55 protein-coding genes (2 of these 55 cut by a window edge) are annotated in these 56239 nt (G+C 71.6%); 13 read left to right on the forward strand and 42 right to left on the reverse strand.

Annotation, left to right across the window (positions count from 1 at the left end; genetic code table 11):
- From BLV39_RS32590 to BLV39_RS32615, 6 genes are all read right to left on the reverse strand, one after another.
- On the reverse strand, positions 1-460 hold the 5' portion of the coding sequence (locus BLV39_RS32590) for a hypothetical protein (RefSeq protein ID WP_090800446.1). The gene continues 245 nt to the left of window position 1, outside the view; the window shows 460 of its 705 coding nt (coding positions 1-460); it begins with the start codon at positions 458-460; its stop codon lies beyond the left edge, outside the window.
- Positions 457-1335: a hypothetical protein gene (locus BLV39_RS32595; RefSeq protein WP_143049981.1), complete on the reverse strand. Its 879-nt coding sequence runs from the start codon at positions 1333-1335 to the stop codon at positions 457-459. Before BLV39_RS32595 ends, BLV39_RS32590 begins: the two co-directional genes overlap by 4 nt.
- Before the next feature lie 86 nt (positions 1336-1421).
- On the reverse strand, positions 1422-3950 hold the full coding sequence (locus BLV39_RS32600) for an ATP-binding protein (RefSeq protein ID WP_090800448.1): 2529 nt from the start codon (positions 3948-3950) through the stop codon (positions 1422-1424).
- A 71-nt stretch (positions 3951-4021) separates the two neighbouring features.
- Positions 4022-4597, reverse strand: a complete 576-nt coding sequence (locus tag BLV39_RS32605; RefSeq protein ID WP_090800449.1) for a hypothetical protein — start codon at positions 4595-4597, stop codon at positions 4022-4024.
- Between the two features lie 162 nt (positions 4598-4759).
- Complete coding sequence (locus BLV39_RS32610; protein WP_239083889.1) at positions 4760-6427, reverse strand: serine/threonine-protein kinase; 1668 nt, start codon at positions 6425-6427, stop codon at positions 4760-4762.
- Between the two features lie 102 nt (positions 6428-6529).
- Entirely contained in the window at positions 6530-7852 is a 1323-nt protein-coding gene (locus tag BLV39_RS32615; protein WP_090800451.1) for a glycosyltransferase family 4 protein, read from the reverse strand.
- A 243-nt stretch (positions 7853-8095) separates the two neighbouring features.
- Here BLV39_RS32615 and BLV39_RS32620 point away from each other — a divergent pair, with 243 nt between their 5' ends.
- Positions 8096-10750, forward strand: coding sequence for an MGH1-like glycoside hydrolase domain-containing protein (locus tag BLV39_RS32620; protein WP_090800452.1), 2655 nt, complete (start codon positions 8096-8098; stop codon positions 10748-10750).
- Between the two features lie 16 nt (positions 10751-10766).
- Positions 10767-11750, forward strand: a complete 984-nt coding sequence (locus BLV39_RS32625; RefSeq protein ID WP_090800453.1) for an MBL fold metallo-hydrolase — start codon at positions 10767-10769, stop codon at positions 11748-11750.
- On the opposite strand, the gene BLV39_RS32630 is transcribed toward BLV39_RS32625, so the two are convergent.
- The 10 genes from BLV39_RS32630 to murD all read right to left on the reverse strand — a co-directional run bounded on the left by BLV39_RS32630 (position 11747) and on the right by murD (position 22508).
- Positions 11747-11959 carry a hypothetical protein gene (locus BLV39_RS32630; RefSeq protein ID WP_090800454.1) on the reverse strand — a complete coding sequence of 71 codons (213 nt, stop codon included), beginning with the start codon at positions 11957-11959 and terminating at the stop codon, positions 11747-11749. The genes BLV39_RS32625 and BLV39_RS32630 overlap by 4 nt on opposite strands.
- Positions 11960-12005: 46 nt before the next feature.
- Positions 12006-12584, reverse strand: coding sequence for a nucleotidyltransferase family protein (locus BLV39_RS32635; RefSeq protein WP_090800929.1), 579 nt, complete (start codon positions 12582-12584; stop codon positions 12006-12008).
- 297 nt (positions 12585-12881) lie between these two features.
- On the reverse strand, positions 12882-14546 hold the full coding sequence (locus BLV39_RS32640) for a bifunctional 3'-5' exonuclease/DNA polymerase (protein ID WP_090800455.1): 1665 nt from the start codon (positions 14544-14546) through the stop codon (positions 12882-12884).
- A 29-nt stretch (positions 14547-14575) separates the two neighbouring features.
- A complete protein-coding gene (locus BLV39_RS32645) occupies positions 14576-15529 on the reverse strand; it encodes a carbohydrate ABC transporter permease (protein WP_090800456.1) in 954 nt (317 codons plus the stop codon).
- Between the two features lie 10 nt (positions 15530-15539).
- The gene (locus BLV39_RS32650) at positions 15540-16481 is read right to left on the reverse strand and encodes a carbohydrate ABC transporter permease (protein ID WP_090800457.1); all 942 of its coding nucleotides are present in this window, start codon (positions 16479-16481) and stop codon (positions 15540-15542) included.
- 14 nt (positions 16482-16495) lie between these two features.
- Entirely contained in the window at positions 16496-17923 is a 1428-nt protein-coding gene (gene ngcE / locus BLV39_RS32655; RefSeq protein WP_090800458.1) for an N-acetylglucosamine/diacetylchitobiose ABC transporter substrate-binding protein, read from the reverse strand.
- A 28-nt stretch (positions 17924-17951) separates the two neighbouring features.
- On the reverse strand, positions 17952-18704 hold the full coding sequence (locus BLV39_RS32660) for a sugar isomerase domain-containing protein (protein WP_090800931.1): 753 nt from the start codon (positions 18702-18704) through the stop codon (positions 17952-17954).
- Positions 18705-18730: 26 nt separating this feature from the next.
- Positions 18731-19657 carry a MurR/RpiR family transcriptional regulator gene (locus BLV39_RS32665; RefSeq protein WP_090800459.1) on the reverse strand — a complete coding sequence of 309 codons (927 nt, stop codon included), beginning with the start codon at positions 19655-19657 and terminating at the stop codon, positions 18731-18733.
- A 166-nt stretch (positions 19658-19823) separates the two neighbouring features.
- Entirely contained in the window at positions 19824-21122 is a 1299-nt protein-coding gene (locus BLV39_RS32670) for an aspartate aminotransferase family protein (protein WP_090800460.1), read from the reverse strand.
- A gap of 48 nt (positions 21123-21170) precedes the next feature.
- The gene (murD, locus tag BLV39_RS32675) at positions 21171-22508 is read right to left on the reverse strand and encodes a UDP-N-acetylmuramoyl-L-alanine--D-glutamate ligase (RefSeq protein WP_090800461.1); all 1338 of its coding nucleotides are present in this window, start codon (positions 22506-22508) and stop codon (positions 21171-21173) included.
- Positions 22509-22567: 59 nt separating this feature from the next.
- On the opposite strand from murD, the gene BLV39_RS32680 reads away from it, so the two are divergent.
- Positions 22568-23914 carry a MurL-like N-terminal domain-containing gene (locus BLV39_RS32680; RefSeq protein ID WP_090800462.1) on the forward strand — a complete coding sequence of 449 codons (1347 nt, stop codon included), beginning with the start codon at positions 22568-22570 and terminating at the stop codon, positions 23912-23914.
- Here BLV39_RS32680 and BLV39_RS32685 read toward each other — a convergent pair.
- Together BLV39_RS32685 and BLV39_RS32690 are read right to left on the reverse strand one after the other, a co-directional pair.
- Positions 23911-24714: a TrmH family RNA methyltransferase gene (locus BLV39_RS32685; protein WP_090800933.1), complete on the reverse strand. Its 804-nt coding sequence runs from the start codon at positions 24712-24714 to the stop codon at positions 23911-23913. The two genes, BLV39_RS32680 and BLV39_RS32685, sit on opposite strands and share 4 nt — an antisense overlap.
- Positions 24715-24737: 23 nt before the next feature.
- Positions 24738-25349: a TetR/AcrR family transcriptional regulator gene (locus tag BLV39_RS32690; protein ID WP_090800463.1), complete on the reverse strand. Its 612-nt coding sequence runs from the start codon at positions 25347-25349 to the stop codon at positions 24738-24740.
- Between the two features lie 105 nt (positions 25350-25454).
- Here BLV39_RS32690 and BLV39_RS32695 point away from each other — a divergent pair, with 105 nt between their 5' ends.
- Complete coding sequence (locus tag BLV39_RS32695) at positions 25455-26372, forward strand: NADP-dependent oxidoreductase (RefSeq protein ID WP_090800464.1); 918 nt, start codon at positions 25455-25457, stop codon at positions 26370-26372.
- Entirely contained in the window at positions 26372-27052 is a 681-nt protein-coding gene (locus BLV39_RS32700) for an SDR family NAD(P)-dependent oxidoreductase (RefSeq protein WP_090800465.1), read from the forward strand. Before BLV39_RS32695 ends, BLV39_RS32700 begins: the two co-directional genes overlap by 1 nt.
- 85 nt (positions 27053-27137) lie before the next feature.
- Here BLV39_RS32700 and BLV39_RS32705 read toward each other — a convergent pair whose 3' ends face one another.
- From BLV39_RS32705 to BLV39_RS32715, 3 genes are all read right to left on the reverse strand, one after another.
- Positions 27138-29375 carry a hypothetical protein gene (locus BLV39_RS32705; protein WP_090800466.1) on the reverse strand — a complete coding sequence of 746 codons (2238 nt, stop codon included), beginning with the start codon at positions 29373-29375 and terminating at the stop codon, positions 27138-27140.
- 214 nt (positions 29376-29589) lie between these two features.
- Positions 29590-30702, reverse strand: a complete 1113-nt coding sequence (locus tag BLV39_RS32710; RefSeq protein ID WP_090800467.1) for an SPFH domain-containing protein — start codon at positions 30700-30702, stop codon at positions 29590-29592.
- A gap of 2 nt (positions 30703-30704) precedes the next feature.
- Positions 30705-31178, reverse strand: coding sequence for an NfeD family protein (locus tag BLV39_RS32715; RefSeq protein WP_090800468.1), 474 nt, complete (start codon positions 31176-31178; stop codon positions 30705-30707).
- 128 nt (positions 31179-31306) lie between these two features.
- Between BLV39_RS32715 and BLV39_RS32720 the strand changes: the two genes are divergently transcribed.
- On the forward strand, positions 31307-32650 hold the full coding sequence (locus tag BLV39_RS32720; protein WP_090800469.1) for a serine hydrolase domain-containing protein: 1344 nt from the start codon (positions 31307-31309) through the stop codon (positions 32648-32650).
- On the opposite strand, the gene BLV39_RS32725 is transcribed toward BLV39_RS32720, so the two are convergent.
- A complete protein-coding gene (locus tag BLV39_RS32725; protein ID WP_090800470.1) occupies positions 32647-33453 on the reverse strand; it encodes a DUF3097 domain-containing protein in 807 nt (268 codons plus the stop codon). The two genes, BLV39_RS32720 and BLV39_RS32725, sit on opposite strands and share 4 nt — an antisense overlap.
- Before the next feature lie 162 nt (positions 33454-33615).
- On the opposite strand from BLV39_RS32725, the gene BLV39_RS32730 reads away from it, so the two are divergent.
- Entirely contained in the window at positions 33616-34398 is a 783-nt protein-coding gene (locus BLV39_RS32730; protein WP_090800471.1) for a hypothetical protein, read from the forward strand.
- Here the strand turns inward: BLV39_RS32730 and BLV39_RS32735 are convergent, their stop codons facing one another.
- Together BLV39_RS32735 and BLV39_RS32740 are read right to left on the reverse strand one after the other, a co-directional pair.
- Positions 34399-35013 carry a hypothetical protein gene (locus BLV39_RS32735; RefSeq protein ID WP_090800472.1) on the reverse strand — a complete coding sequence of 205 codons (615 nt, stop codon included), beginning with the start codon at positions 35011-35013 and terminating at the stop codon, positions 34399-34401.
- A gap of 255 nt (positions 35014-35268) precedes the next feature.
- Positions 35269-36021, reverse strand: a complete 753-nt coding sequence (locus tag BLV39_RS32740; protein ID WP_090800473.1) for a maleylpyruvate isomerase family mycothiol-dependent enzyme — start codon at positions 36019-36021, stop codon at positions 35269-35271.
- A 73-nt stretch (positions 36022-36094) separates the two neighbouring features.
- Here BLV39_RS32740 and BLV39_RS32745 point away from each other — a divergent pair, with 73 nt between their 5' ends.
- Complete coding sequence (locus tag BLV39_RS32745; RefSeq protein WP_090800474.1) at positions 36095-36982, forward strand: class I SAM-dependent methyltransferase; 888 nt, start codon at positions 36095-36097, stop codon at positions 36980-36982.
- A gap of 86 nt (positions 36983-37068) precedes the next feature.
- Here BLV39_RS32745 and BLV39_RS32750 read toward each other — a convergent pair whose 3' ends face one another.
- The 4 genes from BLV39_RS32750 to BLV39_RS32765 form a co-directional block, all read right to left on the reverse strand.
- Positions 37069-38043 carry an NAD(P)-dependent alcohol dehydrogenase gene (locus BLV39_RS32750; protein ID WP_090800475.1) on the reverse strand — a complete coding sequence of 325 codons (975 nt, stop codon included), beginning with the start codon at positions 38041-38043 and terminating at the stop codon, positions 37069-37071.
- Positions 38040-38264, reverse strand: coding sequence for a helix-turn-helix transcriptional regulator (locus BLV39_RS32755; RefSeq protein WP_090800476.1), 225 nt, complete (start codon positions 38262-38264; stop codon positions 38040-38042). The genes BLV39_RS32750 and BLV39_RS32755 overlap by 4 nt, the downstream gene beginning before the upstream one ends.
- A complete protein-coding gene (locus BLV39_RS32760; protein WP_090800477.1) occupies positions 38258-38686 on the reverse strand; it encodes a hypothetical protein in 429 nt (142 codons plus the stop codon). Before BLV39_RS32760 ends, BLV39_RS32755 begins: the two co-directional genes overlap by 7 nt.
- A 95-nt stretch (positions 38687-38781) precedes the next feature.
- A complete protein-coding gene (locus BLV39_RS32765) occupies positions 38782-39525 on the reverse strand; it encodes an SDR family NAD(P)-dependent oxidoreductase (protein ID WP_090800478.1) in 744 nt (247 codons plus the stop codon).
- Between BLV39_RS32765 and BLV39_RS32770 the strand changes: the two genes are divergently transcribed.
- A complete protein-coding gene (locus BLV39_RS32770) occupies positions 39524-40627 on the forward strand; it encodes an aldo/keto reductase (protein WP_218137100.1) in 1104 nt (367 codons plus the stop codon). The two genes, BLV39_RS32765 and BLV39_RS32770, sit on opposite strands and share 2 nt — an antisense overlap.
- Positions 40628-40631: 4 nt before the next feature.
- Here BLV39_RS32770 and BLV39_RS32775 read toward each other — a convergent pair whose 3' ends face one another.
- The 5 genes from BLV39_RS32775 to BLV39_RS32795 all read right to left on the reverse strand — a co-directional run bounded on the left by BLV39_RS32775 (position 40632) and on the right by BLV39_RS32795 (position 44644).
- On the reverse strand, positions 40632-41723 hold the full coding sequence (locus BLV39_RS32775; protein ID WP_090800479.1) for a WD40/YVTN/BNR-like repeat-containing protein: 1092 nt from the start codon (positions 41721-41723) through the stop codon (positions 40632-40634).
- On the reverse strand, positions 41716-42219 hold the full coding sequence (locus tag BLV39_RS32780; RefSeq protein ID WP_239083890.1) for an RNA polymerase sigma factor: 504 nt from the start codon (positions 42217-42219) through the stop codon (positions 41716-41718). Before BLV39_RS32780 ends, BLV39_RS32775 begins: the two co-directional genes overlap by 8 nt.
- Before the next feature lie 63 nt (positions 42220-42282).
- On the reverse strand, positions 42283-42924 hold the full coding sequence (locus BLV39_RS32785) for a hypothetical protein (RefSeq protein ID WP_090800480.1): 642 nt from the start codon (positions 42922-42924) through the stop codon (positions 42283-42285).
- A 44-nt stretch (positions 42925-42968) separates the two neighbouring features.
- Entirely contained in the window at positions 42969-43676 is a 708-nt protein-coding gene (locus BLV39_RS32790) for a transglutaminase domain-containing protein (protein ID WP_090800481.1), read from the reverse strand.
- Positions 43677-43717: 41 nt separating this feature from the next.
- Positions 43718-44644, reverse strand: a complete 927-nt coding sequence (locus BLV39_RS32795; protein ID WP_090800482.1) for a carbohydrate kinase family protein — start codon at positions 44642-44644, stop codon at positions 43718-43720.
- A 241-nt stretch (positions 44645-44885) separates the two neighbouring features.
- Between BLV39_RS32795 and BLV39_RS32800 the strand changes: the two genes are divergently transcribed.
- Complete coding sequence (locus BLV39_RS32800) at positions 44886-45956, forward strand: lytic polysaccharide monooxygenase auxiliary activity family 9 protein (protein WP_090800940.1); 1071 nt, start codon at positions 44886-44888, stop codon at positions 45954-45956.
- Between the two features lie 31 nt (positions 45957-45987).
- Here BLV39_RS32800 and BLV39_RS32805 read toward each other — a convergent pair whose 3' ends face one another.
- From BLV39_RS32805 to BLV39_RS32825, 5 genes are all read right to left on the reverse strand, one after another.
- Positions 45988-46878 carry an MBL fold metallo-hydrolase gene (locus tag BLV39_RS32805; protein ID WP_090800483.1) on the reverse strand — a complete coding sequence of 297 codons (891 nt, stop codon included), beginning with the start codon at positions 46876-46878 and terminating at the stop codon, positions 45988-45990.
- Positions 46875-47294, reverse strand: a complete 420-nt coding sequence (locus tag BLV39_RS32810; protein WP_090800484.1) for a thioesterase family protein — start codon at positions 47292-47294, stop codon at positions 46875-46877. The genes BLV39_RS32805 and BLV39_RS32810 overlap by 4 nt, the downstream gene beginning before the upstream one ends.
- 148 nt (positions 47295-47442) lie before the next feature.
- A complete protein-coding gene (locus BLV39_RS32815; protein ID WP_090800485.1) occupies positions 47443-48837 on the reverse strand; it encodes a PH domain-containing protein in 1395 nt (464 codons plus the stop codon).
- Positions 48838-48839: 2 nt separating this feature from the next.
- Positions 48840-49352 (reverse strand): PH domain-containing protein, encoded by a 513-nt coding sequence (locus BLV39_RS32820; RefSeq protein WP_239083891.1) that lies wholly within the window; start codon positions 49350-49352, stop codon positions 48840-48842.
- An 18-nt stretch (positions 49353-49370) separates the two neighbouring features.
- Positions 49371-49568, reverse strand: a complete 198-nt coding sequence (locus BLV39_RS32825) for an acetone carboxylase (RefSeq protein WP_239083892.1) — start codon at positions 49566-49568, stop codon at positions 49371-49373.
- A gap of 250 nt (positions 49569-49818) precedes the next feature.
- Here BLV39_RS32825 and BLV39_RS32830 point away from each other — a divergent pair, with 250 nt between their 5' ends.
- The 3 genes from BLV39_RS32830 (at position 49819) to BLV39_RS32840 (ending at position 52915) form a co-directional block, all read left to right on the forward strand.
- Positions 49819-50964: an AAA family ATPase gene (locus BLV39_RS32830; RefSeq protein WP_373315402.1), complete on the forward strand. Its 1146-nt coding sequence runs from the start codon at positions 49819-49821 to the stop codon at positions 50962-50964.
- Positions 50965-51065: 101 nt separating this feature from the next.
- The gene (locus tag BLV39_RS32835) at positions 51066-51968 is read left to right on the forward strand and encodes a DUF58 domain-containing protein (RefSeq protein WP_090800946.1); all 903 of its coding nucleotides are present in this window, start codon (positions 51066-51068) and stop codon (positions 51966-51968) included.
- Positions 51965-52915, forward strand: a complete 951-nt coding sequence (locus BLV39_RS32840; protein WP_090800487.1) for a VWA domain-containing protein — start codon at positions 51965-51967, stop codon at positions 52913-52915. Before BLV39_RS32835 ends, BLV39_RS32840 begins: the two co-directional genes overlap by 4 nt.
- A 253-nt stretch (positions 52916-53168) precedes the next feature.
- Here the strand turns inward: BLV39_RS32840 and BLV39_RS32845 are convergent, their stop codons facing one another.
- The 4 genes from BLV39_RS32845 to BLV39_RS32860 all read right to left on the reverse strand — a co-directional run.
- Entirely contained in the window at positions 53169-54440 is a 1272-nt protein-coding gene (locus BLV39_RS32845; protein ID WP_090800488.1) for an acyltransferase family protein, read from the reverse strand.
- Positions 54437-55309 carry an alpha/beta hydrolase gene (locus BLV39_RS32850; RefSeq protein WP_239083893.1) on the reverse strand — a complete coding sequence of 291 codons (873 nt, stop codon included), beginning with the start codon at positions 55307-55309 and terminating at the stop codon, positions 54437-54439. Before BLV39_RS32850 ends, BLV39_RS32845 begins: the two co-directional genes overlap by 4 nt.
- A gap of 82 nt (positions 55310-55391) precedes the next feature.
- Positions 55392-56057, reverse strand: coding sequence for a response regulator (locus BLV39_RS32855; RefSeq protein ID WP_090800489.1), 666 nt, complete (start codon positions 56055-56057; stop codon positions 55392-55394).
- A protein-coding gene (locus BLV39_RS32860; RefSeq protein ID WP_239083894.1) for a sensor histidine kinase crosses the window boundary here: on the reverse strand, positions 56054-56239 show its final stretch. 1122 nt of this gene lie beyond the right edge of the window; only the last 186 of its 1308 coding nucleotides appear in the window; its start codon lies off the right edge, out of view — the gene reads right to left on this strand; its stop codon occupies positions 56054-56056. The genes BLV39_RS32855 and BLV39_RS32860 overlap by 4 nt, the downstream gene beginning before the upstream one ends.

Below are 56239 nucleotides of genomic sequence, written 5' to 3' on the forward strand. Positions count from 1 at the left end.
CGTAGTCGCCGCGTGGCAGCCACTCCACGAGCTGGTCCAAGGCGTCATCGGCGGGGAACAGCCCGAGATCGTGTACGCCCAGCGCGTCGATGCGGACCAGCAGCGACACCGGTTCCGGCTGCGGAAGGAGCAACATCCGCCACGGCTCGCCCGGCTTAGTGCCCGAGACGCGGGCGTCCAGGACCGTGCGGGCGCGTTGCTGGAAGGCGACCGCGATGCCCAGGTCGCCGCGGACCTGTAGCTGTTCGTCGCCGTCGCTCGCGACCAGGAGCTCGCGTGCCGCCAGTGAACGGACCGCTTCGGCCAGCACCTCGTCCGTCGGCCGAGCCTCCAGGAAGTCGACGACCGCATCGACTGCGGTCAGTTCCGCGGACGTGTACGCGCCGAGCAGGACCGGGCCGGTGTCGACCAGGTCGACGACGGACGAGACCAGGTCACCAGGGACATGTGCGGTCGTCACGACAACCCCATCTCCGCGAGCAGCGACTCGGGGCCGCGGCGATCGCTGTCTCGGCCACGGATCGCGGCCGCCGTTCCGGACGTGGTCTCCGAGACCCACACGTTGGAGTTTCCGAACAGCCCTCGGCCGGCGCCGTTGGACATCGAGCGACCCAGTTCGTCCACCGGATCAGAACGTTCGGGCGGCGGGAAGAGGCGGGCCAGGTCGACCGACGCCGACGTGACGTCGTCGCCCTCCTCGAGCTGCTTGAGCGCGCTGCTCAGCGACGTCGCTACCGCGGGCGGGACGCTCTGCGGCATCGCGACGTCCGGTGACAGGTACATGGGACGACGCTCGGTCTTGCGGGACAAACCCCACGGACCCACGTTCGAGCGCGTGATCTTGTACGTGAAGTAGTCCATCAGGTGGCGCAGGTCGTCCAGGCTCGGCATCTTCTTCTTGCCGAACGCGGCCGGCGTCTTCTCCAACTGGACCCAGGTGCCCTGCGCCGTGCGGCCGTGCAGCTTCTCGCGTACCACCGAACCGCGCATACCGATGTCCGGCCACTTCTTCTTGTCGATCTGCTTGTGGTGGCTGGAGATCCGCTCGCGGGCGCCCTTGGAGTGCCGCCAGTCCTCGTACAACTGCGGGTTGTCGACCAGCACGTGGCCGCCGCACAGGACGTCGTGGAGCTGCGGCACCTGCATTCCGTGTTTTTCGAGGTCGACCAGGACGGTGGCCTCTTCGGGGCTGAGCCGCCGGGCCGCTGCCGACAGTCCGCGCCGGTACTCGTTCGTCCGGGACGTCAGTTCGATCAACAGGCGTACGCGGGTGCGCACCTGCTCGGTCTCGGCACCGGTCAACACCGTGCCACCAGAACCTTCCACAGTGGACATGACGCGTCCTCCCCCCGGGGCGCCCGCCTCCCGTCACCGTAACCCGGGACCACGACCACCGACCCAGCCTTGGCCTTTCGTCCGGTTTATCCCGGATCAAGGCCCAGTGCGAAGCGCACCGCCGACCCCAGGTCGTCCTGGCTGCCCCGGGCCCAGGCCGCCGCGAACGAGGCCTCGCCCAGCTCGGTGCGCAGCCCTGGCATGCCCCCGTTCACGGCCGGCCACTCCGGCGCGAAGGACCGGAGCCAGACCGCGGTCGAGGCGCTGCGCAGCGTACGAGCCGCCGCCGTCAGCCGGACCGCCCGGTCCAGCCGCCCCTGGCGGATGCGGATGTCGGCCATCGCCTCCAGCCAGAACGCCATGCTGCCCCGGTCGCCCGCCTCGGCGGAATGCGTCATGCCCTCGCGGAGGTACGCTTCCGCGCCGTCGACGTCGCCGGTGGTGATCGCCGTGACGGCGAGGCTGTAGAGGTCGACGACGGCGCCCAGCCGGTCGTGGGACCGCTCCGCGATCTCCAGGCCCTCTTCGAAGATCCGCGCGGCGACGTCGGTGTCACCCTCGCTGAGCGCGATGTTGCCCATCCGGCTGTAGTACAGCGAGTGCACCCACTCCTTGCCGAACCGCTCCCCCAGCAACCGCGTCTCCTCCAGCAGCTCGCGGGCCCTGGCGTTGAGGCCGCGGCGCATGGCGATCGTGCCGAGGACCCCGCTGACCGCGGGCACGTTGCCGTCGTCGCCCAGCGCCAGCAGCAACGCCCGCGACCTGGTCAGATCGGCCTGCGACCGGTCCAGGTCGCCGCTGACGAAGGCCATCGCGCCGGTGCCGACCAGCAGCAGCGCCGTCGCCTGTTCGGAGAGGTCGCTCGCCTCGTCGGCCACCTGGTCGAGGTATCGGACGCCCTCCTCGACATGTCCGTGCAGCCACCAGAACACCCAGATCAGCCAGGAGAGATGGATCGCCTGCTCGTAGTCCCGGTCGTCGATGAACCAGTTCATCGACGCGTTGATGTTGTCGTGCTCGGTCTCCAGCCGCTCGATGGCCGAGGGTTCGAAGCCCAGCAACAGTTCCAGCCGCTCGGCCAGAGCCAGGAAGTACGCGGCGTTCGCGGCGTGCGCGTCGTGCCACAGGCCGGTGTCCCGGAGCCGCTCCAGCGCGTACTCGCGGATGCTGTCCAGCATCCGGAACCGTGGCTCGCCCTCGCCCGCCTCCTGTTTGACCAAGCTGGACTCGACCAGGACGTCGAGCGGCTCGACGTCGTCGGGACCGAACAGCGCGTCGACCGAGTCCAGGTCGAACCCGCCCGCGAACACACCGAGGTGGCAGAAGAGCCGCCGCTGCGCCGGGGTCAGCAGGTCATGGCTCCAGGCGATGGTGTTGCGCAACGTGCGCTGCCGGACCGGGAGGTCGCGGGCGCCGCCGCTGAGCGTGCCGACGCCCTTGCGCAGCCGCTCCAGCAACGCCGGTGGCGGCAGCACCCGGACCTTCGCGGCGGCGAGCTCGATGGCCAGCGGCAGGCCGTCGAGGCGGCGACAGATCTCGATCACCGCCTGGGTGTTCTGCGGTGTCAGCGCGAAGTCGCGTTTCGCCGCTCGGGCGCGGTCGACGAACAGCCGGACGGCGCCCGTACGCGCGTCGCTGTAGTCGCTGTTCGGCTCCGGCAGTGGCAGCGGCGGCACCTCGACGGTGTACTCGCCGGTCAGCCGCAGCGCGGCCCGGCTGGTCGCCAGCGCGGTGACCTCGGGTGCGGCGGAGAGCAGCCTGCTGATCACCGGAGCGGCCTCGGCGACCTGCTCGAAGTTGTCGATCACCAGGAGCAGCGTCCGGTTCCGCAGGTACGCCTCGACGTCCTCGATCGGCGGCCGGCCGGCCGTGGTGTGCAGGCCCAGCGCCTGGGCCAGGGCCGCGCCGACCAGGTCCGGCGTGGTCACGGTGGACAGTTCGACGAACCGGACCCCGTCCGGGTACGCGCCGGCGAGCAACCCGGCCAACTCCGTGGCGAGCCGGGTCTTGCCCACGCCGCCCGGCCCGGTAAGCGTCACCAGCCGTACGTCCGGGTCGGTCAGCAGTTTGCGCAACTGGGCGATCTCCGCGTCCCGGCCGAGGATGGGGCTCGACGGGGCGGGCACGTTGGCCAACTGCGGGTCCGGCTCGGGCTCCGGGGTCGCGAACCGCTCGCTGAGCAGCAGGGCGATGTCGTCGCGGATCATGTGTCGCAGTTCGCCGGCGGTGCCGAAGATCCGGTAGGAGACCCGCGCGTCCTGTTGGATCCGCGCCAGCATCGCCGCCAGTCGCGGGTCGCGGTCCGGTGCGGGCTGCTTGACGTAGACCAGTTTGGGCAGGTCGGCGGCGCACTCGAACTCCTCCTCGACGCCTGGCGGATCGCCGAATCCCTGCCAGTAGATGCCGACGAACAGGTGGCTCTCGCGGAGATAGGCGCGGTTGATGTCGCGGCGCGGATGGGGCCGGGCCGCGCTCTCCGCCATCACGGGAATCAGCCGCAACCCCAGCACCGCGTCCCGCACGGCCTGCCGTTCAGGGGCAAGCTCGTCGATGGTGGAGCTGACGAACACCCGAAGCCGGTCATCGGGTGTTCTGATGGGATTTGCCCCCGTCACCCTGCCAAATCTAGTCCGAAAGGAAGGGACCCTTGTTAACGCATAGCGATAACAAGGGTCCCTTCCTTTCGCTAGTCCGTCCCGAGGTACGCGCGGCCCCGAGCGGACAAGCGGTAGCCGACCAGCAGGCTCTCGGTCAGCCCGAGCGCTTTGAGCTTGCGCACATCGATCTTGAACGACAGCGTGTCCCGCCCGACCGACGCGGCCAGGTCGGGCGCGCGTACGCCAGGGCGGTCCCGGATCAGGCCCAGGGTCGTGGCCGTCCACGGGCCGCGGGTGCTGGCGCGGTCGAGCCGGGCCAGCCGGGCGTCGATGGTGGCCCGGGCGGTGGCGTCCAGGTCGGCATCGGCGGCCAGCACGCTGCGCGGATCAGGCGTGTCGAGGCGACGGAAGCGCAGCAGGTAGAGCTTGCCTTCGCCGGCCGGCACGTCGGCCAGCAGCGCCGCGAGCGTCGGGAACCCGGCCGCGCGGGCGTCGGCGGCGCGCAGCCGAGAAGGGCTCACCGGCTCGACCGCGAGCATCTCCACCATGCCCTGGCCGGTGCGGTAATGGCCGCCGACCACCACCTGCGGCCGGCGCCAGCGACGCAGCGCCGCGGTGATCGTACCGTCCGAAATGCCGTCGCGGAGGCGTTGTTCGAAGCGCATAGGTCATGTCCTGTCGATCATCGTGAGCCGAGACGGAGTCCAGGTGTCGTCTGGTGGTGGCCCGGGATTGCCGGGATACCGGTGTTGTATCTCGGCGATCTCGGGACGCCGCCAGGCGGCGACTGGGCCCGTCGCAGGCCGCGATGATCGGCAGGACATGACCTAATCAGCGACCATCTCGGGCGGGCGGAAGCCGAGTTTGATGGTCGGCACCAGGTCTGGGTTCCAGTCGATCAGGGGGCAGGTCCAGCTGATCACGTACGCCCGCGGACCGATGTTGTAGAGGATCCGGATCGCTCGCTGGGGCGTGCCACCGTCGGGGGTGAACGCGTACTCCCACTCGGCGCCGCCGTCGAACAGCTCGCTGCGGGTCACCGTCGCGTCGGCATAGCCGACCAGGCTGCCGTTCAACTGCTGGTCCGCGGCGGCCCTCGTCCAGTAGGCGACCGGGTCGGCCGCCGGCGCGACCACGTCGACGGTCATCATCCGTTCCATGCGGGCGTCGAAGAAGCAGGTGGTGTCGACGGACTCGGTGTAGACGCGCCAGCCGATCGGCGCCGGCAGCCGGTAGCCGGCCGGCGAGGTGTACCAGGTGAAGGTCTGCAGCAGACCGTAGCGTTCGCCCCGTGGCTGGGAGGTGGCGAGGCGCACGGTGTCCGTGACCGCGTCCTGCGGGTCCTGGCACGAGAACTGGCCACCACCCACGCCGGCCGGCGCCCGGTTGGCGGTGGCCGACACGGTCGGGCCGGCCGCACCCGGCTCGCGGTCGGAATGGTTGAACGCCCAGGCCGTGCCCGCCAACAGCAGGACTGCCACGGCGCCGCCGACCACGACGGTTGCCCGCCGCCGGCCGAGGCGGCCGAGCCGCTCGGTCGGACCCCGGCCGAACCAGGTGGTCGCCCGCGGCCGCCCGTCGGGGTCGAGCGCGACGGTAGGCGCCGAGGACGGGTCGACCTGCTGGGTGGTGGCGCTCTCCGGTCGGCGCGGGCGGGGCAGCCGGCGCGGCCTCGGTTTGACGGTGGGGTCGATGACCCGGCGCAGCAGGCGGTCGACGTCGTCGGCGCGCAACCGCTGCCGGGGGTCCTTGCGGAGCAGGCCGGTCAGCACCGGGCGCAGCGGCCCGGCCAGCTTGGCCGGGTCCGGCGGGCTGGTGGCGAGGGCGGTCAGGGTGGCCAGCGTGGTGCGCCGGAAGAACGGTGACCGCCCCTCGACGGCCGCGTAGAGGGTGGCGCCGAGCGACCACATATCGGCCTCGGCGGTCGACGTGCCGTCGCTGGCCCGCTCCGGCGCGACATATTGCGGTGAGCCCATCACCATGCCGGCCCGGGTGACCGAGCTGTCGCCGTCGAAGGTGGCCAGCCCGAAGTCGGTCAGCACCACCCGGCCGTCGTCGCTGATCAGCACGTTGTGCGGCTTGACGTCACGGTGCAGCACGCCGCGGGAGTGTGCGGCGCAGAGCGCGTCGAGGATCTTGAGGCCGATCTGGGCGGCCCGCTCCGGCGCCAGCGGGCCTTCGCTCTCGATCACCTCGTGCAGCGAGCGGGAGCGCACATATTCCATGACGATCCAGGGGCTGCCCTGGGCGTACACCACGTCGTAGATCTGGACGACGTTCGGATGGCTGAGCCGGGCCGCGGTGCGCGCCTCACGCAGCGTGCGCTGGCCGAGGTCCGCCCGCTCGGCCGCGCTCATCCACTCGGGAGGCTGGACCTCCTTGACCGCGACGTCCCTGTGCAGCATCTCGTCGCGGGCCAGCCAGACACGACCCATCCCGCCGCTGCCCACAGATTCGAGCAGTCGGTAACGCTCGGCGATCAGTGTCCGCTGCAACCGTCCGATCCCTGTTGGTCCGCGCATCCACCATAGTGACCGGAGCCGAGTTGATGAAGCCCCGATCGATGGAGTGATTGTCCCGCGGATGGGACCACACCGCTACGCGAGCAGGTTACCCGCGGGTACGACCAACTTCGGCTGCCCGTACGCGAGCCGGGCGGCCGCCTCCCGGGTGAGGAACTCCTGCGACTCCCGCATCGCCGCGCCGTACGCGTCGGCGGTGCGATCCGCGATCGTCGACCAGCCGTACCGCTTGGTCACCATGGTCCGGGCCTTCTTGGCCACCTTGCGGGCGAACCGCTCGTCGCCGAGCAGGGAGTCGACGGCGCCGGCGAGGGCGTCCGGGTCGCTGTGCGGGAACGTCACGCCGGTGACGCCCGACTCGACGATCTCGGCCAGCCCTCCGGTGTCCGCGACGGCCAGCGGGGCGCCCGCGGCGGCCGCCTCCAGGGCGACCATGCCGAACGGCTCGTAGAGGCTCGGCACCACGGTGGTGTCCGTCGCGGCGAGCAGTGCGGGCAGGGTGGCCTCGCTCTGGAAGCCGACGAAGCTGACCTTGTCGGGAATGCCCAGCCGGTGCGTCTCGGACTCGAGCTCCCCGCGGAACGGCCCGTCGCCGGCGATGACCACACGCAGCCCCGGGTGGTCGGCGGCCAGCTTCGGCACCGCCCGGATGATGTGCTGGACGCCCTTCTCGTACACCAGGCGCCCGGCGAACCCGACCAGCGGGCCGTCACCGGCGAACTGCTTGCGGGCGGTCGCGACCGCGCGCGGCCCGGCCCGCCAGACCCGGTCGTTGACCCCGTTGGGGATCACCTCGACCCGCTCGGGCGGCAGTTCGAGGAGGCGGGAGACCTCCCACTTCATGTACGACGAGCAGACCAGGATCTTGCACGCCTCGCGAGCCAGCCACCACTCGACGCTGTGGATGCAGCGGTTCATCTCGTCCGGCAGCCAGCCCTGGTGCCGGCCGGCCTCGGTGGCGTGGATCGTCGCGACCAGCGGCAGGTCGAGGTGCTCCTTGAGCGTCACGGCGGTGTGCGTGACCAGCCAGTCGTGGGCGTGGATGACGTCGTACTCGCCGGTCTCGGTCGCGCGCAGGGCCGCCCGGGTCAGCGTGTGGTTGAACGCCATGGTCCAGGCCAGCAGCGACGGTGTGGCCAACGGGAAGTTCGGCGGGTCCTCGGGCGCACGGACGATCCGTACCCCCTCCTGGTATTCCTCCAGGGGCGCGCCGGCCGCGTGCCGGGTCACCACGGTGACCTCGTGGCCGTCCCGGGCGAGCGAGGTGGCCAGGGAGTGCACGTGCCGGCCGAGGCCACCCACCACCACCGGCGGATACTCCCACGACAGCATCAGGACACGCCTGATGCCCGAACCGGTGACCGGTTCGTCGTCGAGAACGTCGGCGGTGCGTTTCATGGCCCGGCCCCCTCGCGGTAAACCCTGGACATACGGCAATAGGCACCCGAGCGGGTGCCAGCGTGCCAACTGGGTCTTTTGGGAGCCTAGGGCAATCAGCGGCAAAGACCCCTCAATGCCGCGAAATATGTCGTTTACCGGCGCGCCATGCGGCAGGATGCGGTCCGGCCGCCAATGACCACAAAGGAAACACGCCCGTCGCAGAATGGCCGTTGAACAACGACGCAAGGGAAGATCGTTGACATGGAGGTGACCCCCGAGGTGCTGGCCGAGCAGGCGCGGCTCGCGGAGGCCGACAGCGGCGCGCGGCCGTGGCGCTCGTGGGGTCCATACCTGTCCGAACGCGCCTGGGGCACGGTCCGCGAGGACTACAGCGAGCACGGCACCGCCTGGGACTACTTCCCCCACGACCACGCCCGGTCCCGCACCTACCGGTGGAACGAGGACGGGATGGCCGGGATCTGCGACGACCGGCAGACCTTCTGCTTCGCGCTCGGCCTGTGGAACGGCGTCGACCCGATCCTCAAGGAGCGGATGTTCGGCCTGGGCGGCGACGGCGGCAACCACGGCGAGGACGTCAAGGAGTACTGGTGGTACGAGGACTCCACTCCCACCCACTCGCTCCTGCGCTGGCGTTACCACTACCCGCAGGCGGCGTTTCCCTATGACCGGCTGGTAGCGGTCAACGCGTTGCGGCGGCGCGACGAACCCGAATATGAGTTGGTGGACACCGGGGTGTTCGCCGACGATCGGTTCTGGGCGGTGACCGTCGAGTACGCCAAGGCCGGCCCGACGGACGTGTGCGTGCGGGTGACCGTCGCCAACCGGGGTCCGGAGGCGGCGACGCTGCACGTGCTGCCCACGTTGTGGTTTCGGAACACGTGGTCCTGGGGGCTGCCCGGCCGCGACGACGTGCCGGTGCTGGCCGCCGAGGGAACCAACCGGTTGGTGGGAAAGCACTGGGTGCTCGGCGAGCTCGTGCTGGAGGGCGACGGGGAGCCCGAGCCGCTGCTCTGCGACAACGAGTCCAACGCCCAGCGGCTCTGGGGCCTGGCCGGCGGCTCGGACTATCCGAAGGACGGCATCAACGACCACGTCACGCAGGGCGCGGCGACGGTCAACCCGGCGGGGACCGGCACCAAGGGCTCGCTGCACTACGTGCTCGACGTGCCGGCGCGCTCGTCGGCCACGATCCGGCTGCGGCTGAGCTCGACCGCGGTGCCCGGCGTCCCCGCCGCCACTTCGCCTGTTCTGGACCTCGGCGCCGACCACGACGCGGTGTTCGCCGCGCGGCGGGCCGAGGCCGACGAGTTCTACGCCGCGCTGACGCCTCCTGGTGCCTCGGCGGACGAGGGGGCGGTGCTCCGGGCGGCGATCGCCGGGCTGCTGTGGGGCAAGCAGTTCTACCACTTCGACGTGCGGCAGTGGCTCGACGGCGACCCGGGATCGCCGGCACCGCCGACCGGGCGCCGGCACGGACGCAACAGCGCGTGGCGCCACATGACCAACTTCGATGTGATCTCCATGCCGGACCCGTGGGAGTACCCCTGGTTCGCCGCCTGGGACCTGGCCTTCCACTGTGTCACCCTGGCCCGGGTCGACCCCGCCTTCGCCAAGCAGCAGCTACTCCTGCTGCTGCGCGAGTGGTACATGCACCCCAACGGCCAGATCCCCGCGTACGAGTGGGCGTTCGGCGACGTGAACCCGCCGGTGCACGCCTGGGCCGCCCTACGCGTCTTCGAGATCGACGGCGGGCACGACGTCGACTTCCTCGCCCGGGCCATGCACAAGCTGCTGCTCAACTTCACCTGGTGGGTCAACCGCAAGGACGTCACCGGCAACAACGTGTTCGAGGGCGGCTTCCTCGGGCTCGACAACGTCGGACCGTTCGACCGTTCGGCCGCGCTGCCGGTCGCCGGGGTGCTCGAACAGTCCGACGGCACCGGCTGGATGGCCATGTACGCGCTGAACCTGCTCGACATGGCGCTGACCCTGGCGGTGCACGAGCCCGCGTACGAGGACATCGCCACGAAGTTCTTCGAGCACTTCGCCTACATCGCGTCCGGGGCGTACGAACAGGGGTTGTGGGACGCCGACGACGCGTTCTTCTACGACGTGCTGCGGCTGCCGGACGGCTCGCGGGTGCCGCTGAAGGTGCGCTCGGTGGTCGGGCTGCTGCCGCTGGCCGCGACCGCGTCGATGTCGGCCATGATGGTCAACCGGCTGCCCGAGCTGTCCCAGCGGCTGCGCTGGTTCCTGCACAACCGTCCGGAGTACGGCCTGGTCGTCGGCACCCGCCGCCGGTCCGGCGACGGTCGCCAGCAGCGGTTGCTCGCGATGGTCGCACCGGACCAGCTCGTACGGATGTTGGCCCGGATGTTCGACGAGTCGGAGTTCCTGTCCCCATACGGTCTGCGGACGCTGTCCCGGCAGCACCTGGACAAGCCGTTCACGGTCTCGTTGGGCGGGCAGGAGTTCACGGTCGGCTACGAGCCCGCCGAGTCGACCAGCGGGCTGTTCGGCGGCAACTCCAACTGGCGCGGGCCGATCTGGCTGCCCACGAACTTCCTGCTGATCGGGGCGCTGCGGGAGTTCGCCTCCTTCTTCGGTACCGACCTGCTGGTCGAGTACCCGACCGGTTCCGGGTCGAAGCTGCCGCTGCACGAGATCGCCGACGACCTCTCGCGGCGGCTGATCGGCCTGTTCACCCGGGACCGCAACGGGCGGCGAGCGATCTACGGCGCGTGCGAGCTGTTCCAGACCCACCCGGACTGGCGGGACCTGATCTCGTTCCCGGAGTACTTCCACGGCGACAACGGCGCCGGTCTCGGCGCCTGGCACCAGACGGGCTGGACCGCCCTGGTCGCGGACCTGATCCTGACCGTTCGCCGCCCATAGGGGGCACTATGGGGGAATGGAGGCTTCCGTCGCGTTGCGTCCGGTCGACGGTGTGCACGTCACGACGTTGATCGACAACTACACCGACGTGCTGCTGCCCGACGAGGGCCCGATCCGGCGGTGGGGTGCGATCGGCACCGGCGGCCGCGCCGCGCCGGTGCCCGACTCGATCTCGATCTCCGGTCAGACGGTCGACGGGCTGCGCGCCGAGCACGGCTTCTCGGCGCTGGTGGAGCTCCGGGTCGCGGGGGCCGTCCGACGGATCCTGTTCGACGCCGGTGTGACGCCCGACGGGCTGATCGGCAACCTGGACCGGCTGGAGCTGCGGCCGGACTCGTTCGAGTCGATCGTCTTCAGCCACGGGCACTTCGACCACGTGATGGGCCTCGACGGGGTGGCGCGCCGGCTCGGCTCGACCAACATGCCCGTCTACCTGCACCCGGACTTCTGGCGGCAACGGCGGCTCGTCTCCGGCCCCGACCGCGCGTTCGAGCTTCCGGTGCCGTCGCGTTCGGCGATCGAGGGCGTCGGCTTCTCGATCATCGAGGGCCGCCAACCGTCGTACCTGCTGGACGGGATGTTGCTGGTCACCGGCGAGGTCGACCGGACCGTGCCCTTCGAGCAGGGCCTTCCCAACCACCAGGCGTACGTGTCCGGGGAGTGGCAGCCGGACCCGCTGATCCACGACGACCAGGCGCTCGTGCTCCACGTGGCGGGCAAGGGTTTGGTCATCCTGACCGGCTGCGGCCACGCCGGGGTGGTCAACATCGTCCGCTACGCGCGCCGACTGACGGGCGTCGACCAGGTGTACGCGGTGCTGGGCGGCTTCCACCTGCGCGCCGGCCCGGTGGTCACCGAGACGGTGACGGCGCTGGCCGAGCTGTCGCCAGCGCTGCTGGTCCCGTCGCACTGCACGTCGTGGACGGCGCAGCAGGCGCTGGCCGCGGCGATGCCCGACGCGACCCGGCCCAACACCGTCGGCACGCGGTTCGAGCTCTAGGTCTTCTTCTTCTTGTCGTCGTCCTCGTCGCGGCCGCCCTCGATCGCGCTGACGATGGCGCCGGTGATGTCGCCGGCCGGGACCGCGATCTCCTCGCCCTCCGAGGCCTCTTCCTCGGACAGGTTCGGCTCAGGCCCGGTGGCGGCGCCCGCGAAACCGAACTCGTTGGGCTCGTTGGGCTCTTCGTCTCTTTCCTTGGGGTCACCCATGCCTCCCCCCTACCCCACCTGGGAGGTTGGATGCGCGACCTCGTGGTCATTCGCCCCGGTCGAGCCCGTAGAGGGTGAGCGCGTCGGGGTTGTCCAGGTGGTTGCCATCGGCGACCGCGTCGCAGGCGATGTCGACGATCTCGTCCTTGTGCGCGAGCAGATAAGGACGCGCCCCGACGTCGGACTTGGCCAGCGTGGCCACCCCAGCCCAGTGCCGGCGCCCGAGCAGCATCGGGTAGCTGCGCAGCCCGTCATAGGTGGCGCAGACCAACGCACCGGGGTGCGGCAGCAGGGCCACCCGCCGGGCCGCCTCTACGGTCACCCCCGGCATGTCGACGGTGAGCACGAGCGCGGCGTCCGCCTCGTCGTCCTCCAGGGCTTCGAGCCCTTTTCGGAGACTGGACCCGAGCCCGGTCCCCCACGCCTTGTCGACCACGACGGTGGTGCCGGTGAGCGCGGCCGCGCCGCGCACCTGGTTGGCCGCGGCGCCCAGCACCACGACCAACGGCGCACAGCCGACCTCACGGGCGATCTCACACACCGAGTCGACCAGGAGCGCGTCACCTTGCCTCAGCAACGCCTCCGGGCCTCCGATGCGCCGACCGCCACCGGCAGCAACCACAATCCCCGCGATCCGTCCCACGCCAGCCTCCGCACGGCGACCGAATCGATACGCCTAGCAGTCTCACCACTCACAGTGGCCACACGCACCCCACGAGTCGCCTATCCGACGAGGCCGAGCGGTCGCGGCGCGGGCCGGGCCGGGGTCCCCGCGCGTGTCGCGCATAGATGCCGATGTGTTCGAGGAGCGAACGTGTTTTCGCATGTGCCTACATGCGAAAACATGTGCGCTCCGGGAAGACACCACCGCCAGGCACTGACCCGCCCGCGCGGGCGACACGACAGTGCGACCCGATGCGCGTTACTTGGCCTCCGCGTAGCACTCGACCGCTACCGCTTCCATCGGGAAGCGGACCTCTGTGTCGCCGAACAGGGTCGCGGTGGCGCGGGCGCCGGCCGTGTGGACCGCCTCGATGACCGACTCCGCCTGGTCGGCCGGGCAGTGCACGAGCACCTCGTCGTGCTGGAAGAGGACCAGCTCCGCGGGCGTGCCCGCCAGCGCCGTGCGCAGCGTCGCCAGCAGGGCCAGCGCCCACTCGGCCGCCGTGGCCTGGATGACGAAGTTGCGGGTGAAGCGGCCCCGAGCCCTCGACCGGCCCGCGTCGGGTGCGTCGACCGTCTCGTAGCCCGACTCCCCCATCGAGACCGACACCGACGACGGCGGGCACGTGCGGCCCAGCCACGACCGGACCAGGCCGCCGCCCTCGCCGGTGCGGGCCGCGCTCTCGACATAGTCGAACGCCGTCGGATAGTGCGTGCGCAGCGCCGCCAGGGCGGGGATGGCCGCGCCGCCGGTCTGGCCGTACATCGCGCCCAGCATGGCGACCTTGGCCTTGGCGCGGTCGCCGTCGAAGGCGTCGTTGGCCAGCGCCGCGTAGAGGTCGCCGGCCCGGCCGGCGGCGGCCAGGCGGGCGTCGCCGGAGACCGCGGCCAGCACGCGCGGCTCGAGCTGGGCGGCGTCGGCCACCACCAGGCGCCAGCCCGGGTCGGCGATCACCGCGCGGCGGACCACCTTGGGGATCTGCAGCGCTCCCCCGCCCCTGCTGGCCCAGCGGCCCGAGACCACGCCGCCCGGCACGTATTCGGCTCGGAAGCGGCCCTCGTGGACCCAGGCGTCGCGCCACGCCCAGCCGTGTGCCGTCCAGATGCGGAACAGCTCCTTGTAGGCGAGGACCGGGCGGATCGCCGGGTGGTCGATGTGCTGCAGCGTCCAGGATCGGGTGTTGGGCACGTCGACGCCGGCCCGGTGGAAGGCTTTGAGCAGCTCGCCGGGCGACTCCGGGTGCAGGTAGCGCACACCGAAAGCGGCGGCGATCTCGGCCGCCAGCGTCACCAGCTTGGCCGGCGGGCCGCCGACCGCGGACGGGGGCCCCAGCATCGAGCGGAGCAGCTCGTCGTGCACGTCGGCCCGCCACGGCAACCCCGTGAAGCCCATCTCGGCCGCGACCAGGGCACCCGCTGACTCGGCCGCCACCAGCAGGCGGAACCGCCCCGGCGAGGTGGGCACCGCGGCCATCCGGGCGCGCTGGTCCGCGTAGACCGTGAGGAGGTCTTCCAGCGAGACCGGCGGAGCGGCCTGCGGCGCCTCGAACAGCGAGCCCTGCGCGTCACCGGGCGGCGATGCGGCGACCGCCGGCGGGTCGGGCGGCACGGGCGTGCCGCGCAGCCGGGCCAGAGCGGCACCGACCGAGCGCGGCGCGCCCCACGCGCCGGCCGAGCCCAGCAGCAGCGCCTCGGTGAGCTCGACGTCGTGGCAGCGCTCGACCCGGACGCCGGCGGCGAGCAACCGCGGGTAGAGAGCGGGAGTCGACGGCCAGATCCAGCGGGGCCGGGCCGACGACTCCCAGGAGGCCACCGCGGTGGCCAGCGACGGCGCGCTCACGGCAGGACCGGTTGGGCGACCCCCGTCGTCGAGCGGCAGGAGCCGACCCGACCCGCCCTCCCCCGGAACCGCCGCGACCAGCACGAGGTCATCTAACCCCAGAGGTACGACAACTACTTCGTGATGCTGCCCGTCAGGCCCGCCTGGACCTGGCGCTGGAAGATGATGTAGACCGCGAGCACCGGGAGCATCGCCATGGTGAGGCCGGCGAACATGCCCGACCAGTCGGACCGGTAACCCTGGTTGACCGACAGGTCGATCAGGGCCTGCGCGATCGGCGCCTTCTTCGTCTCGCCGCTCTCGGGCTGCATCAGCAGGACCGGCAGGTACCACTGGTTCCACTGGCCGATGACGTTGAAGATGCCGATGCTGATCAGGCCCGGCTTGGCCATCGGCAGCATGACCCGGAAGAACAGCGCGGTGTGCGAGCAGCCGTCGACCAACCCAGCCTCCGCGACCGTCGAGGGCAGCGTGCGGAAGAACGAGTGCATGAAGAAGACGGTGAACGACAGCGACCAGGCGACGTAGACGAGGATCAGCATCGCGTACTGGTTGTGTCCGAGGAACGGCAGGATCTTGCCCATGTTGTCGATGCCCTTGTAGAGCGGCACCGCGGCCATGTAGACGGGCAGCGTCAGACCGGCCAGGAACATGTAGTAGATGACGCGGTTGCCGGGGAACTCGTACCGTGCCAGCACGTACGCGGCCATCGAACCGAGCAGCATCGTGAAGAACACGCCGCCACCGACGATGATGATCGTGTCGAGGAAGACGTCGTTGAAGTGGCCGTTGGACCAGGCCCGGGAGAAGTTGTCCCAGTGCAGGCCGTCCGGGATCATCGACAGCGGGTTGCGGATGATCTCAGCGTCGGACTTGAACGACGACATGACGACCCACAACAGCGGAAGCACCACCATGGCGCCCCACACGATGAGGAACAGGTGCGAGAAACCGCTGACCGCGACGTCGCCGACCGAGGAGCCCTTGGGGCCGGAGCGACCCTTGCCGGGCGGCGGCGGCTGCACGCCTACGGTGCCCGTCGCGGGTGGCGTGGTGACCGTGCTCATGCCATCGCTCCTAGTATTCGATCCGCTCGCGGCGGGTGACCCGCAGCTGCACGGCGGCGAGCAACAGGGTGAAGATGCCGAGTGCGACCGCGATCGCGCAGGCGTACCCGAACTGGCCCTTGTTGAACGCGGTGAAGTTGATCACCGAGGCGAACACCTCGCTGGCGTGGTCCGGCCCGCCCTGGCTCGGCGTCATGACGTAGACCAGCGCGTACATGTCGAGCGCGATGAAGCCCAGATAGACCCAGGCCACCGAGACCGAGTCGCGCAGCAGCGGCAGCGTGATGCGGAAGAACGTCTTGACCCGGGTGGCGCCGTCGAGCGTGGCGGCTTCGAAGATGTCCTTCGGGATGGACTGCATGGCCGCCGAGAACAGCACCATGTAGAAACCGGTGCCGCCCCAGACCGCGATGAGCAACAACCACCAGAGCACGGTGGGTACGCCGAGGAACGGCGTGGGGTCGGCGACGAACTGCAGCGGCTTCTCGGGGTCGACCAGGCCGATCTTCATCAGGATCCCGTTGAGCAGGCCCTGCTCGTCGCCTCGGTAGATCGCCTGCCACATGATGGCGATCAGCACCAGCGAGAGCACCTGTGGGAAGAAGAAGACCACCTTGTAGAAGCTTGAGCCCCAGACGCCCCGGACCCCGGCCCTGCTCCCGCGTCCACCCACGTTGAGGAGGAACGCGAAGAGCAGGGCCAGCGCGATCGTGAAGACCGGCACGGTGACCAGGAAGAACACGCTATGCCAGAAGGCTTTGCGGATCAGCTCGTCCTTGACCAGCCGGACGTAGTTGTCCAGCCCGACGAACTCCTGTGTGTCGGAGTAGCCGCCCCAGTTCGTGAGCGAGTAACCGATGTCCTGGGCGTAGGGCCACAGCACGTAGAACACGTACAGGCCTACAGGCAGGACCAGAAAACTCGCGACGAAGCGGGCTTTACCGTGCCGCATCTCGACTATCCGTTCTAGGCGTCGCGGGTGAACTTCTTGATGGCACTGTCGCCGGCAACCTTGTCGGTGGCCGCCTGGAGCGTATCGGCGAACTTGGCAGCGGTCATGCGGCCGGCCATGAGCTCGCCGATCGCGTTCTGCTCCGCCTTGTCGATGTCGGCGTACCAGTCGGGGTGCTTGAAGGAGACCAGCTCGCCGCTGGCCTTCTTCATAACCTCGCCGGCCGAGACCAGCGCCGTCGAGTTGGTGACCTTGTCGCCCGAGCCGGCCCGCGAGGAGAGCGAGCTCGTCAGTTCGGCGAACTTGCCGGCGCCCTCGACGGAGAACATGGCGCGGAGGAACTCCATGCCAGCCGCCGCGTTGGCCGCCTTCTTCGGAACGATCCAGTTCTCGCCGGAGCCGGCGAAGACGGCGCCCTTGGCCTTGTCGGCCGCGCTGACGCCCCAGAAGTTGGCCAGCTTCATCTGGAAGCCCGACGGGATCGTCTGGCGCATCTCGTTCTCGAGCCACGTGCCGCACGGCAGCAGGGCGGCCTTGCCGTCCAGGAACGCCTGCTGCGACTCGGTGTGGGTCAGCGTCGCGCTGCCGGGCAGGGTGTAGCCGTCCTTGACCAGCTTCTCGGTCGCCTCGAGGGCGGCCATGACCTCAGGCGTCTTCCAGCAACCCGGCTTGAGGTTGTCGATGTCGACGACCGCGGACTTGCCGCCGGACTGCCAGATCCAGCTCATGATCGCCCAGCGCATGTAGTACGGGAACTTGCCCGCGAACGCGAACGGCGCGACGCCGGCCGACTTGATCTTCGGTGCGAGCGTGAAGAACTCGTCGAAGGTCGTCGGAGCCGTCCAGCCGTTCTTGTCGAACAGCGCCTGGTTGTACCAGACACCGAACACCGTGTACGCGTAGTTGAGGACGAGCACCTTGCCGTCGAACGTGCCGTCGTTGATGGTGCCCGGCAGCAGGGTGTCGCGCACCTTGACGTTGGGGTCGTCCCAGCTCGGTGCGTCCAGCAGCGGCGTGAGCTCGGTCAGCGCGCCCTCGTTGACCAGCGTGTCGAGCGCCATGATGTCGGCGCCGGCGTTGTTGATCAGGTCGGCGGGCGTGGTGCTGAACTTCGGCTGCTGCTCGGTCTTGATCTTCAGGGTGGAGCTCAGGTTGACGGTGACGTTCGCGTGCTTCTTGTTGAAGACGGTCACGTCGAACTTGGCGTACGCGTCGCCGAGGCCGCCGTTGAAGACGACCACGTCGACCTTGCCGGTGTCAGCGACACCGAGCGGGTTGTCGTTCGTCTTGGCCCCGGTGTCGGCCTTGTCATCCCCCGTGGAACTGCCGGCGCATGCGGAGAGCAGGCCGACGGCGGGGGTGGCGAGCAGACCGGCGGCCGCCGTACCGCGCAACAGCGAGCGGCGACTGAGGTCCGACGTGCTGTCGGGGAGTTGCGACATCTTGTCTCCTCGATTCAATCGATCGGGGTCATGCGGTACGCCGGAGACGCCCGGCATACCGCGATTCGAGGGCGTGGTTGTGCGCGTCCCCACCGGGGACGTTGGCGGAGAGGTAGATAGGGGGAACCTCTCCGAGTTGGTGGAACCGTCGTACGACCTCAGCGGTCAACAACTGCGCCAACAGCGCGGCGGTGACCGACGAGACCGCACAGACCGTGCCGCCGTCGTGCGTCGGCAGCAGTGCGTCGCCGTACGGCGCGCCGTTGTCCAGCACGACGTCAGCGAGGTCGGACAACCGCCGACCCGACGGGTGGCGCGGTGCCACCCGGGTTGTGTGCGCCACCGAGGTGACCGCGATCAGCGGGTGACCGCGTTCTTTCACGAGGGACGCCAGTTCGACGACCGAACCGTTGATCCCGGACTGGGAGGCCACCACGAACACGTCCTGTGGCTGCGGCCGGGCCAGCTCGTAGATCTGGTGCGCGATGCCGGGGTCACGCTCGAGCTTGGGATCGCCGAGCACGTCGCGGTGTGCGTCGCCGTGCAGCACCAGGTCGTGGATGTCGAGCCGGTTGGTCGGCACGAGCCCGCCGGCCCGGCCGACCAGGTCCGCGGCGAACGCGGCGGAGTGTCCGGCGCCGAACGCCTGGAGCACGCCCCCGGCGCGCAGGCTGTCGGCGATCAGGTCCGCGGCGCGCGCCAGGTCGTCGGTCTGCGCGAGCAGACCGTCGAGCAGCGGGCGCACGGCGTCGGCGTAGTTGCGGGCGGACACGCCCGCCATGGCCGGCAGCGGCGGAGTCGAGGTCGTCACGCCGCCCCCTTGGCCGTCTTGTGTCCGTCGACCGCCTGCGCGGTGCGCTGGAACGAGGCGTGCGCCCGGTCGTGGGTGCGTTGCGCGACCGCGATGTAGAGCAGGTCGAGCACGACGAGCTGCGGGTGCCGCGCGGAGAGCGCGTCCGGCCGGAACGTGGTGGCCTGCGCGGCGGTCAACAGGATGATGTCGGCGAGCTCCGCCAGCGGGGAGCGCGGGAAGCTGGTCAGCGCGATCGTGGTGGCGCCCCGGCTGCCCGCCTCGGCGAGCATCTCGATGGTCTCCCGTGTGGCGCCGCTGTGGCTCACGCCCAGGGCCACGTCGCCGGTGCGCAGCAGCGCGGCGCTGGCCAGTCCGTTGTGCACGTCGGTCCAGGCCCACGCGGCGACGCCGATGCGGTGGAGGCTGAACTGCATCTCCTCGCCGACCAGCGCGCTGCCGCTGGCGCCGAAGATGTCGACCCGGGTGGCGGCGGCGATCGCCTCCGCGGCCCGCTCGACCTCGGCCAGGTCGAGCAGCGCAGCGGTGTCGTGCATGGCCCGGGTGTCGGCGGCCATGATCTGGCCGAGCACCCGGTCGAGCGGGTCGGTCGGCTGGATCTCGCGGCCGATGTCGAACGTCCAGCCGGCCGAACGGGCCCGGCCGGTCTCGGCGGCGATGCCCAGCCGGAGGTCGGCGTAGCCGTCGAAGCCGAGCGCCCGGCAGAACCGGGTGATCGTCGCTGGCGAGGTGCCGCTGCGCTCGGCCAGCTCGACGATCGTCGCCCGGGCGGCGCCGGCCGGGTCGGCGAGCACCTGCTCGGCAACCCGCTGCAACGCACCGGTGAACTCGGGAAGGCCCGCTCGCACCCGGAGCAGGACCCCGTCGGCGGGCGAGGCATCGACAACCGCGGTCGCGGTCGAGTCGGCCTCGCGCTCGATCATGGGTCCCGCCTTTCAAAAAAGAGTGTTAACTGTTAGTGGTAAAAGTTCTTACTGAAGCCCCCTCCGTGTCAAGACTTTGGGTGAAGTTTTCAAACTGTTACTCGCCGATACGCACGCGAAACCCCGCCGGCAGCCTGCACCGGCGGGGTTCTCGAAGGGGTAACGGTTAGGCGGCGGATGTCTCCCGGATCGCGTTGACCAGGATGTTCAGGGCCTCGCGGGCCTCTTCCTCGGTCAGCGTCAGCGCCGGACCCATCCGGATCACGTTGTTGTAGAGCCCGCCCTTGCCGACGAGCAGGCCGCCGGCGCGGCAGGCCTCGAAGACCCGTACCGTCGCCGGCACGTCGGGCACCGTCGTTCCCGGCTGGACGAACTCGACGGCCAACATCAGGCCCCGGCCGCGGATCTCGCCGACGATCGGGTTGTCGCCGATCTGAGCCTGCAGGTCGTCGCGCAGGATCGCGCCCACGCGCGCCGCGTTGCCCTGGAGGTCGTTGTCGAGCACGTAGTCGACGACGGCGTTGCCGGCCGCCGTCGAGATCGGGTTGCCGCCGAAGGTGGAGAACGAGATCGCCGGCACGTTGTTGACCACGTCGGCCCGGCCGACCACGCCGGCCAGCGCGAACCCGTTGCCGACGCCCTTGGCGAAGGTGAGCAGGTCAGGCACGACCCCGTGGGCCTGGTAGCCCCAGAAGTGCTCGCCCGTGCGGCCCCAGCCGGTCTGCACCTCGTCGGAGATGAGCAGGATGCCCGTCTCGTCCAGGACCTTCTTCAGCGCGCCGAACAGCCCGTCGGGGCCGGCGACGAAACCGCCCACGCCCTGCACCGGCTCGGCGATCAGCGCCGCGACGTCACCCGCGGTCTGGGTCGCGAGCACCTCGCGCAGGTCGTCGACGGCCGCGTCGACCTGCTCGTCGCTGCCCAGCCGGGACAGCAGGCCGCGCAGCCGGTCACCGGAGTGCAGCCAGCTCACCTGGAGCGGGTTGAGCGAGCTCGACGACCAGCCGCGGTGGCCGGTGATGCCCATGGCCGCGTACGACCGGCCGTGGTAGCTGTTGCGCACCGCCAGGATCTGGTTGGACCGGCGATGGTTGGTGGCCATCAGCAGGGCCGCCTCGTTGGCCTCGGTGCCCGAGTTCGTGAAGAACACCCGGGCGTCCGGAATGCCCGACAGGCGGGCGATCTTCTCGGCCAGCTCGACCTGCGCGCGGATCAGGTAGAGCGTCGAGGTGTGCGCCACCCCGGTGCGCAACTGCCGCTCCACCGCCTCGGTGATCTCGGGGATGTCGTAGCCGACCATCGTGGTCAGCACGCCGCCGAAGAAGTCGAGGTAGGTGCGGCCGTCGGAGCAGGTCACATGCCGCCCGGAGCCGGAGACGATCTCCAGCGGCTCGGCGTAGTACAGCGGCATCCAGCTCGGCAGCACGGCCTTGTGCCGCGCCAGCAGGTCGTCGGTGCTCGTCATCCTCACGGTCTAGCACACGCGAGGGGCTCGTGGGCCGTTCGACGGCGGTCAGGCCGGGGCGGAATCCTTGATCGCCTCGGCGTACACCTCGCTGCGGTGTTCGTAGTTGCGGAACCGGCCGTAGCTGGGCGCGCCGGGTGACATCAGCACGACGCCGCCGGGCGGGGTCAGCGCGCGCGCCCGGTGGACCGCCGCGACCAGGTCCTCGACCACCTCGGCGTGTACGTGTTCGAGGCCCTTGAGCGCGTCGACGATGCGCGGGCCGCTGTCGGGAACGGCCAGCACGGTGATCGCGTCGAGCTTCTCCAGGTGGTCCCGGAGCACGGTGTAGTCGACGCCCCGGTCGTTGCCGCCGACGATCAGGGTCAACGGCTTGCCGACGTACGCGTCGATCGCGTGTGTCGTCGCGTGCGGGCTGGTCGCGAGGGTGTCGTCGACGAACGTGAGGCCGGACGGATCGCTGATCTCGGTCAGCCGGTGCGGCAACGGCTGGAAGCTCGCGGCGGCGGCGCGCAGGTCCTGTGCTCTGGCGACGCAGTCGATGCCGAGCGCGGTGAGCACACCCAACGCGACGCAGAGGTTGCCGGCGTTGTGCCGGCCGGGCAGGTTGAGCGCGGCCCGCTCGAACAGCGTGGTGCCGTCGGGTGCTTTGACGTCGTCACCGTCGATGTGGAAGCCGGCCGGGTCGTTGGCCGGGACCGCACCGGGCAGGTCCCGCACGCGCGGCGCGAGGCGCGGGTCGGCCGCGTTGTAAATGATCGCTTTCGGTCCGTGGGCGACGAGGTTGAGCTTGTCGCGGTAGTACTCCTCCTCGCCGCCGTGCGCGTCGAGGTGCTCCGGGAACAGCGCGGTGACCGCGGCGACCCGGGGCGAGACGGTCAGGTCGCTGCACTGGTAGCTGGACAGCTCCAGCACGTACTGGTCGGCCTCGCCGGGCAGGTCGAGCACCGGCACGCCGATGTTGCCGCCGTAGAGGTTGGGCCGGCCGACGGCGGCGAGCAGGTGGCTGACCAGGCTCGACGTGGTGCTCTTGCCCTTACTGCCCGTGACACCGACGGTGCGGTCGGCGTGGTCGGCCATCCACAGCGCGGTGCCCTGGGTGACCGGGACGCCGGCCTTTCTGAGCTCGACCATCCACGGGTGGGTCTGCGAGATGCCCGGCGAGCGGACGACGACGTCGGCCTCGGCGAGCGCTTCGTAACGGTCGGTGAGCGGCGCCGCGGCGGCGAGCTCGCCCTCCCAGGGCAGACTGAGGAAGTTGCCGCTGTCGTCGACGGCGACCAGGTCGGCCGGGCGGTGCGCGGCGACCGCGACCACGGCGGCCCGGCCCTCGCGCCCGGTGCCCCACACGGCGACCCGGCGTCCCTGGAGGTCGGCCAGCCTCATCAGAGTGCTCCCTCGTGGTGTCGAACGGCCCGTCGGCGGGCGCCGAACTAGTATGGCGTGTGCCCAACGACCAGCTCGGCCAGATGGCGGTGTTCCGCTTCCCGTCCGCGTCGTTCGACCCTTCCACGGGGGTCGCGACCTTCTCCTACGAGCTCGACGGGCCGGCCGGGGCGCTGTCGTTCACCGAGACCGTGACGCTTCCGGTGCCTTCCTCGCCACCGTCGCAGGCTCGGCTCGCCGCCGTCCGGCGGGTGCTCTCACTGCTCCACCTGGTCGCCGGGGTCAGCTACTACAAGGCCGCCGCGCCGCCGCGGATCGAGCTGCCCGCGCCGGTGTCCGACGCGGTGGTCGAATACGTGACCGCCATCTACACCAAGGGACTCGCCGAGTACGCGTACCGCAACGACCTGCCGCACGTGCTGTCGCTGGTGCCGGTGGTGGCGGGCGTGGCCGAGCCGGTTCCGGCCGCGCCGGAGCTGACCGAGGGGCGGCCGCTGTCGGCGGTCGGCGGCGGCAAGGACTCGATCGTCTCGCTGGAGACGCTGCGTGGCGGCGGGCTCGACCCGGTGCCGTTCTCGGTCAACCCCAACCGGATCATCGAGGCGGTCAACGCGGCCTCGGGCGTGCCGGCGCTGGCCGCCCGGCGCACGCTCGACCCGCTGCTGCTCGAGCTCAACGCCGCCGGTGCCCGCAACGGCCACATCCCGGTCACCGCGATCAACTCATTGATCGCCGTCGCCACCGCCGTGCTGCACGGGCTCGGGCCGGTGGTGATGTCCAACGAGCGCTCCGCGTCCGACCCCAACCTGATCTGGAACGGTCACGAGGTCAACCACCAGTGGTCGAAGGGCGTCGAGGCGGAGGGGCTGCTGCGGGCCGCGCTGGCCACACACGCCGGGCTGGTCGACCCCTATTTCTCGCTGCTGCGGACGCTCTCCGAGTTGCACATCGCCAAGCTGTTCGCGGGCTTCACGGGCTACGACGACGTGGTGACGAGTTGCAACCAGGCGTTCAAGCTGCGTGACGCGACCGCGCGCTGGTGCGGGCACTGCCCGAAATGCCGCTTCGTCTTCCTGGCCATGGCCCCGTTCATGTCGCCGGAGCGGCTGGCGGCGATCTTCGGCCTGGATCTGTTCGCCGACCCGGCACAGATCCCCGGCTACCTGGAGATCCTCGGCATCGACGGGCACAAGCCGTTCGAGTGCGTCGGCGAGGTCGAGGAGTCGCTGGTCGCGCTCGGCCTGGTGGCCCGCCAGCCGGGCTGGTCCGGGTCGCCGGTGGTGACCGCCCTGGTGGCGGCCGTCCCCTCGGCGGCCTGGGCGGCGGCGTCGGACTCCGAGGTCTTCACCCCGGGCGGTCCGCACTTCGTGCCGGAGACGTACGCGAAGCTGCTGCCTTCGTCCTAGTCGTCCTCGCGGCCCAGCTCCCAGAAGGCGACGGCCGCGGCGGCGGCGACGTTGAGCGAGTCGACGCCCTTGCGCATGGGGATGGCGACCCGGACGTCGCTGGCCAGTTGGGCGCCCTCGGTGATGCCCGGACCCTCGGCGCCGAGCAGCAGGGCCGCCTTCTGCCGTTGGGTCGCGGTGAGCTTCTGGAGCGGGACGGCGTCGGCGGCCGGGGTCATGGCGATCACGGTGAACCCGGCGTCCTGCACCTTCTGGAGGCCTCGGGGCCACGGCGTGAGGGTCGCGTACGGGACCGCGAAGACCTCGCCCATGCTGACCCGGACGCTGCGCCGGTAGAGCGGGTCGGCGCAGGTGGGCGAGAGCAGCACCGCGTCGACGCCGAGGGCTGCCGCGCCGCGAAAGATGGCACCGACGTTGGTGTGGTTGTTGACGTCCTCCAGCACCGCCAGCCTTTTCGCGTTGGCCAGGACCGTGTCCAGCTCCGGCAACGGGCGGCGGTGGAAGCTGGCCAGCACGCCCCGGTGCACGTGGAAGCCGGTCGCCTGTTCCAGCACGGCCTGGCCGGCCGCGTACACCGGTGCGGTCTCGATCAGGTCGCCGAGCTGGTCGACCCGTTTCTCGTCGACGAGGTAGCTCCGCGGCCGGTAGCCGGCCCGGAGGGCACGGCGCAGCACGAGCTCGCCCTCGGCGATGAAGAGCCCGTGCGGGGGCTCCCAGCGGGTACGCAGCTCGACGTCGGTCAGCGCGCGGTAGTCGGCGAGCCGCTCGTCGCCAGGTTCGGTGATCACGGTGACCGGCACGCGGGCCATTCTCCCCGGTCGCGCTAGGTCCCTGTCATGCGGTCGGCGAGCTGGCGGGGCGGCGCCGGCGCTTTCGCGGGGCGGAGCCCGTCGAGCACGTAGCCGAGGTGCCGACCCCAGGCGTCCGGGGCGCTGGCCGCCGTGCGCTCGACCAGGCCGGCGTTGGCCATCAGGATCAGCACCACGTCGGCATGGTCGACCTCGGCGCGGATCACGCCGGCCTCCCGGGCGCGGTCGATCAGCGCGGTCAGGCAGTCGAACGCGACGTCCCGCAGGTCGTCCAACTCGTCCACATCGGACATCCGCGCGGTCAGCAGCTCGGCGAGCGCGCGGTCGCGGGCCTGCAACTCGCACAGATAGCGCAGGTGACCGGCGAACGCCAGCCACGGGTCCGGATCGGCCAACGCCGCACGGGCCGTGGCGACGACCTCGCGCAGCGGCTCGACGAAGACCGCGCCGACCAGGTCGCGGCGGCGCGGGAAGCGTCGGTAGAGGGTGGCGTTGCCGACCCGGGCGCGCCGCGCGATGTCGTCCAGCGGCGCGTCGAGACCGCGCACGGCGAAGACCGCGCGAGCGGCGTCGAGGAGTTGGCGGCGGTTGCGCTCGGCGTCGGCCCGCAGGCTCCCGGGAGACATGGTCGATACCTTACGACGGTAACCGGGGGTTGATCTCTGGTCGTGCTAGCGTCGCAGAAGGAGCTAAGCAGGGACAATCCCCCAGTTAGGTGAGGTGGTCTCGCGATGGCACGAGCACTTGCGGTCGCCGGCCGCGACCAGTCCCCCGCGGTTGTCGAGGTGACGGTGCCCAACCCAGGACCCGGGCAGATCCGGGTGGCGGTGGAGGCGGCCTCGGTCAACGGCATCGACGTGGCCACCGGCGCCGGCGCTTTCTGGGAGTCCGAGCCGCACCGGTTCCCGGTCGTACTGGGCCGCGACTTCGCCGGCACCGTCGAGCGGGTCGGCCCCGGCGTCGCCACCATCCGCCCCCACGATCGGGTGGCCGGGGTGATCACGGGTACGTCGATGGCCCGGGGCGCGCTCGCCGACACCATCGTCTTCGACGCCCGCAGCGTGACCACGCTGCCGCCGGGCATCAGCGAGGAGCAGGCGGCAGCCGCGGGCCTGGCCGCCGTCACCGCCAAGGCCCTCGTGGACGCGCTCAACCTGACCGAGGACGACACGGTGCTCGTCACCGGCGCGACCGGCGGGGTCGGCGCGTTCGCCGTGCAACTGGCCCGCGCCGTCGGTGCCACCGTGTACGCCACCGCCCGCCCCGGCGAGCCGACCGAGTTCGTCCGCGGCCTCGGCGCCAACGAGACCGTCGACTACACCGACGGCTTCGCCGCCCCGCCCGGGCTCACCGCGGTCGTGCACGCCGCCGGCGACGCCGCCACGCTGGCCGCGCTGCTGCCGGCCGGCGGCCGGATGTCGTCGGCCCTCGGCGCCGACGCGGGCGCGGCCGGCCGGAAGGACATCACCGTCACCCCGGTGGTGCCCACCGCGACGCCGGAGACCGTGGGCACCATCCTGGACTCGATCGCCGCCGGGACGCTGCGGGTGCCGATCACACACACGTACACGATGTCCGAAGCGGCCCAGGCGCTCGCCGACTTCGGCAGCCACAAGCTGGGCAAGCTCGTGGTCGACACCCGACGCTAGTGGGCACGGTCGCGATCGTCGGTGCCGGGCCGGGGCTGGGGCTGTCCCTGGCCAAGGTCTTCGGCGGGCAGGGCTTCGAGGTCGCCCTGATCGCCCGCACCGCGTCCACACTGGATGAGCTGGTGGACGATCTCGCGGACTCCGGGATCGCGGCCGCGGGCTATCGGGCCGACATCATGGACCGGCCGAGCCTGGTGCGGGCGTTCCGGGACATCGCCGCCAACCACGAGCCGGTCGAGGTGCTGGAGTTCTCACCCGCGCCGCGCGGTCCGGAGGCGGGGATGGTGCTGGCCGGTCCGCTGGACGTCAGCGTGGCCAACGTGCAGCCGCACCTCGACTTCTACGTGCACGGCGCGATCACCGCGACCGGCCAGGTGCTGCCCGACATGCTCGAACGCGGCAGCGGCACGCTGCTGTACACGACCGGGCCGGGCTCGGTGCTGCCCGCACCCGCGATGGGCAACGTCGGCCTGGCCTGCGCCGCCCTGCGCAACTGGGTGCTCAACCTGCACGACGCATTGGCCGGCAAGGGTGTGTACGCGGCGCACGTGCCGCTCTCGCTCGACGCCGACGAGGCCGACCCGGACCGGATCGCGCCGCACTACTGGGACATCCACGTCAGCGGCGAGGGCGGCGAGCATCCGTTGACCGCGTCGGTGCTGCGCGGGAAGCGCCGCTAGTCCGGCGGCCTTACACAGACACGAAGGCGGGCACAGCCGGCGCCGGGTGGGCGGCGGGCGGCTGTGCCCGGGTCTCCTTCTGCCGTCAGTCCTTGCCGTCGCGCTTGAAGCCCCAGCGCTTACGGCGGTTGCCTTCCGGCTTGGGCGGCGGCGCCGGGGTGTCCGTGGTGGCGCCTACGCGCAACCGGCGCTTGCCGGGACCGCGCGGTGCCTTGTCGTCCTTGGCCGGGTTGGCCGTCCCCTGCGGCCGGTCGGCGCCTGCCCGGGCTGATCCCCTGGCCTGGTCGGGCTCGCGACCGTCCCTTCGGGACCTGTCGTCCGACTGGGCGTGTTGGCTGCCCTGCCGGGACCACTCGGACTGCCGGGCCGAGTCGGACTTGGGGCTGGCGTAACCCGACTGATTGCGCGCCGCGTCAGGCTGCTGCTTGCCGTGGTCCGAGTGGCCGGCCTGACCCGACTGCCTGCTCGCCGCGTCGGGCTGCTTGCCGCGGTCCGACCGCTCCTTCGCCTGCTTGGCATCGGCCGCTTTCCTGGCCTCTGCCTGCTTGGCGTCGGCCGCCTGCTTCGCGGCTTCCGCCCGCTTGGCCGCGCGGGCGCTGCGCTTGGTCGTCTTGGGCTTCTTCTCCTTGCGGGCTCTGCGGGGCCGGATCTCGGCGAGCTCCAGCGGCGGGCCGGTCCGCTCCGCCAGGTCGGCCTCGCGGCCGGCGCGGACGGCGCGCAGGGTGCTGCCGGACTTCCAGGCGATGCCCAGGCCGGCGGCGACCATCAACAGAGCGCCGGCCGTGTGGAACGGTGACATCCACAGGCCCGCGATGCCGACCATCGGACCGCAGAGGACGAGCATCAGGCCGTCGCCACGGGTGAACATGCGGGACCGGAAGACGGCCCAGCCCATCGCCATCCAGCCGGCGCTGTAGAGGGCGCCGCAGGACAGCGTCAGCGTTTTCGCGCTGAGGCCCCAGATCGGGGTGGCCGGTGGCACCGCGGCGAACATCAGCATCGAGATGCCGCCGAGCAGGCCGAGCATGAGGCCGAGCAGCGCGGTGCCGCGGACGCGGACCGCCGCCAGCAGCCCGACCAAACAGATCATCGCGAGCATGCCGAGCCAGACGCTGGTCACCCAGGCGATCAGCCGGAAGGGCTCGGCACCGCTCAGGTAGTGCGCCGGCCCACCGCGAACCATGGCACCGATCGACGCGGCTCCGGCGACCACGCCGGCGACCGGCAGGCTCCAGATCATCCGCCGCGCGGCCGCGCGGACCAAAGCGGCCCAGCGGGCGTTGGTGATGGGTCCGTCCGGTGCGGACGGCTCCATCTCCGGAAGCAGCTTGATGCCGACGTCCAGCAGGCTGGTCACGTCGATCTTCTTGCTCTTCTTCTTCTTTCCCTTGCCGTCGGCGTCTTCCTCCGCCGGGTCGGGCCGGCTGGTCCAGATCCGCTGGGTCTGCAACGGGCTGCCGAGCTTGGGCAGGATGGCGGTGTCCTCGACGCCGGCGCTCTCCCCCTCATAGGTCGGGGTGCCGGTCGGCGCGGTCGGCCGCAGCGCGGAGCGCTCGCCCTCGCGCAGCTTGACGCTGCCACCGTCGTCGTCGCTGTCATCGGACTCGGCGCCGGTCGAGCTGTCCGGACCGGGCCAGGGCGCGGTGTCGGTGATCGGGGAACGGTCGCCCACTTCCAGCGCCGCGTTCTCCCGCGACCCCAACGCGCCCCAGGCGGAAAGCCCGGACGCGGAACCCAAGGAACCGGCGCGTGCGCCACCGGGCGAGTCGAACCCGAAGCGGTCCGGTGACCGCGATTCCCGTGCACCTTCGGTCGAGTCGAGCGCCGAGCGATCCCGCGACGCTTCCGGCCCGCCGAAGCGGCCAGGCTCGGTCGAGCCAGGACCAGAGCGATCCCGCGACGCCTCCGGCCCGCCGAAGACGCGGGCGCGCCCGGTGGACACGCCCGGCGCCGGGTCGCGGTCCGCCGTACGCGGGCGGTTCTCGTCAGGGGTCGGCCGGGGCTTCGCGCCGGCCGCATGCGAGACGGGCCGCGGCTCGTCGGCAGGCCGGCCGAACTGCCACCAGCGGCGCGCACCGCGGGCGGGCATGGTGGGTCGGACCACCGTCCGCTCGGCGTCGGTGCGGCTGCGCATGGGTGCCGGCGGGTCCATCGGCTCGACTACGACCGAGCCGGCCGGGTCGTCCGGCCGGTCGCCGGGCTCGCCAGGTTTGACCGCTACCGGCTCCGCCGGTGTCTCCGCGGGCTCGCCCGGCTCGCTCGGCGGCGCGGAACGGTCCCGGTTGGACCCCGCGCCGGCGGAGTGCTTCGCCACGTGACCCATCGCCGTCACCTCGATTCTCGGCGGAACGGACCACGGTCCTCCAGCGACGGAACGCGCATGGCGCCCGTGACCCTAGGGTGACCGTGCGTAACCTACGCGAATCGTGTCAGCTTCCGAGGCTCCCTCGCGTTGGATCGGCGAAACAGTGAGGAACTTTCAGCGGACAGCGGGAAGGGCCCCTTCTTTACCAGAAAGGGCCCTTCCACAGGGGTTGCTAACCGCGTTCGCGGTCACGGTCCTCGCCGAGCACCGTGGACGGTGGCACGGGCTCGCCGGCCGTGATCCCCGGCGTCTGCGGCGGGAGACCGGGCGAGCTGGAAACCTGCTCCTCCGCCTGGCGTACCTCATGGTTGACCTGCGCCGCCGCTTCCGCGGCGGCCCGGGCCGCCTCGTCGGCCTCGCGCTCGACGGCGCTGGAGTCGACACCCTGCGTCGGCTGGTCGCCGACCATGTTGGCCAACCCGCCGAGCGCGCCGCCCATGCCCTCGAGAGCCTTGGTGAGCTCGGTCGGAATGATCCAAACCTTGTTGGCGGTGCCGTTGGCGATCTGCGGCAACGCTTGCAGGTATTGGTAGGCCAGCACCTTCTGGCTCGGGTTGGCCGTGTGGATCGCGTCGAAGACCGTGCGGATCGCCTTGGCCTGGCCCTCCGCCTGGAGGATCCGGGACTGCCGGTCACCATCGGCGCGGAGCACGAGGGACTGCTTCTCGCCCTCGGCGGTCAGGATCGCCGCCTGCTTGTGGCCCTCGGCGTTGAGGATCGCGGCCCGCCGGTCCCGCTCGGCGCGCATCTGCTTCTCCATGGAGTCGCGGATGCTCGGCGGCGGCTCGATGGCCTTGATCTCGACGCGGGTGACCTTGATGCCCCAGCGCCCGGTGGTCTCGTCGAGCACGCCGGACAGGTGGCGGTTGATCTCCTCGCGGCTGGTCAGCGCCTTCTCCAGGTCGAGCGAGCCGATGACGTTGCGGAGCGTGGTCACCGTGAGCTGTTCGATCGCCTGGAGGAAGTTGGCGATCTCGTAGGTCGCCCGGACCGGGTCGACGACCCGGAAGTAGAGCACCGTGTCGATCGAGACGACCAGGTTGTCGGACGTGATCACCGGCTGGGGCGGGAAGCTGACCACCTGCTCCCGCATGTCGACCTTCGTGCGCACCGCGTCGATGAACGGCACCAGGAGGTTGAGGCCCGGCGACAGGGTCCGCTTGTATTTGCCGAGCCGCTCCATGACGTCCATCCGCTGCTGCGGAACGATCCGCACCGAGCGCACGATCGTGATGATCGCGACGAGCACAATCGCCGCTACCACGACCGCAATGGCAATTTCCATCCCTAGTTCACCTTTTCTCCGGGTTTATCCGTATCTGACACGTCATCCCGCCAGACCATGGCAGTCGCGCCCTTGACCTCGATCACGCGTACGCGTTCGCCAGGCGCGAACACCTGATGGGCGTCGTACGCGCGGGCCCGCCATGTCTCTCCGTCGATCTTGACGACGCCCTGGTCCGCGTCGACCTGCTCGAGCACGAGCGCGCTCGAACCCTCGAATGCCTCCAGCCCGATCGGCTCGGTGTTGGACTCGAGCGCGGAGAGCCGGTGCCGCTGGATGATCGGGCGCACCGCGAAGACGGTCAGGCCCGAAACGGCGGCGAAGACAATCGCCTGCACGATCGCGGGTGCGCCCAGGGCGGCGGCGGCCCCGGCCGCCAGCGCACCCACCGAGATCATCAACAGGAATAGGGTCGCGGTGAACATCTCCGCCACCGCGAGTACCACTCCCAGAACGACCCAGAGAACGACATCCACACATCGATCGTGTCACGGCGGCGCACCCATTGCGACTGCGCAACGGTCGCACGACGGTAACGTCGGGCCTGGGGAAGCAGTTGACCCTCCGGAAACGCCCGCGCCCCAGCCCGAGGAGCCCACTCGAGATGACGACGTTGCTTCCGGAGACCGCACGCTCGGTCGATGCCGCGGTCGCCCGCGCCCAGGCCACCGGCCAGGTTCCGTCGATCTCGCTCGGGGTGGTCCGCGACGGCGAGCTCGTGCACGTCGCGACCGCGGGCGGCGCCGCCTCGCCGCAGGACGCCCGGCCAGGCCCGGACACCCGCTACCGGATCGGCTCGATCTCCAAGACCATGACCGCGACGCTGGTGCTCCAGCTCCGCGACGAGGGCCGGCTGGCGCTCGACGACCTGCTCTATCGGCACCTGCCGGGCACCCCGGTCGGCGGGGTCACGCTGCGCCAGTTGCTCGGGCACGCGGCGGGCCTCCAGCGCGAGCCGGAGGGCAAGTGGTGGGAGCGGCACGAGGGCGACGACATCGACGCGCTGCTGGCCGGCCTCACACCCGACAAGGTGGCGTTCCCGCCGCACCGGACATACCACTACTCCAACCTGGCGTACGGGTTGCTCGGCGCCGTGCTGCGCCGGGTGACCGGTGAGGACTGGACGACGCTGCTCACCAAGCGGCTGTTCGACCCGCTGGGCATGCGCGCCACCACGTACGACGCGGTCGAGCCGTTCGCGCGCGGCTACGTCGTACACCCGTGGTCGTCGACGCTCCGCGAGGAACCGCGGACCGACACCGGCGCGATGGCGCCCGCCGGCCAGCTCTGGTCCACGGTGGCCGATCTGGCCCACTGGGCGGCCTTCCTGGCAGCGCCGCGCCCCGAGGTGCTGGCCGCCGACACCCTGGCCGAGATGTGCGCGCCCGTGATCATCAGCGACCTGGAGGCGTGGACCTCCGGGCACGGCCTGGGGCTGGAGCTCTACCGCGTCGGTGAGCGGGTGTACGTGGGCCACGGCGGCTCGATGCCCGGCTACGTCGCCTGCCTGGCGGTGCACCGCCGGTCGCGCACGGGTGTGGTCGGCTTCGCCAACGCGTACAGCTTCCGGCAGGGCTCGATCGGTGCGCTGGGCCGCGAGGTGCTGACCGACGTGCTCGACCGCGAGCCGGAACTGCCGGCGCCGTGGCGCCCGGCCGGTGCGCCTCCGCCGCCGCTGGCTCCGTTGACGGGCCGTTGGTGGTGGATGGGCATCGAGCACGACCTGGCGTGGGACGAGCCGGCCGGCGAGCTCGTGCTGTCGCAGCTACGGGCGGGCGCACCGAAGGCGACCCGGTTCACACCGGAGGGCACGGACCGGTGGCGCGGCCGGGGCGGCCCCAACGACGGCGAGGTGCTGACGGTCCGCCGGGACGAGCACGGGGTCCCGGTGGCGCTGGAGATCGCCACGTTCATCTACACGCGACACCCCGACCGGCTGGGTCCCTAGTCGCTCTCGACGGTCACGAAGTCGATCAGGCGTTCCATCGAGTTGATGAGCGGGGTTTCGACGTCCTTGTAGGACCCGACCGTTTTGAGGATGGTGCGCCACATGTCGGCCGGTTCGGCCACGCCGAGGGCCGCGCAGATGCCCTCCTTCCACGGGCGTCCCGGTGGCACCACCGGCCAGGCCCGGATGCCGATCGCGGCGGGCTTGACCGCCTGCCAGATGTCGACGTACGGGTGGCCCGTGACCAACACGTGCGGCGAGGTGACCCGCGAGACGATGCGGCTCTCCTTCGAGCCCGGCACCAGGTGGTCGACCAGCACACCGAGCCGGCTGCGCGGGCCGGGGCCGAACGCGGCCACTTCCTGCTCCAGCTCGTCGATGCCGTTCAGCGGCTCGACGACCACGCCCTCGATCCGCAGGTCGTCGCCCCAGATCCGCTCGACGAGGGCGGCGTCGTGGATGCCCTCCACCCAGATCCGGCTGGCGCGGGCGACCCGGGCGGTGACGCCCTGGACCGCGACGGAGCCGCTGGCCGTGCGGGTCCGGGTCTGCTGTGCCGGCGCCGCGGCCGGCTTCCTGAGGGTCACCGGCTGACCGTCGAGCAGGAACGCGGCCGGCAGCAGCGGGAAGTTGCGGCGCTTGCCGAACCGATCCTCCAGCACGACCGCGCCCATCTCGAACCCGACCACGGCACCGCAGAAGCCGGAGTCGGCGTCCTCGACGACCAGATCCGGTTCAGCGTCCACCTCAGGCGTCACCTTGCGGCGCCGCCAGTTACCCGCGAGCACATCCTCCCCATACATGAATCCGGACGTTAGCCGCCCGCCTGTCGCCGCTCCCGCCCGACGCGCCGTCTCGACCGGTTCCCGACGGTCTGTCCAGCTCGGTCGGGTGTGGTGTTCCTCGCGGGTGCCGCTGGTCGCGCGATCGAGACAGCGGCCCGGTCAGCACGTACCCTTTCCTGCATGTCCACCGCAGCGGGTGCCACCACCCTCGCGACGCGCCGGTCCAGCCGGCTCGTCACCTGGGTGCGGGCGTGGCGCGCCGGCCTGGTGCCCTATGACGAGGTAGCCGAAGAGGTCGCCCGCGACGAGGAGCACCTCGTCGCCGACGCACCCGGCGCCTGGACCGATGTCTCACTGCGCGAGGGCCTGACGGCGTTCTCCAAACTGACTCCCGACCAGGTCCGGCTGGTGCTGCCGGCGCCCGGCGACCCACGCGGGTTGCCCGGCCCCGGCGAGTTCACCGGCGCCGCGCTGGTCGCGGGCGAGGCCGTGATCGCGGGCGACCTGGGGCTGATCCCCGAGGTACGCACGCACACGTCCGGCTCCGGCATGACGTTCGAGACCGTGCTGTGGCGCTGCTTCGCGCTGCCAGCCGGCGCACCGCCGCCGGTGCCGGTCTCCGTCGCCGAGGCGGAGACCGAGCTCAACCAACTCCTGGCCGAGGCGACCAACACGCTGGCCCGGCTCGACATCGCACAGTGGCGCCCGGAACTGGCCGGTGCCCTGGCCGCGATCCGCAAGCCGGACAGCGCAAACGAGCTGCCGCCGGGCTTCGACCCCCGATCGCGGCGGCTGTTCGCCCGCGCGAGCGTGCTCGACCGGGTGCTGGCACTGGCCGACGAGGTCGCACCGGGCGGCGCGGTCAACGGCTTCGAGGTGCAGGCCCGCGACGCGGCCCTACGCCCGTTGGCCTCCGCCTGCCGCGGCGCGCTCGTGGCCGCCTGCAACGCACCGCTCATCTAGCTAGCGGACGCCGCGGACCCGCTGGACCAGTGCGCTGAGCCGGCGGTAGGTGCGGCCCTCCGCGGCCAGATCGCCGTCGCCCTCCTTCGTCAGCGGGGTCTCCACGCCCTGGGTGCCCTGCACGAACAGCCCTTGCGGCGAGACCACGTAGAAGAAGCTCGCGCGCGGCCGCTCGCTGTCGAACCGGAGGAACCACAGGCCCGGTTGCGCCGGCAGACGGCGTTTCAGCTTCGCGATGTCCTCCTCGTCGTATCCGCTGCCGATGAACTCGACCGTCAGCCGGTCCGCGGATTGCGGTGGCAGCGCTCCGGAGACGACGTCGGTCGGCTGCAGCACCAGGCCGATCATCGGAAATCTGTCGTCAGCGCCCTCCCCTTGGAAAATCCGGGTGATCACCACGTCGACCACCCGCGCCACCACCACGGCGGTCGAGGCCCGCGTCGCCTCGTCCAGGTCGCGGTAATGGTGCGCCGAATCGAAACCGTCCATGTTGAACGTCTGATAGAACGCGAGATCACCGGAGCGCCGCAGGTCGAGCCCACCAGCCGTAGGCTCCGCCGCGCCGGTCGGCGCGTCAGACCCGCCCGGCGCGACGCACTCGCCAGACCGGTTCACCCCACCGGGTCCGCCTGGCGTGGCGCCCTCGCCGGATCCGCCTGCCGGAGCGGACCCACCCGGGCTGGGGCACTCGCCAGACCCGGTTGTCGCGGCGGAGCCGGCTGGCCGCGCTGCCCCGTCTCCCGCACCGCAGGCGGCTGCGGAGGCCGTCAACAGCAGCCCACACATGCCTCCCGCGGCGAGCCGGACGAAACCCTTCATCGCCATCCCCATCACGGTTGGACCCGGCTGCCGGGGCTGGGGTTCCGCTCGCTATTGGGTGGCGATGGTGATGCACCCATGTAGCTCTGCCAGCGCCTCCGCCGGCCCCGTGACCGTCACCTCGGCGCCGGGCTGTCGGTGCCACACCCAGCGTAGGAGAGCCGCCGGCGGGCCGCTGATCGCCGCGTCGGCGTCGGGTGCGTCACCGTCTTCGACGGCGAACGTGCCAGGGCCGGTGCGGACGTGCCAGGCCGCCCCGTCGGTGCGGAAGGCGAAGACCCGCCCCGGCGACGGATCGAGGGTCTCCTTGAAGGCGTCGCTCCACTCCCTGACGGAGTAGGCGACGAAGACCTTGAGTAGCTCGTCGACGCCGTCGATGGCCAGGTCGGCGGGGATCGGTGCGACCGGCTGCCCCGCGCCCAGCTCCGCGTCGATGCGGTGGACGACCGTCTCCTGCGCCATCCGGCGGATCCAGAAGCCGACGGTCTGGTCCGGCACGTACCAGGAACCGGCCTGGTCCGTCGGCGCATGCGACTCGAGCTCGTGGCGTAGCGCCGCATAGCTGCGGTCGAGCAGGGCCAGCGGCTCTTCGCCGGCTAGCTCGGCCGGCGGCCACGGGTCGGGCTCGGCGCCGTCGCGGATGGCGTGGGTCTTGTGGAGATAGACCTCGCCGACGTGCCGGGTCAGGTCGGCGACCGTCCACCCCGGACAGGTCGGCACCGCTCCGGCCGGGTCGAGCTGAGCGACCGTGCGCAGCCGGTCGAAGTCGGCGGCCAGGCATTCGAGGTAGCGGGAGTTCTCCATGCCGGGCAGTCCATCACAGGGGTACGACATTAATCGATGGCGATCGTGGGAGCGCGGAAACTAGCGTTGGGCCATGATCTACCAGCGACCGCTGGCCTACCTGCTGGCGCTGGAGGGCATCGCGCTGCTGCGCGCCAACGCGGGCGACCACGACGCCGAGTTCAGCGCCGCCCGGATCGACGAGATCCGCCGGCTGCTCGACGACCCGGCGCTCGACTCCGAGCCCGTGGCGGCCGGCCACACCGACACGGTGACCGGCTACGGGATCTGGTCGCGCACCTACGACCAGCCGGGCAACGGGCTATTCGACCTGGAGCGGCCGGTCGTACGCGAGATCGTCGACCCGCTGCCCGTCGGAGACGCCTTGGACGCGGCCTGCGGCACGGGCCGGCTCACCGAATACCTGGCGGGGCTCGGCCATCGGGTGATCGGGGTGGACAGCTCCCCCGACATGCTGGCCCACGCCCGCGAACGGGTTCCCGACGCCGATCTCCGCGAGGGCGACCTCAACGCACTGCCGCTCGACGACGACTCGGTAGACCTGGTGGTGTGTGCCCTGGCGCTGACCCACCTGCCCGAGCTCGGCCCGGTGCTCAAGGAGTTCGCGCGGGTGCTGCGTCCCGGTGGCCAACTGGTGATCTCCGATTCCCACCACGAGCTGGTGGCGCTGGGCTCGATGCCGCACGTCCGGCTGGCCGGCGGCGAACCCGCCTTCCTACCGGCCTACCGCCACCGGGCCAGCGACTACCTCGACGCCGCGCTGCCGGCGGGCTTCACCGTGCGCCGCTGCGCCGAGCCCCGGGTGCGCGTGGTCGAGTCGAACGCGCCCGCCCTCCAGGACGAGACCGGCCCGTGGGACGACTGGCCGTGGTCACTGTTCAAACTCGTCCCGGCGGCGCACAGGGCCGTCTTCGACGGAACACCGGCACTCGTCATCTGGCACTTCGCGCTGACCAGCTAAGGCCGTTAGTAAGGGTCCCTTTCGCTGCGGAAAGCGTTAACAAGGGACCCTTCCTTCGCCAGCAAGCGGGCGGGAGGGCGGGCCGGCTAGATCGTGACGACGACCTTGCCGGCGGGGTGGCCCTGGGCCAGGTAGCGGATCGCGTCGGGCGCCTCGGCCAGCGGGTAGACGCGGTCGATGACCGGCTTGACCTTGCCGTCCTCGATCAGCCGCGTCAGGTCGTCGAGCAACTCCGCCCGCTCCCCCGAGATCAACCCTCGCACCCGCCGACCCGCGACCAGAGACACGAACGGCGCCCGCATCGCTCGGGTGAAGCCCCCCAGCAGCCCGCCGGCGTCGTGCCCGCCACCGGCCAGCACCACAAGACCACGCGGCACCACCGCCCGGCACAGCAGTGCCAACGGCCGGCAGCCGGCGGTGTCGAGGACGACGTCATAGACGGCGCCGTCTCGATCAACCTCAGCGCTCGTGTAGTCGATGACGTCGTCGGCCCCCAGCGAGCGGACCAGATCGTCCTTGCCAGGACCGCACACCCCGGTCACCACAGCGCCAAGAGCGACAGCGATCTGGACCGCGTACGCGCCGACACCCCCCGCCGCCCCGATCACCATCACCCGCTGGCCGGGCACCACCTTGGCGACGTCACGAAGGCCCACCACCGCGGTGACGGCCGAGATCGGCACCGCGGCGGCCTGCGTGAACGAAAGACTGGCCGGCTTGTGGGCCAGGAACCGGACCGGGACCGCTGCGAACTCCGCGTACGTGCCGGAGGCGGTCGTCCCGTACACCTCGTCGCCCGCCTGGAACGCGGTCACACCGGCGCCCACCGAAACCACCACACCGGCCAGGGCCCGGCCGCGGACCGCCACTTTCGGCCGGGTCAGACCGAAGGCGGCCCGCGCGGCGTACGGCTGCCCGGTCATGCAGACCCAGACGCCCGGGTCGACCCCGGCGGCCCGCACCTGGACCAACACCTCACCGGCACCGGCAACGGGGTCCGGAACCTCCCGGAGCGACAGGACGTCGGCTGACCCGTACACGGATTGTGCGATCGCTTTCATGAAGGCTCCTCGGGGTATTCGAAGACGTCGTCGAGCGGCACCTTGAACGCGCGGGCGATGCGGAACGCCATCTCCAAGGAGGGCGAGTAGCGGCCCTGCTCGATGGCGATGAGGGTCTGGCGGGTCACGCCGATCCGGTCGGAGAGGTCGGCCTGGGTCATCTCGTCGTGCGCGAACCGCAGGGCGCGGATGCGGTTGGTCACGCGCGTCGGCTTCACCACTCGGGAACGCCGGCCCGGTAGACGACGACCTTGGCGATGCCGCCCACCACGGCGGAGAGCACGAAGCCCAGGTAGATCACGTTGGCGATCCAGAACGGCGCCCAGTCGGCCATTGCCATCAACATCGCCGCGACCGCGCCGACCACCATGAACGGCTGGCCGACGTGGTCGCCGAGGCGGCCGATCTCGCGGTCGCGATCGTCCCTGACCAGGGACGCCCCCGGGTTGACGATCGCGAACAAGATCTCCGCGACGATCGCGGTGACGATGCCCGCGCCGATGGTCCACAGCAGCGGGGCGGCGTAGGCCACCTCCGTCAGCGGCAGTCCGTCGGCGCGGGCGAGCACCACGACCAGGTAGACGCTGTAGCCGATGACGGCCACGACGAGCCCGATCCAGGCACGTCTCTGTTCGAGGGTCATCGACCCACTCCCTTCGCGGCGTGTACAGAATCTTTGACACCACGAAGGTAGCGAATCCTTTACCTCATGTCCAGAAAGTTTTACATCCCCCAAACTCAGATGGTGAACCCGCCATCGACGTTGACCGTCGCGCCGGTGATGTAGCGGCCGTCCGCACCAGCCAAGAACGCCACCGCCGCGGCGATGTCGGCCGGCTCGGCGTAGTGCCCGAGCGCGGTCAGCCCGTTGACCGCCGAGGCGTTCGGCCCGTCGGCCGGGTTGAGGTCGGTGTCCGTCGGGCCGGGGTTGACCAGGTTCACGGTGATCGCCCGCGGGCCGAGCTCACGGCCGAGCGCCTTGGTCAGTCCGATCAGGGCGGTCTTGCTCATCGCGTACAGGGAGAAGCCCGGAAAGACCGCCCGCTCGGCCACGTTGCTGCCGATGTTGATGATCCGCCCGCCGGCCGCCATGTGCCGGACCGCGGCCTGGGTCGCCAGGAACGGCGCGCGGACGTTGACCGCGACGGTCTGCTCGAACTCGGCCACGCCCAGCGCTCCGAACGGACCCAGCAGGAACGCGCCCGCGTTGTTGACCAGGATGTCCAGCCGACCGAACGAATCCGCGACCCGGTCGACGGCAGCGACCAGGGCGGTCGCGTCGGCGCTGTCGACCCGGACCGCGACCGCTCGTCCGCCCGACGCCACGATCTGCTCGACTATCTCGTCCGCCCTCCGCTGGTCCTGCTGGAACGTGAGGGCCACCGCCGCGCCTTCGGCCGCCAGCCGCAGCGCCACCGCCGCGCCGATACCCCGTCCGCCGCCGGTGACCAGGGCGACCTTGCCATCAAGTGTGTTGTTCATGAGGAAAAGCTTGATCGACTACGGGGCTGCCGTCTGGCGCCGATCGGACGTCGCGTTGCCGGGTGATCTGCTTCTCAATCAGGCTGAAACGGTCGTACGCCGGGCCGCGCGGGTGTGGGCTTTGTTCATGCGGACCACGACACTTGGCCGGTCCGGGCTTCCGGTCTCGCGCATCGCGTTCGGCACGTGGCAGCTCGGCGGCGACTGGGGCAACTTCGACGAGTCAGGGGTGATCGCGACCATCCGACGGGCGTACGAGCTGGGGATCAACCTGTTCGACAGCGCACAGGGGTACGGGTACGGCGCCGCGGAAGCGGTGCTCGGCCGCGCGCTGCGGGCAGAGCTGCGGTCCGACCGGGAGTCGATCGTGCTGGCCACCAAGGGCGGCATCGACCCGGCGGGCAAGCGGACCCGCGACGCGCGCCCCGCCCACCTGCGAGCCGGCGTCGAGTCGAGCCTGCGGGCGCTCGACGTCGACTACATCGACCTCTACCAGGTGCACTGGCCGGATCCGGCGACGCCGGCCGAGGAGACCGCCGGCGCGCTCCAGGAACTGGTCGACGAGGGCAAGATCCGGCACGTCGGTGTGTCCAACTACGACGTCGCCGAGCTCACGGCGTTCGAGGCGGTGCGGCCGGTGGAGACGTCGCAGTCGCCGCTGCACCTGTTCCAGCGGGAGATCCAGGACGAGATCCTGCCGTACGCCCGCCGCCTGGACATCGGGGTCCTCGCCTACAGCCCGCTCGGCAGCGGCCTGCTCACCGGCGCGCTGAACGCGTCGACCCGGTTCGACGAGGACGACTGGCGGGCCAAGTCGAGCGCGTTCTCCGGCAACACCTTCATCCGGAACCTGGAGATCGTCGATCACCTGGCCATGTTCGCTGCGCGCCGCTCGATGACCGTCGCCCAGCTCGCCGTCGCCTGGGTGCTGGCGCAGGAGGGCGTACACGTGGCGATCGTGGGTGCCCGGCACGCCCGCAACATCGAGGCGGCCGCCGAAGCGGCCGACCTCACGCTGAACGCCGACGACCTGGCGGAGATCGACAAGATCACTCAGGGGGCGACACCCGCGCTGGGCAACACCCCGGAAGGGCCGCGCTGAGCCGTCAGCGCGGTGTCTCCACCCAGCCCTGGCCGTCTTCCGAGACCCAGGTGCGGGAGTAGGCGCCCATCGTCGACGCGACGTACATCCCGTCGATCGACGTGTCGAAACCGACCGGGCCGATGTCGGGGAAGCCACGCCGGTCGAAGCTCCGGCCGCCGTCCGTGCTGCGCAGCAGGCCGTCCGGCGTCGACAGCCACAGGACGCCGGAACGGGTGGCGAGCAGACCGCCGCCGCCGAAGCTGACCGGGATCGAGGCCGTCGCGGACCAGGTCGCACCGCCGTTCCGGCTCGCGAACACCTTGAACGCGTGGTCGACGCCGTAGAGGGCGTAGAGGTCGACCCCGTTGGCGCTAGAGAAGTCGAGGAACCCAAAGTCACGCGGCAGCCTGCGGACCTCCCACGAGCGGCCGAAGTCACCGCTCACGGCGGTCGACAGGTCAACCGACCGGATGCCCCTCGCCCTGGCGAATCCGACCATCCACAACGCTCCGCCTCCTTCGAACGACCGGGCCTGCCGCAACGGTTGCGGCGCCGCGACAGAGGCGAGCCCGCCCGTCCCCGGCCGGACGAGCACGACCTGGGCGCCATCGACGTACGCGAACTGATCCGTCTGGGTCGTCGTGCGGTTCTCGAGGGTCCCCTCCCGCCAGGTCCGTCCCGCGTCGACGGTCACCCAGCGGGTGGAGTCGGCCGCGACCACGACGGTCGTGTTGGTCGCCGAGAGGATCTGGCGGTACGCGGTGTCCGGCCCCGGCGGTGGTCGCAGGGACCAGGTCACGCCACGGTCGGCGGAGACGGCGAAGTGGAAGCGGCACCCGCCGGTGTCGCAGGTCTCTGTCAGCTGGTAAAGGTGCCAGATGTCGCCCGCCACGACCCGCGATGTCGCGCTGCCGCGGTACGACCCATCGGGCCGACTCGCCGTGCCTACGGACAGGCTGGCCGCCACGCCGCCGCCGGCGACCGCCACCACCAGTGCGCTCAGCCCGGCGAGCCACCGACGCCGGCGCCGCGCACGCCGGACCACCTCGTCGAAACGGGGCCGGAACACCTGCTGGGTCTCCTCGCCGAGACCCACGAAGTCGAGGTCAGGCACGGCTCTCCTCCTTGTCGCCGAGCCGGGCGGCCAGCGCACGGCGGCCGCGCATCAGGCGGGACTTGACCGCGTCGACGCTGCACTGCTGCACCGCCGCCACGTCGGCGATCGTCAGGTCGGCGATGTAGTGCAGCACCAGGCACTCGCGTACCGGCCGGGGCAGATCCTGCATGGCTTCGGCCAGGGCGATCCGGTCCGGCGAGATCGGCGGCGTGCTCTCCGGCCGGCGCAACCGCCCGGAGTGGAGGATGCGGTCGAGCAGCACCCGGCGCCGGAAGCGCGTGCGGGCCACGTTCATCGCGACCGTCCGCAGCCAGGCCTCCGGGCTGTCCACCTTGCGCAACTGGGCCGGCCGGCTCAGCGCTCGGGCGAAGGCCTCGTGCACCGCGTCCTCCGCCTCGGCGAAGTCACCCGTCAGCGCGTAGAGCACGGCCACCAGGCGACCCGCCGAGGCCGCGTAGATCGCGCGGAGATCCGTCTCCCCGTCCACGGTCACCTCGATTCACCGTCGTCGTCATCTAGTCAGACCATCGACGGGCCGGCGAGGTGGCGGGTCAGTTCATCGTTCGGCGGCCCGGCGGGCGCGGGCCGCCGCCAGCGCGCGCTCCATGACGTCGTCCTCGTCGGCGTCGGCGACGCCCTCCTCGAAGTACTCCCGGGATGTCCCGTGCAGCAGCAGGACGATCACGGCGGCCGAGGCCAGGATCAGGACGAGCTCGATCAACTGTTGGGTCAGCGGGTACCAGCCCGGCACGATGCCCCACCGCAGCGGGGCCTCGGACAGGTCGCTGGCAATGAACAGGATCTGGCCCATCAGCGACGCGGACAGGACACCGACCGCCGCCCACCTGGCCCCGCTGAGCGGACCGCGCAGCGCGAGGAGCACCGGCACGAGCACGGCCGCGAGCAGGACGCCGGCGACGATGCTGTAGCCGAGCACGTCCCGGGTCTCGTACACGGCGGTCTCGACCTCGCCGACGAGCGCGGCGAACTGCGCCTCAGCCTCGTCGACGTGCGGCGCGACGATCACCGCGGCCAGCGCCCGGACCACCGAGACCACGGCGATGACGACGAGGGTCCAGGACGCGATCCGGACCAGCCGCGGCCGGGGCGCGACCGCCGCGGTGCGGCAGCGGGGGCACAGGACGCGGCCGCCGGAGTCAGTCCAGCGGTGCCAGCCCAGCCGACAGAAGAGTGCCATGACCGGAGATTCTCTCCGACCGGTACGCGGCGCGCGTCCCCCGATCAGGCCGTAGCCGTGACCGGCCGCGGTGGGCGGATCCGGTGGTCGCTCGCGTAGCGCTCGGCCAACTCCCGCTCGGCCACCGGGTTGCCCTGGGACGCCGCGACCAGCAGGGCGGCCAGGTCGTCCACCACGTCGAGGCCGTCGACCAGGTCCGGACCCATCGGCCCCCACTCGTCGGTGAGCCGCACCTCCGCACCGTTGACGTGGGCGAGGTCGCGCAGCACCGCGTCGCGCAGCGCCGCACCGCCGCCGTAGCGGGTCGGGTCGAGCGTGCCGGCGCGGTAGCCGAGCCAGGCGTCGCCGGGCAGGACGAAGCCGGTGGCACCTGCCACCCGCGGGTCGGTCGTCAGCCAGCGCCCACCGTCGTGATAGGACACGACGACGTGCGCGGCGTCCCCGAGGTAGGGCGCGAACCCGACCCGGGACCGGGCCGGCAGGCTGCGGTGCCGCAGCGCCGCGAGCATCAGCAGGGCCGCCGCACGGCAGGTGCCGCCGACCGGATAGGCCCGCGGCACCCGCAGCCCGCGCCCCGGATGTCGCGCCTGGTCGGCGTCGAGCAGGTCGACGAGCCGGGCGTGGTCGGCACCGGGCGTGCCGGCACCGCCGACGACGTTGCGCACCACCACACCCAGCGCCTCCACGTCGGCGGGCAGGTTGTCCAACAGCGCCGCGTGGTGCGCGGGGTCGGTCGCGTAGGTCTGCGTCACCCGTCGATCATGCCCGCGCTCCGCCGCGCGCGGCCACCCGCTCAGGCGCCGAAGCGCGCGGCCACCTCCGCGCGGGTCGGCATGGCGACCGCGCCGCCCGGCCGCTCGCAGACCAGCCCGGCCACCTGGAGCGCGTAGGCAACCAGCCGGGTCCAGCCGTCCACGGTGCTCGGCGGACCGTCGGCCAGCAGACCGGCGATCAGCGCCGCCATCACCGAGTCGCCCGCGCCGGTCGCGTCGACCGCCTCGACCACCGGGGCCGGCAGGTCGACCCGCTCGTCGCCGAACGCGACCAGCGCGCCCGCCGCGCCGCGGGTGACCACCACCGCGCCGGCGCCGAGGGAGAGCAGGTCGCCGGCCACCGACGACAGCGACAGCCCGGGATAGAGCACCGCGGCGTCGGCGTGGCTCAGCTTGACCAGGTCGGCCGACGCGCAGAACTCGTCGACCACCGACCGGAAGGCGTCCACGTCGGCCGGGGTCGGCAGCAGGGTCGGCCGCACGTTGGGGTCGAAGACCCGCAGGCCGCCGGCCTCCGACCAGGCCGACCGGGCGGCGCGGAGGAACTCCGGGTGCAGCAGCACGATGGAACCGCAGTAGACGACCGCCGAGCCGGCCAGCAGGTCGCGCGGCACCTCGGTGAGCAGCGAGTACGACGGCGGCGAACCGTAGAAGCGGAACTCCGGGTCGGCGCCGTCGAAGGTGACCACCGCGAGCGTGGTCGGCACCGGTACGCGTACCACCGCCCGGTCCCCGACCCCCGCTTCGGTGAGGTAGTCGAGGATCCGCGTCCCCAGGGCGTCGTCGCCCAGCGAGCCCGCGAACGACACCTCGCCGCCGAGGCGGGCCACCCCGACCGAGACGTTGAACGGCGCGCCGCCGATCGCCTGCCGGAAGACCCGTTCGCCGGCGGACTCGCCGTCGAGCAGGTCGATCAACGCCTCACCGAGCACCACCGCGTATGCCATGGGGTGCATCTTCGCAAGCCCGCCCTTGCCGCCGTACGCCCCGTCGTGGTCCGATATTCACGCCGGGCAATACACGCGGATGGCGCCACCCCCACAAGGGCACACAGGTGGGTCAGCGCGCGCCGCGGCTTCCTCGCGAGCCCGCGCTCCCCGAGTCGACTCCGGCGCGCCAGCGCGCCGACTCCCCGAGGAGCAATCCGTGAGACTCATCCGCAGGGCCGCGGTGTTCGGTGCCGCCGCCATGCTCGCCGCCGGCCTCGTGTCGGTGGTCAGCCAACTGCCCGCCCAGGGACACGGCACGCCGATGTCACCGGGCAGCCGCACCTTCCTGTGCTGGAAGGACGGCCTGTCGCAGCAGGGCGACATCCAGCCGCACAACCCGGCCTGCACCGCGGCCGTCCAGCAGGGCGGCACGAACCCGCTCTACAACTGGTTCAGCGTGCTGCGCTCGGACGCGGCGGGCCGCACCGTCGGCTTCATCCAGGACGGCCAGCTCTGCAGTGGTGGCAACAGCACCTTCGCCGCGTACAACCAGGCCCGCAACGACTGGCCGTTGACCCACCTGACGGCCGGGTCGCGGTTCGACTTCAAGTACAGCAACTGGGCACACCACCCGGGCACGTTCTACTTCTACGTGACCAGGGACAGTTGGAGCCCGACCCGGGCGCTGGCCTGGAACGACCTGGAGTCGACACCGTTCCTCACGGTGACCAACCCGCCGCAGAACGGTGGTCCGGGCACCAACGAAGGGCACTACTACTTCAGCGGCAACCTGCCGTCCAACAAGAGCGGGCGACACCTGATCTACTCCCGCTGGGTGCGCGCCGACAGCAACGAGAACTTCTTCGGCTGCTCCGATGTCGTCTTCGACGGCGGCAACGGCCAGGTCACCGGCGTCGGCCCGGGCAGCGAGAACCCGACCGACCCGGGCGGCCCGAGCCCGACGACCGGACCGACCCCGACGCCGACTGCCAGCCCGACCGCCGGACCGACCACGCCGGCGCCGAGTGGCGACTGCATGGCGGTTTACAAGATCGTCGGTTCGTGGACCGGCGGCTTCCAGGCCGAGGTCGAGATCATGAACCACAGCAGCCGGACGTACGGCGGCTGGACCGCCTCGTGGGCGTGGCCGTCAGGGCAGACGCTCGCGCAGGTCTGGAACGGCACGTCGACCGTCTCGGGGACGAACGTGACCGTGCGCAACGCGAGCTACAACGGCTCGATCGCGCCGGAGGGCCGGACGACGTTCGGGTTCCTCGGCACGCACAGCGGCACCAACACACTGCCGACGGTGACCTGCGTCGGTTCGTAACGTGCGGAAGGGGGGCCTTCGCGGCCCCCCTTCACTCGCCGTCGAGCAGGGCGTAGGCGCGCTTGATGGCGACGTGCGCCGCCGCACCGAACGGGGCGCGGCGCGCCAGGTCGTCGACCCGGGCGCGCTCGGCGTGACCGTTGCGGATCAGCCACTCGAGCTCCGTGAGCTCCTCGTGCTGCCCCGTGACGAAGCCTTGGCCCACGGGTGCGCCGTGTCCCGGCACCACCACCGTCTCCGGCGTGGTGAGCCGCAGCAGCGCCGCCACCGTGCCCGGCCACTCCAGCGGGTAGGCGTCGCCGAAGTCCGGCGGGCCACTCTCCTCGACCAGGTCGCCGGCGATCACGACGTCGGCGTCCGGGACGTGCGCGACCAGGTCGCCGGCCGTGTGCCCGCGACCGAAATGGGACAGCACGACGATGCGCCCGCCCAGGTCGAGGGCGGCCTCCGTCAGGACGATCTCGTTGGGCGGCAACACGACCACCCGGGCCACCTCGTCGGCCAACTCGGGTTGGGAACCCGCGCGGACCGCCTCCCACGCCGTGCGCCGCGCCGTCTCCTCGTGGCCGAGCAGCCGCGCGGCCTCCTCGTGCGCCCAGATCCGGGTGCGGGCGGCCGCGTCGGCGCCCGGGTCACCGAAGGCCGGGAACGACTCGGCCGGCGGCGGCTCCTGCCGTGCCAGCGTCGCGTTGCCGAACGCGTGGTCGAAGTGGTGGTGGGTGTTGACGATGGCCCACTGCGCGCCGGTCACCCGGCGCGCGGCCACGGCGACCTCGGCCGCCTGCGCGGCCGTCGACAGCGTGTCGACCAGCACGGCGGCCTCGTCACCGACCACCAGCGTGACGTTGACGTCGAACACCGGGTAGCGCAGCACGAAGACCCGGTCGGCGATCTCGACGAACGCCGGTGTGGACGAGCTCATGAGCCGTCGACGGCCCGCTCGACGAACCGGTGCCGATCCAGGAAGATCCGCTCGACCCGGCCCTCGGCGACGATCGCGGTGCCCTCGCTGCCCGGCCCGTCGGTGACGGTGACCTCGAAGAGGAGCTTGCGACCGTCGACTTTGGCCAACTGGGCCACCGCGAACACCGTGCGACCGATGGCTGTCGGTAGTCGGTGGTCGAGCTCGACCCTCGTGCCGACCGTGGTCATGCCGGTCGGCATGCGGGTGGCCGTCGCGGCGACGGTCGCGGCCTCGACCAACGCCAGCACCCGCGGCGTCGCGAGCACCGGCACATCGCCGGAACCGAGCGCCTGCGCGGTGTCGGAGTCGGTGACGGTCAGCTCCACCCGCGCGCTCAAGCCCGGCGCGAAGGGCGCTTCCGTTTGCTGCTCCATGACCCACAGAGTAGGCGCTCCGCAACGCTCAGGCTACGAGCCCCGCCAACCTGTGGACAACCGTGGATGCCCTCGTCAACCCTCCGATTTCGCGCTGACCGGAGGTCCAGGCGCCGACCGGAGGTCCGGGCGTCAACAGGGACACAGCTCACGCGCTGGGTTGCGGACGCAGCGGGGCGCTCTCCGGTTCCAGCACCGGTGCCGGCACCACCACCCGGCCGCGGTCCGGTGCCGCCAGCCGCGCCACCCGCCCCCGCTCGGCCAACTCGGCGGCCAGCCACCAGGCCTCGGCGAGGTCCCGGTCGCGCAGCGCGGCCGAGCGCCCCCGCGCGGTGTCCGCGTAGACGGTGGCCACACCGAGCAGGCGTTGCAACGGGCCCTGGACCACCCGGACGCTCTGGATCCGGGCAAACGGGACCATCATCACGGTCCTGGTCAGGAGCCCCTCGCGGGTCGCGACGATCTTGTCCGTCAGGGCCACGCCGAGCTTCGGCCGGGCCAGCGGGTGGAACCATCGGGTCCGTTCCGGCGGCGGCTGGAAGGCCAGCGCGCTCAGCAGCACCCCGGGCAGCACCGAGCCGGCCACCCGCTCGGCCACGTCGGCCGTACCCACCGGCAGCAATCGGTCCGTCTCGGTGCCGTTGGCGGCGTCCTGGCCGGCCACGCCGGCGACGTCGAGGGTCAGCCGCAGCCAGCCCTGCGCGCGCCAGAGCAGCGGCCAGGTCGCGGTCACCCCCTGCACCCGGTCGACCGGCACGGTCTGGGAACGGGTCTCCACCAGGCCGAACCGTAGCCGCAGCGCCGTGTCGTCGCGGGACAGCCGGAAGTTCCAGTCGCTGAGGATCCGCCGGACGGGCTGCAACAGCACACCGGCGATCGCGGTCAGCGTGCTCGCCACGCCGATGAACGACCAGGAGGGGTCGAACCCGAACTGGAGCACGACGAACGCCACACCGATCGGCAACACCAGGGCCTGCGGTGTGAGCAACTGGCTGATCACCAGGTCACGGTTCGGCACGGCGAGGAGCAACGGACCATCACCGGGTACGCGCACCGGTGCCACACCGGCGACCTCGGCCGCACTGTCGACCGGCGCCACCGGCCGCCCCGCGATCGCCAACAGCCGGTCCCGCAGCGCCGCCGCGTCAGCCACCGACAGATAGGCCAGCGGCGCCTCGGTCTTGCCGCCGCCGACCACCTCCAGCCGCAGCTCGGCGAGCCCGGTGAGCTGGGCCAACAGCGGCCGGACCACCTCCACCGACTGCAGCCGCTCCAGCGGGATCGCCCGGGTGCGCCGCCACAGCAGGCCCTCGTAGACCCGAAGCTCGTGGCCGACCACGTGGTAGCCCGTGTTGTACCAGCTCACCACCGACATGACGATCGCGCCCAGTAACAGGACCAGCACCATCAGCGCGAACCAGCCGAGGCCGACCTGGCGCAGCGTCTGCCACGACAGCGCCACGACGATCACCACGAGCGCCTTGGCGCTGCGCAGCAACGGGCTCAGCGGATGGAGCCGCCGCCGCGGTTCGTCGATGACCACCCCTACAGCCCCTCGGCGCGATCTTCGCCGAGCGCGGTCAGCCGGTCACGCAACCGGGACGCCTCGGCGGGACGCAGGCCCGGCACCCGGGCGTCGCTGGCCGCGGCGGCGGTGTGCAACTGCACGGTGGCCAGGTCGAAGGCGCGCTCCAACGGGCCGGCGCTGACGTCGACGAACTGCATCCGCGCGTACGGCACGATCGAGAGCCGCCGGACCACCAGGCCGTGCCGGACCAGCAGGTCGTGGTCGCGTTCGGCGTAGCCCCAGGCGCGCACCGCACGGAAGATCGTCCAGACGCGCCACAGCATCAGCACCAGGACGACGACGAACGCCAGGCCGAGCGGCCAGACGCCGAAGATGCCCCAGAGGACGCCCAGCGGAACCAGCAGCATGGCCGCCATCGCACCCCACCGGATCAGCTCGACCCAGATCAGGTCGCGCGAGACGGGTTGCCAGTCGACGGTGTCGGGCCAGGGCTCCAGGGGGCTGGTCGGCCCGGCAGCGGCGATATCCACCCCTATGAGGGTAGGCGATCACCGGAAGGGCGCCACCTCACGGAGGAAGCCACGTCGGTCCAGAAAATCGGCCAGGCTCTCCCGGTGCTCCTCGCAGGCCAGCCAGACCTTGAGCCGCTCGGGCGCGTGGATCTTCGGGTTGTTCCAGCGGACCTCGTAAACAGCGTCACGCCGGCAGCCTTTGGCTGAGCAAACAGGCTCGATCTCGGCGTCCACCGGAGGAAGTCTACGGCGCACCAGGAGAGGTAAGCGCCGGGCGACCACGGGGGAAGTCGCCCGGCGTGGAGGAATCGTACACGTGACGTTCCCCTCTTTGTCTACCCGTGTTTGCCGGACCGTCGTCGCAACACGAATCCGGTTCTGCGCGCACACCGTGGCGGCCGACATGGAAGGCTTGTACCGCGCTCCCAGGTTCGGACTTCATGATGTGAGCGCCGCCGACACGAGACGCGACTGTGGAGGACCCGTGGCCCAGCCGACCGCACCCGACGCCCCGCAACCCGACGCCGCCAACGGCGCCGGGCCGGTCATGCCGACCGGCGGGCAGCCAGGTGACCCTCCGGCGACCACCCCGGCACAGGACGCCACCCTGCTCGAGCGGGCGCTCTTCGAGGTCAAGCGGGTCATCGTCGGCCAGGACCGGATGGTCGAGCGGATGTTCGTCGCGCTTCTGGCGCGCGGCCACTGCCTACTCGAAGGCGTGCCCGGCGTGGCTAAGACCCTCGCGGTCGAGACGCTCGCGACCGTCGTCGGTGGCACCTTCGCCCGGGTCCAGTTCACCCCCGACCTCGTCCCGGCGGACCTGGTCGGCACCCGGATCTACCGCCAGTCGAGCGAGAAGTTCGACGTGGAGCTCGGGCCGGTGTTCTGCAACTTCCTACTGGCCGACGAGATCAACCGAGCGCCCGCCAAGGTCCAGTCCGCCCTGCTCGAGGTGATGTCCGAGCAGCAGGTGTCGATCGGCGGCGAGACGCACCGGGTGCCCAACCCGTTCCTGGTGATGGCCACCCAGAACCCGATCGAGCAGGAGGGCGTCTACCCGCTGCCCGAGGCACAGCGCGACCGCTTCCTGATGAAGATCCTGGTCGGCTACCCGTCCGACGCCGAGGAACGCGAGATCGTCTACCGGATGGGCGTCAAGCCGCCCGAGCCGGCCGTGGTGTTCAGCCCGTCCGACCTGGTGGCGCTGCAGGCCAAGGCCGACGGCGTGTTCGTGCACAACGCGCTGGTCGACTACACGGTCCGGCTGGTGCTGGCCACCCGCAACCCGGCCGAGTCCGGGGTGCCGGACCTGGCCCAACTGATCCAATACGGCGCGAGCCCGCGCGCCTCGCTCGGCATCGTCCGGGCCTCCCGGGCGCTGGCCCTGCTGCGCGGCCGCGACTACGTGCTGCCGCAGGACGTGCAGGACATCGCGCCGGACATCCTGCGGCACCGGCTGGTGCTCAGCTACGACGCCCTCGCCGACGACGTGCCGGCCGACCACATTGTCGCGCGGCTGATGAGCGCCGTGCCGATGCCCTCGGTCGCGCCGCGGCAGCACGCGACGGCTGGTGCGGGCCAGCAACCTCCGCAGCAGACCACCGGCGCCTGGCCGGGCCGCCTGCCGTGACCGTTCCCGCCGACCCGCCCCGCCTCGGTTCCGGTCGTGCCGACCGGATCGCCGGCACGGCCGGCGCCTACGCCGGTCAGGGTGGCGACGCCCACGGCGGGGTGGCGACCGCGCGGGCGGAGCACGTGCTCTCCCGGCTCCAGTTGCTGATCACCCGCAAGCTGGACGGCCTGCTCCAGGGCGACTACATCGGCCTGCTGCCGGGTCCGGGCACGGAGCCGGGCGAGTCCCGGGAGTACCGGCCCGGCGACGACGTGCGCCGGATGGACTGGCCGGTGACCGCCCGCACCACCGTGCCGCACACCCGGCAGACCGTGGCCGACCGCGAGCTGGAGACCTGGCTCGCCATCGACCTGTCGGCCAGCCTCTCGTTCGGCACCGCGCAGATGCTCAAGAGCGACCTGGTCGTGGCGGCCGCGGCGGCGGTCACCCACCTGACCGTGCGGGCCGGCAACCGGATCGGCGCGGTCGTCGGCACCGGGGGCGGCCACACCGCGCGGCTGCCCGCCCGCCCCGGGCGCAAGGAGGCGCAGGGTCTGCTGCGCGCGATCGCGCGTACACCCATCAAACCGGGCCGGACCGACCTGGGTGCCCTGGTCGACATGCTCAACCGCCCACCGCGCCGCCGGGGTCTGGCCGTGGTGATCTCCGACTTCATGGCGCCGCCGGCCGACTGGGGCCGCCCGCTGCGCAAGCTGGCGGTCCGGCACGACGTGCTCGCGATCGAGGTGGTCGACCCGCGTGAGCTCGAGCTGCCGGACGTCGGCGTGCTCGTGCTCGCCGACCCCGAGACCGGTGCACTGCACGAGGTCTACACCGGCGACGCGAAGCTGCGCGCCAAGTACGCCGAAGGTGCGGCGGCGCAGCGCTCCGCCATCGCCTACGAACTGCGCGCGGCGGGTGCCCAGCACCTGCGGCTGCGCACCGACTCCGACTGGCTCCTCGACATCGTCAGGTTCGTCGCCGCACAGCGACACGCACGCACCCGGGGTACGACACGATGATCCGTTTCCTGCAACCGTGGTGGCTGCTGGCCATCGTGCCGGTGCTCCTGGTGGCCGGCGCCTACGTCTGGCGTCAGCTACGCCGGCGCGACTACGCGATCCGCTTCACCAACGTCGAGCTGCTCAAGTCGCTGGCGCCGCGCGGCATGGGCTGGCGCAAGCACGTCTCGGCCGTCGCCCTGCTCCTCAGCCTGCTCGGGCTGGCGCTGGCGATGGCCCGGCCGTCGATCGACCGCGAGCTCCCGCTGGAACGGGCGACGATCATGCTGGCCATCGACGTGTCGCTGTCGATGGAGGCCAGCGACGTCGCGCCGACCCGGCTCGAGGCGGCACAGGTGGCCGCCAAGCAGTTCGTCCAGGAGCTGCCGCCGACGTACAACCTCGGCCTGGTCTCGTTCGCCAAGTCGGCCAACGTGCTGGTGCCGCCGACCAAGGACCGCTCCGCCGTCAGCGCCGCGATCGACGGGCTGACGCTGGCCGAGGCGACGGCCACCGGCGAGGCCGTCTTCACGTCGCTGGATGCCATCCGCGCGGTGCCGGCGGACGGTGCCAACGAGCTGCCGCCGGCCCGGATCGTGCTGCTCTCCGACGGCTTCCGCACGGCCGGGCGGCCGATGGAGGAGGCCGCCAGCGCGGCGCAGGCGGCCAACGTGCCGGTGTCGACGATCGCGTTCGGCACCGACAACGGCACGGTCGACATCGGCGGCCAGCTCCAGCGGGTGCCGGTCGACCGGCTGGCGCTGGCCCAGCTCGCCGAGTCGACGAGCGGGTTCTTCTACGAGGCCGCGAGCGCGGCCGAGCTCAAGCGGGTGTACGAGGACATGGGCAGCTCGATCGGGCACCGGGTGGAGCCGCGCGAGGTCACCCACTGGTACGCGGGTTTCGCGCTGCTCCTCGGTCTGATCGCGGCAGGCCTCAGCCTCGTCTGGTCGTCCCGGCTGCCGTAGTCAGTTGGTGTTGTTGACCAGCATGGCGACGACGAACACCCAGAGGGCGGCGAGGGTGAAGCCCAGCGGGGCTACGTAACGACGGTTCATCACGGCTCTCCGATGCGAGTTGGCGGGGCTTGTGCGGAATCGCGGCGGAGGAGAGTCGCAGCCGGACGGCGTCACGCTCGCGCCGGGCCCGTTTTGGTGTGCGGGCGTGGCGAGGCGGGGTGCCGGCAGGCGGAGGTCTGGCTGTCGTCGGGTCGCGGCTGAGTCAGCGGGACCGGACGGCGGCCCGGCTGCGACTCGGAGGATCGCTGTCTCGCACGGCGATCACCTCCAGACGTCGGCCGGGCACACGAACCAACGGTGATTCTATCCCCCGCCTCCCGGCCGCGCGGCATTGGCCGGAAGGTTGGTCACCGACCGTCCGATATGGTCGCGGCGCCTGGCCGCCCGCCGTCGTACTCCCGGCGATCCGGACGACCAGCACCAGGGCGCCCGCGAACAGCGGAAGCCAGGCGAGCCGGGCCGCGGCCCACCCGTAGTCGTCCGGCTCGGCGAGCAGCCCCGGGCGCCGCCCGACGAACCACGCGAGGGCGACCGTGACGGAGATCATGGTCGCCTGGTGCCAGAGATAGACCGGCAGCGCGGCGCCGTTGAGCGCACGCACCGCGCGGTGGGTGCCGAGCCGGCGCAGCCACGGCAGGAGCAGCAGCACCGCTCCCGTCTGGGCGACGGCCAGAGCGACGGCGGCCAGCGACGGCGGGTCCAGGTTGGAGCGTCCTTCGCCGGGCACCCCGACGGCGCTGGTCGGGTAGTCGGCGAGGAACACCAGCGCGGCCACCGCTGCGGCGCCGCTGGCGAGGAGCAGCCAGCCGGTGCGCCGGCGGGCGAGGCGACCCTGGGCCAGTGCCACGCCGAGCACGAACGGGACGGTCCAGGCGGCGATCAGGGTGGTGGGCAGGAAGCCCCGGCCGAGGTCGGCGGCGAGCACGACCGCGGCCGCACCGGCGGCCAACGGCAGCGGGCCGCATCGTCGGACCAGACGGGCGATCGGGGTGATCAGGGCCGTCAATGCCAGGAACGGCAACAGGAACCACAGTGGACTCACGACGAGCTTGCCGACGGTACGCAAGGTCACCTCGGGTACGCCCGCCAGCGCGCCCGCGGTGAGCGCCAGGGCGAGCAGGCCGAGCAGAGAGCCGACCGGGACGAGGAGCACCGCCAACCGGCGCGGAACCTGAAGCCTCCGCCATCCGCGCGTGCCGGTCCCGTTCGCGGACAACGGCTTGGCGGCGGCGCTCGGCGGGCGGCGGCGGGCGGAGGACGCCGCTGCGGCGTAGCCGCCGGCGAGGAAGAACAGGCCGAGCGTCTGGAGCAGCCAGCTCACCGGCTGGGCAGCCGGCAGTGCGGCCAGCGGGCTGCGCACGTGCAGCGCACCGTCGTCGATCACCAGGGCGGTGACCAGCCAGTGCCCGACCACCACGCCGGCGATGGCGAGGGCGCGGACGGCGTCGATTCCCGCGTCGCGGCGGGGGTTCACCTGGTCACCACCGCGGCGACGGCGGCCAGGCTGGCCGTACCCGGGGAGAAGTAGTAGTCGTGCCCTTGCACGCCCATGGTGGGCAGCGCGGCGGCGCCGAACGACGCGGTCGCCGGCCGGGTGCCCAGGCCCAGGCCGAGCAACCGCACCTGCGGGATCCGGCGGATCCAGTCGGTGGGTGCGAGCGCGGCGTAGACCGCCGCCCGGGTGTGGAGCTCCGCCACGTTGTCGGCGCCCATTCCAGGCGCGCCGAGCGCGACCAGCGAGGTCACCTGCGGCGGCAGGGCTGCCGCGGCCAGGCCGACGACGATCGCGCCGTAGCTGTGGCCGATCAGGGTGATCCGCGCGGACGGGCGGCGGCCCGCCAGCCAGCCCGCGAAGGCGGCCAGGTTGCGCGCACCGGCCTCGGCCCGGACCTCGCGGGCGGCTTCGAGGCCGATGCCCTCCGGCGGGTCGTACCCGAGCCAGGCGACGACCGCGACGTCCCCACCGGCGGCGGCGTAGAGCTCGCGGGCCTGGGTGGCCGGCGCACGCCGGGCGACGCCGCCGAGGCCGTTGGTGAACGTCGCCAGCGTGGTGTCCACGCCCGGCACCACGACCGCGATCCGGTCCGCGGTGGCCAGGTCGCCGACCACCTCGACCGCGGTGCCGTCGCCGCGGGTGTCGAACGACAGGAAGTGCCGACCCGACCGGGCCCAGCCCGCGTACGCCCCGCCCGCCGCACGCATCGCGGCCGCGGCCACCGGGTACGCCAGCGCCGGCGTCGGACCGGCCGCCGGCGCGGCGACGGCGGGGGCGGAGGCCGGCACCAGCAGGCCGGCACCGAGCGTCGCGGCAACGCCGCCGAGGAGAAGTGTCCGTCGCATCATGGGCCGAACGATGCCGGTGTGGACGGTGCCGAATCGTCGTACCGGGGCGGGATCTTGCTTGTGCTACCTGGGGATGACGGGGCTACTCCCCCGCGGCCACCAGCCCGGTCTCGTAGGCCAGCACCACCGCTTGCGCCCGGTCGCGCAGGGCGAGCTTGGCCAGGATCCGGCCGACGTGTGTCTTCACCGTCTGCTCGGCGACCACGAGGTCCGCGGCTATCTCCTGATTGGACCGGCCGCGCGCGATCAACCGCAGCACCTCGGTCTCCCGCGGGGTGAGCGCGGCCAGTGCGGTGGGCCGTGGCCGGGCCGGGCCAGGGCGGGCGGCGAACTCCTCGATCAGCCGCCGGGTCACCGACGGCGCGAGCAACGCCTCGCCGCCGGCCACCACCCGCACGGCGTTGACCAGGTCGGCGGCGGGGGCGTCCTTGAGCAGGAAGCCGCTGGCGCCCGCCCGCAGCGCCTCGTAGACATAGTCGTCGAGGTCGAAGGTGGTCAGCATGAGCACTCGCGGCGGGCTGCCGACCGGGCGGCCGTCGAGGAGCTGCCGGGTCGCGGCCAGGCCGTCGAGCACCGGCATCCGGATGTCCATCAGCACCACGTCGGGGTCGAGCCGGCGGGTCTCGGCGACCGCCTGCGCCCCGTCGGCGGCCGCGCCGACCACCAGCATGTCGCTCTGGGCCGCGAGCAGCGCCCCGAACCCCTCGCGGACCATCGCCTGGTCGTCGGCGATCAGCACCTTGATCACGCAGCCTGCCCTTCAGGTGCGGCCGCACGCAGCGCGGCTGGCAGCGTCGCCGCGACGGCGAACCCACCGAACACGGTAGGGCCGGCCTCGAACGTGCCCCCGAGCAGCGTCGCCCGCTCGCGCATGCCGGCGATGCCGTGCCCCTCTATGGCACCGGCCGGCACCTCGGCGTCGTCCCGCTG

The organism is Asanoa ishikariensis (assembly GCF_900107455.1).
Classification (GTDB): Bacteria; Actinomycetota; Actinomycetes; order Mycobacteriales; family Micromonosporaceae; genus Asanoa; species Asanoa ishikariensis.

Excerpts from the sequence above, each read along its gene's own strand:
- BLV39_RS32795 (WP_090800482.1), bottom strand. The coding sequence starts at position 44,644 with ATGGCATACGCGGTGGTGCTCGGTGAGGCGTTGATCGACCTGCTCGAC.
- BLV39_RS32705 (WP_090800466.1), bottom strand. The coding sequence starts at position 29,375 with ATGGGTCACGTGGCGAAGCACTCCGCCGGCGCGGGGTCCAACCGGGAC.
- BLV39_RS32785 (WP_090800480.1), bottom strand. The coding sequence starts at position 42,924 with ATGGCACTCTTCTGTCGGCTGGGCTGGCACCGCTGGACTGACTCCGGC.
- BLV39_RS32750 (WP_090800475.1), bottom strand. The coding sequence starts at position 38,043 with ATGAAAGCGATCGCACAATCCGTGTACGGGTCAGCCGACGTCCTGTCG.
- BLV39_RS32805 (WP_090800483.1), bottom strand. The coding sequence starts at position 46,878 with ATGAGCTCGTCCACACCGGCGTTCGTCGAGATCGCCGACCGGGTCTTC.
- BLV39_RS32720 (WP_090800469.1), top strand. The coding sequence starts at position 31,307 with ATGACGACGTTGCTTCCGGAGACCGCACGCTCGGTCGATGCCGCGGTC.
- BLV39_RS32690 (WP_090800463.1), bottom strand. The coding sequence starts at position 25,349 with ATGTCTCCCGGGAGCCTGCGGGCCGACGCCGAGCGCAACCGCCGCCAA.
- BLV39_RS32605 (WP_090800449.1), bottom strand. The coding sequence starts at position 4,597 with ATGCGCTTCGAACAACGCCTCCGCGACGGCATTTCGGACGGTACGATC.
- BLV39_RS32840 (WP_090800487.1), top strand. The coding sequence starts at position 51,965 with ATGATCCGTTTCCTGCAACCGTGGTGGCTGCTGGCCATCGTGCCGGTG.
- BLV39_RS32625 (WP_090800453.1), top strand. The coding sequence starts at position 10,767 with ATGGAGGCTTCCGTCGCGTTGCGTCCGGTCGACGGTGTGCACGTCACG.
- BLV39_RS32850 (WP_239083893.1), bottom strand. The coding sequence starts at position 55,309 with ATGATGCGACGGACACTTCTCCTCGGCGGCGTTGCCGCGACGCTCGGT.
- BLV39_RS32650 (WP_090800457.1), bottom strand. The coding sequence starts at position 16,481 with ATGCGGCACGGTAAAGCCCGCTTCGTCGCGAGTTTTCTGGTCCTGCCT.
- BLV39_RS32710 (WP_090800467.1), bottom strand. The coding sequence starts at position 30,702 with ATGGAAATTGCCATTGCGGTCGTGGTAGCGGCGATTGTGCTCGTCGCG.
- BLV39_RS32730 (WP_090800471.1), top strand. The coding sequence starts at position 33,616 with ATGTCCACCGCAGCGGGTGCCACCACCCTCGCGACGCGCCGGTCCAGC.
- BLV39_RS32745 (WP_090800474.1), top strand. The coding sequence starts at position 36,095 with ATGATCTACCAGCGACCGCTGGCCTACCTGCTGGCGCTGGAGGGCATC.
- BLV39_RS32725 (WP_090800470.1), bottom strand. The coding sequence starts at position 33,453 with ATGTATGGGGAGGATGTGCTCGCGGGTAACTGGCGGCGCCGCAAGGTG.
- BLV39_RS32660 (WP_090800931.1), bottom strand. The coding sequence starts at position 18,704 with ATGGCGGGCGTGTCCGCCCGCAACTACGCCGACGCCGTGCGCCCGCTG.
- murD (WP_090800461.1), bottom strand. The coding sequence starts at position 22,508 with ATGAGGCTGGCCGACCTCCAGGGACGCCGGGTCGCCGTGTGGGGCACC.
- BLV39_RS32615 (WP_090800451.1), bottom strand. The coding sequence starts at position 7,852 with ATGAAACGCACCGCCGACGTTCTCGACGACGAACCGGTCACCGGTTCG.
- BLV39_RS32670 (WP_090800460.1), bottom strand. The coding sequence starts at position 21,122 with ATGACGAGCACCGACGACCTGCTGGCGCGGCACAAGGCCGTGCTGCCG.
- BLV39_RS32620 (WP_090800452.1), top strand. The coding sequence starts at position 8,096 with ATGGAGGTGACCCCCGAGGTGCTGGCCGAGCAGGCGCGGCTCGCGGAG.
- BLV39_RS32695 (WP_090800464.1), top strand. The coding sequence starts at position 25,455 with ATGGCACGAGCACTTGCGGTCGCCGGCCGCGACCAGTCCCCCGCGGTT.
- BLV39_RS32765 (WP_090800478.1), bottom strand. The coding sequence starts at position 39,525 with ATGAACAACACACTTGATGGCAAGGTCGCCCTGGTCACCGGCGGCGGA.
- BLV39_RS32800 (WP_090800940.1), top strand. The coding sequence starts at position 44,886 with ATGCTCGCCGCCGGCCTCGTGTCGGTGGTCAGCCAACTGCCCGCCCAG.
- BLV39_RS32810 (WP_090800484.1), bottom strand. The coding sequence starts at position 47,294 with ATGGAGCAGCAAACGGAAGCGCCCTTCGCGCCGGGCTTGAGCGCGCGG.
- ngcE (WP_090800458.1), bottom strand. The coding sequence starts at position 17,923 with ATGTCGCAACTCCCCGACAGCACGTCGGACCTCAGTCGCCGCTCGCTG.
- BLV39_RS32630 (WP_090800454.1), bottom strand. The coding sequence starts at position 11,959 with ATGGGTGACCCCAAGGAAAGAGACGAAGAGCCCAACGAGCCCAACGAG.
- BLV39_RS32665 (WP_090800459.1), bottom strand. The coding sequence starts at position 19,657 with ATGATCGAGCGCGAGGCCGACTCGACCGCGACCGCGGTTGTCGATGCC.
- BLV39_RS32645 (WP_090800456.1), bottom strand. The coding sequence starts at position 15,529 with ATGAGCACGGTCACCACGCCACCCGCGACGGGCACCGTAGGCGTGCAG.
- BLV39_RS32740 (WP_090800473.1), bottom strand. The coding sequence starts at position 36,021 with ATGGAGAACTCCCGCTACCTCGAATGCCTGGCCGCCGACTTCGACCGG.
- BLV39_RS32770 (WP_218137100.1), top strand. The coding sequence starts at position 39,524 with ATGAGGAAAAGCTTGATCGACTACGGGGCTGCCGTCTGGCGCCGATCG.
- BLV39_RS32760 (WP_090800477.1), bottom strand. The coding sequence starts at position 38,686 with ATGACCCTCGAACAGAGACGTGCCTGGATCGGGCTCGTCGTGGCCGTC.
- BLV39_RS32595 (WP_143049981.1), bottom strand. The coding sequence starts at position 1,335 with ATGTCCACTGTGGAAGGTTCTGGTGGCACGGTGTTGACCGGTGCCGAG.